Origin of the sequence: Pseudoduganella albidiflava (assembly GCF_004322755.1) — a bacterium.
Lineage (GTDB): Bacteria > Pseudomonadota > Gammaproteobacteria > Burkholderiales > Burkholderiaceae_D > Rugamonas > Rugamonas albidiflava.
In genome coordinates this window covers 5,907,404-5,963,940 of the sequence record NZ_CP036401.1, presented here as the reverse complement: position 1 = coordinate 5,963,940, position 56,537 = coordinate 5,907,404, and the positions used below count along the sequence as shown (strand labels likewise).

The 56,537-nt window shown below is 65.6% G+C and carries 52 protein-coding genes (2 of these 52 running past the window's edge); 33 read left to right on the top strand and 19 right to left on the bottom strand.

Features of this window, described 5'->3' with window-relative positions; genetic code table 11:
• Positions 1-218, bottom strand: the 5' portion of a protein-coding gene (locus EYF70_RS24820) for an accessory factor UbiK family protein (RefSeq protein WP_131147787.1). Its footprint begins 37 nt before the window's first position; 218 of the gene's 255 nt are visible here — the first part of the coding sequence; its start codon is at positions 216-218; its stop codon lies off the left edge, out of view.
• Between the two features lie 205 nt (positions 219-423).
• Between EYF70_RS24820 and EYF70_RS24815 the strand changes: the two genes are divergently transcribed.
• The 12 genes from EYF70_RS24815 to EYF70_RS24760 all read left to right on the top strand — a co-directional run bounded on the left by EYF70_RS24815 (position 424) and on the right by EYF70_RS24760 (position 11,899).
• Entirely contained in the window at positions 424-1,182 is a 759-nt protein-coding gene (locus tag EYF70_RS24815; protein WP_131147786.1) for a TorF family putative porin, read from the top strand.
• A 20-nt stretch (positions 1,183-1,202) separates the two neighbouring features.
• Complete coding sequence (locus EYF70_RS24810) at positions 1,203-1,541, top strand: P-II family nitrogen regulator (protein ID WP_130186246.1); 339 nt, start codon at positions 1,203-1,205, stop codon at positions 1,539-1,541.
• A 27-nt stretch (positions 1,542-1,568) separates the two neighbouring features.
• Complete coding sequence (amt, locus tag EYF70_RS24805) at positions 1,569-3,104, top strand: ammonium transporter (RefSeq protein WP_131147785.1); 1,536 nt, start codon at positions 1,569-1,571, stop codon at positions 3,102-3,104.
• 149 nt (positions 3,105-3,253) lie between these two features.
• Positions 3,254-4,552 carry a glutamate--cysteine ligase gene (gshA, locus tag EYF70_RS24800; RefSeq protein ID WP_131147784.1) on the top strand — a complete coding sequence of 433 codons (1,299 nt, stop codon included), beginning with the start codon at positions 3,254-3,256 and terminating at the stop codon, positions 4,550-4,552.
• Positions 4,553-4,660: 108 nt separating this feature from the next.
• Positions 4,661-5,602 carry a glutathione synthase gene (gene gshB, locus EYF70_RS24795; RefSeq protein ID WP_131147783.1) on the top strand — a complete coding sequence of 314 codons (942 nt, stop codon included), beginning with the start codon at positions 4,661-4,663 and terminating at the stop codon, positions 5,600-5,602.
• A gap of 11 nt (positions 5,603-5,613) precedes the next feature.
• Positions 5,614-6,015 (top strand): PTS sugar transporter subunit IIA, encoded by a 402-nt coding sequence (locus EYF70_RS24790; RefSeq protein ID WP_131147782.1) that lies wholly within the window; start codon positions 5,614-5,616, stop codon positions 6,013-6,015.
• A 31-nt stretch (positions 6,016-6,046) separates the two neighbouring features.
• The gene (locus tag EYF70_RS24785) at positions 6,047-6,316 is read left to right on the top strand and encodes an HPr family phosphocarrier protein (protein WP_131147781.1); all 270 of its coding nucleotides are present in this window, start codon (positions 6,047-6,049) and stop codon (positions 6,314-6,316) included.
• A gap of 24 nt (positions 6,317-6,340) precedes the next feature.
• A complete protein-coding gene (gene ptsP / locus EYF70_RS24780) occupies positions 6,341-8,086 on the top strand; it encodes a phosphoenolpyruvate--protein phosphotransferase (RefSeq protein WP_131147780.1) in 1,746 nt (581 codons plus the stop codon).
• A gap of 114 nt (positions 8,087-8,200) precedes the next feature.
• Positions 8,201-9,346 (top strand): homoserine O-succinyltransferase MetX, encoded by a 1,146-nt coding sequence (gene metX / locus EYF70_RS24775; RefSeq protein ID WP_229420953.1) that lies wholly within the window; start codon positions 8,201-8,203, stop codon positions 9,344-9,346.
• Positions 9,343-9,966 (top strand): methionine biosynthesis protein MetW, encoded by a 624-nt coding sequence (gene metW, locus EYF70_RS24770; RefSeq protein ID WP_131147778.1) that lies wholly within the window; start codon positions 9,343-9,345, stop codon positions 9,964-9,966. The genes metX and metW overlap by 4 nt, the downstream gene beginning before the upstream one ends.
• A gap of 96 nt (positions 9,967-10,062) precedes the next feature.
• A complete protein-coding gene (locus EYF70_RS24765) occupies positions 10,063-10,974 on the top strand; it encodes a M48 family metallopeptidase (protein ID WP_131147777.1) in 912 nt (303 codons plus the stop codon).
• Between the two features lie 16 nt (positions 10,975-10,990).
• Positions 10,991-11,899, top strand: a complete 909-nt coding sequence (locus tag EYF70_RS24760; RefSeq protein WP_229420544.1) for a pseudouridine synthase — start codon at positions 10,991-10,993, stop codon at positions 11,897-11,899.
• A 7-nt stretch (positions 11,900-11,906) separates the two neighbouring features.
• On the opposite strand, the gene EYF70_RS24755 is transcribed toward EYF70_RS24760, so the two are convergent.
• Together EYF70_RS24755 and EYF70_RS24750 are read right to left on the bottom strand one after the other, a co-directional pair.
• On the bottom strand, positions 11,907-14,708 hold the full coding sequence (locus tag EYF70_RS24755) for an Ig-like domain-containing protein (protein ID WP_131147776.1): 2,802 nt from the start codon (positions 14,706-14,708) through the stop codon (positions 11,907-11,909).
• A gap of 166 nt (positions 14,709-14,874) precedes the next feature.
• Complete coding sequence (locus EYF70_RS24750; RefSeq protein WP_131147775.1) at positions 14,875-15,645, bottom strand: exodeoxyribonuclease III; 771 nt, start codon at positions 15,643-15,645, stop codon at positions 14,875-14,877.
• A gap of 38 nt (positions 15,646-15,683) precedes the next feature.
• On the opposite strand from EYF70_RS24750, the gene pyrE reads away from it, so the two are divergent.
• From pyrE to EYF70_RS24730, 4 genes are all read left to right on the top strand, one after another.
• Positions 15,684-16,343 (top strand): orotate phosphoribosyltransferase, encoded by a 660-nt coding sequence (pyrE, locus tag EYF70_RS24745; RefSeq protein WP_131147774.1) that lies wholly within the window; start codon positions 15,684-15,686, stop codon positions 16,341-16,343.
• A 79-nt stretch (positions 16,344-16,422) separates the two neighbouring features.
• The gene (locus EYF70_RS24740; protein ID WP_131147773.1) at positions 16,423-16,788 is read left to right on the top strand and encodes a hypothetical protein; all 366 of its coding nucleotides are present in this window, start codon (positions 16,423-16,425) and stop codon (positions 16,786-16,788) included.
• A 41-nt stretch (positions 16,789-16,829) separates the two neighbouring features.
• Complete coding sequence (locus EYF70_RS24735) at positions 16,830-17,684, top strand: alpha/beta fold hydrolase (RefSeq protein ID WP_131147772.1); 855 nt, start codon at positions 16,830-16,832, stop codon at positions 17,682-17,684.
• A gap of 66 nt (positions 17,685-17,750) precedes the next feature.
• A complete protein-coding gene (locus EYF70_RS24730; protein WP_131147771.1) occupies positions 17,751-18,272 on the top strand; it encodes a pyridoxamine 5'-phosphate oxidase family protein in 522 nt (173 codons plus the stop codon).
• 9 nt (positions 18,273-18,281) lie between these two features.
• On the opposite strand, the gene EYF70_RS24725 is transcribed toward EYF70_RS24730, so the two are convergent.
• From EYF70_RS24725 to gatC, 4 genes are all read right to left on the bottom strand, one after another.
• Positions 18,282-19,304 carry a DUF1176 domain-containing protein gene (locus tag EYF70_RS24725; protein ID WP_131147770.1) on the bottom strand — a complete coding sequence of 341 codons (1,023 nt, stop codon included), beginning with the start codon at positions 19,302-19,304 and terminating at the stop codon, positions 18,282-18,284.
• A gap of 246 nt (positions 19,305-19,550) precedes the next feature.
• Positions 19,551-21,011, bottom strand: a complete 1,461-nt coding sequence (gatB, locus tag EYF70_RS24720; RefSeq protein WP_131147769.1) for an Asp-tRNA(Asn)/Glu-tRNA(Gln) amidotransferase subunit GatB — start codon at positions 21,009-21,011, stop codon at positions 19,551-19,553.
• 31 nt (positions 21,012-21,042) lie between these two features.
• Positions 21,043-22,527, bottom strand: a complete 1,485-nt coding sequence (gene gatA / locus EYF70_RS24715; RefSeq protein WP_131149325.1) for an Asp-tRNA(Asn)/Glu-tRNA(Gln) amidotransferase subunit GatA — start codon at positions 22,525-22,527, stop codon at positions 21,043-21,045.
• A 46-nt stretch (positions 22,528-22,573) separates the two neighbouring features.
• The gene (gatC, locus tag EYF70_RS24710; RefSeq protein WP_131147768.1) at positions 22,574-22,873 is read right to left on the bottom strand and encodes an Asp-tRNA(Asn)/Glu-tRNA(Gln) amidotransferase subunit GatC; all 300 of its coding nucleotides are present in this window, start codon (positions 22,871-22,873) and stop codon (positions 22,574-22,576) included.
• 295 nt (positions 22,874-23,168) lie between these two features.
• Here gatC and EYF70_RS24705 point away from each other — a divergent pair, with 295 nt between their 5' ends.
• The 6 genes from EYF70_RS24705 to EYF70_RS24680 all read left to right on the top strand — a co-directional run bounded on the left by EYF70_RS24705 (position 23,169) and on the right by EYF70_RS24680 (position 30,511).
• Positions 23,169-24,212 carry a rod shape-determining protein gene (locus EYF70_RS24705; protein ID WP_050409489.1) on the top strand — a complete coding sequence of 348 codons (1,044 nt, stop codon included), beginning with the start codon at positions 23,169-23,171 and terminating at the stop codon, positions 24,210-24,212.
• A 122-nt stretch (positions 24,213-24,334) separates the two neighbouring features.
• The gene (gene mreC, locus EYF70_RS24700; RefSeq protein ID WP_131147767.1) at positions 24,335-25,486 is read left to right on the top strand and encodes a rod shape-determining protein MreC; all 1,152 of its coding nucleotides are present in this window, start codon (positions 24,335-24,337) and stop codon (positions 25,484-25,486) included.
• A complete protein-coding gene (mreD, locus tag EYF70_RS24695; RefSeq protein WP_131147766.1) occupies positions 25,483-25,995 on the top strand; it encodes a rod shape-determining protein MreD in 513 nt (170 codons plus the stop codon). Before mreC ends, mreD begins: the two co-directional genes overlap by 4 nt.
• A gap of 34 nt (positions 25,996-26,029) precedes the next feature.
• Positions 26,030-28,291 carry a penicillin-binding protein 2 gene (gene mrdA / locus EYF70_RS24690; RefSeq protein ID WP_131147765.1) on the top strand — a complete coding sequence of 754 codons (2,262 nt, stop codon included), beginning with the start codon at positions 26,030-26,032 and terminating at the stop codon, positions 28,289-28,291.
• Between the two features lies 1 nt (position 28,292).
• On the top strand, positions 28,293-29,408 hold the full coding sequence (gene rodA / locus EYF70_RS24685) for a rod shape-determining protein RodA (RefSeq protein WP_131147764.1): 1,116 nt from the start codon (positions 28,293-28,295) through the stop codon (positions 29,406-29,408).
• Positions 29,408-30,511 (top strand): septal ring lytic transglycosylase RlpA family protein, encoded by a 1,104-nt coding sequence (locus EYF70_RS24680; protein ID WP_131147763.1) that lies wholly within the window; start codon positions 29,408-29,410, stop codon positions 30,509-30,511. The genes rodA and EYF70_RS24680 overlap by 1 nt, the downstream gene beginning before the upstream one ends.
• Positions 30,512-30,752: 241 nt before the next feature.
• Here the strand turns inward: EYF70_RS24680 and EYF70_RS24675 are convergent, their stop codons facing one another.
• Genes EYF70_RS24675 through argS form a run of 7 tightly spaced genes read right to left on the bottom strand, consistent with a single transcriptional unit; the run spans position 30,753 to position 36,968 of the window.
• Positions 30,753-31,466 carry an SPOR domain-containing protein gene (locus EYF70_RS24675; protein ID WP_229420543.1) on the bottom strand — a complete coding sequence of 238 codons (714 nt, stop codon included), beginning with the start codon at positions 31,464-31,466 and terminating at the stop codon, positions 30,753-30,755.
• Positions 31,453-32,232 (bottom strand): type III pantothenate kinase, encoded by a 780-nt coding sequence (locus tag EYF70_RS24670; protein WP_131147762.1) that lies wholly within the window; start codon positions 32,230-32,232, stop codon positions 31,453-31,455. The genes EYF70_RS24675 and EYF70_RS24670 overlap by 14 nt, the downstream gene beginning before the upstream one ends.
• Complete coding sequence (locus EYF70_RS24665; protein WP_131147761.1) at positions 32,229-33,026, bottom strand: biotin--[acetyl-CoA-carboxylase] ligase; 798 nt, start codon at positions 33,024-33,026, stop codon at positions 32,229-32,231. The genes EYF70_RS24670 and EYF70_RS24665 overlap by 4 nt, the downstream gene beginning before the upstream one ends.
• On the bottom strand, positions 33,023-33,853 hold the full coding sequence (locus EYF70_RS24660) for an SDR family oxidoreductase (RefSeq protein WP_131147760.1): 831 nt from the start codon (positions 33,851-33,853) through the stop codon (positions 33,023-33,025). Before EYF70_RS24660 ends, EYF70_RS24665 begins: the two co-directional genes overlap by 4 nt.
• Positions 33,853-34,536, bottom strand: coding sequence for a thiol:disulfide interchange protein DsbA/DsbL (locus tag EYF70_RS24655; protein WP_131147759.1), 684 nt, complete (start codon positions 34,534-34,536; stop codon positions 33,853-33,855). The genes EYF70_RS24660 and EYF70_RS24655 overlap by 1 nt, the downstream gene beginning before the upstream one ends.
• Before the next feature lie 9 nt (positions 34,537-34,545).
• Positions 34,546-35,229 carry an SPOR domain-containing protein gene (locus tag EYF70_RS24650; RefSeq protein ID WP_131147758.1) on the bottom strand — a complete coding sequence of 228 codons (684 nt, stop codon included), beginning with the start codon at positions 35,227-35,229 and terminating at the stop codon, positions 34,546-34,548.
• Positions 35,230-35,255: 26 nt separating this feature from the next.
• The gene (argS, locus tag EYF70_RS24645; RefSeq protein ID WP_131147757.1) at positions 35,256-36,968 is read right to left on the bottom strand and encodes an arginine--tRNA ligase; all 1,713 of its coding nucleotides are present in this window, start codon (positions 36,966-36,968) and stop codon (positions 35,256-35,258) included.
• Positions 36,969-37,631: 663 nt separating this feature from the next.
• On the opposite strand from argS, the gene rsmB reads away from it, so the two are divergent.
• The 10 genes from rsmB to EYF70_RS24595 all read left to right on the top strand — a co-directional run bounded on the left by rsmB (position 37,632) and on the right by EYF70_RS24595 (position 48,037).
• Entirely contained in the window at positions 37,632-38,975 is a 1,344-nt protein-coding gene (gene rsmB / locus EYF70_RS24640; RefSeq protein ID WP_131149323.1) for a 16S rRNA (cytosine(967)-C(5))-methyltransferase RsmB, read from the top strand.
• Between the two features lie 206 nt (positions 38,976-39,181).
• Positions 39,182-39,721, top strand: coding sequence for a DUF4390 domain-containing protein (locus tag EYF70_RS24635; RefSeq protein WP_307722075.1), 540 nt, complete (start codon positions 39,182-39,184; stop codon positions 39,719-39,721).
• Positions 39,722-42,016 carry a sensor histidine kinase gene (locus EYF70_RS24630; protein ID WP_131147756.1) on the top strand — a complete coding sequence of 765 codons (2,295 nt, stop codon included), beginning with the start codon at positions 39,722-39,724 and terminating at the stop codon, positions 42,014-42,016.
• 81 nt (positions 42,017-42,097) lie between these two features.
• Positions 42,098-42,820, top strand: a complete 723-nt coding sequence (locus EYF70_RS24625) for a response regulator (protein WP_131147755.1) — start codon at positions 42,098-42,100, stop codon at positions 42,818-42,820.
• Positions 42,821-42,971: 151 nt separating this feature from the next.
• Positions 42,972-43,253, top strand: coding sequence for a GTPase (locus tag EYF70_RS24620; RefSeq protein ID WP_307722074.1), 282 nt, complete (start codon positions 42,972-42,974; stop codon positions 43,251-43,253).
• A 111-nt stretch (positions 43,254-43,364) separates the two neighbouring features.
• Positions 43,365-43,622, top strand: coding sequence for a BTH_I0359 family protein (locus tag EYF70_RS24615; RefSeq protein WP_130186215.1), 258 nt, complete (start codon positions 43,365-43,367; stop codon positions 43,620-43,622).
• Between the two features lie 112 nt (positions 43,623-43,734).
• Positions 43,735-44,541 (top strand): class II glutamine amidotransferase, encoded by an 807-nt coding sequence (locus EYF70_RS24610; RefSeq protein ID WP_131147753.1) that lies wholly within the window; start codon positions 43,735-43,737, stop codon positions 44,539-44,541.
• Between the two features lie 25 nt (positions 44,542-44,566).
• Positions 44,567-45,865 carry an EAL and HDOD domain-containing protein gene (locus EYF70_RS24605; protein WP_131147752.1) on the top strand — a complete coding sequence of 433 codons (1,299 nt, stop codon included), beginning with the start codon at positions 44,567-44,569 and terminating at the stop codon, positions 45,863-45,865.
• Between the two features lie 62 nt (positions 45,866-45,927).
• The gene (locus tag EYF70_RS24600) at positions 45,928-46,869 is read left to right on the top strand and encodes an ABC transporter ATP-binding protein (protein WP_131147751.1); all 942 of its coding nucleotides are present in this window, start codon (positions 45,928-45,930) and stop codon (positions 46,867-46,869) included.
• Positions 46,870-46,876: 7 nt separating this feature from the next.
• Complete coding sequence (locus EYF70_RS24595; RefSeq protein WP_229420542.1) at positions 46,877-48,037, top strand: ABC transporter permease; 1,161 nt, start codon at positions 46,877-46,879, stop codon at positions 48,035-48,037.
• Positions 48,038-48,233: 196 nt separating this feature from the next.
• On the opposite strand, the gene metH is transcribed toward EYF70_RS24595, so the two are convergent.
• The 5 genes from metH to def all read right to left on the bottom strand — a co-directional run bounded on the left by metH (position 48,234) and on the right by def (position 55,531).
• The gene (metH, locus tag EYF70_RS24590) at positions 48,234-52,004 is read right to left on the bottom strand and encodes a methionine synthase (RefSeq protein WP_131147750.1); all 3,771 of its coding nucleotides are present in this window, start codon (positions 52,002-52,004) and stop codon (positions 48,234-48,236) included.
• A gap of 271 nt (positions 52,005-52,275) precedes the next feature.
• Entirely contained in the window at positions 52,276-52,869 is a 594-nt protein-coding gene (locus tag EYF70_RS24585; protein WP_131147749.1) for a PEP-CTERM sorting domain-containing protein, read from the bottom strand.
• A 249-nt stretch (positions 52,870-53,118) separates the two neighbouring features.
• Positions 53,119-53,733: a PEP-CTERM sorting domain-containing protein gene (locus tag EYF70_RS24580; protein ID WP_131147748.1), complete on the bottom strand. Its 615-nt coding sequence runs from the start codon at positions 53,731-53,733 to the stop codon at positions 53,119-53,121.
• 290 nt (positions 53,734-54,023) lie between these two features.
• Complete coding sequence (fmt, locus tag EYF70_RS24575; protein ID WP_131147747.1) at positions 54,024-54,980, bottom strand: methionyl-tRNA formyltransferase; 957 nt, start codon at positions 54,978-54,980, stop codon at positions 54,024-54,026.
• An 11-nt stretch (positions 54,981-54,991) separates the two neighbouring features.
• Positions 54,992-55,531 (bottom strand): peptide deformylase, encoded by a 540-nt coding sequence (def, locus tag EYF70_RS24570; RefSeq protein WP_131147746.1) that lies wholly within the window; start codon positions 55,529-55,531, stop codon positions 54,992-54,994.
• A 427-nt stretch (positions 55,532-55,958) separates the two neighbouring features.
• On the opposite strand from def, the gene EYF70_RS24565 reads away from it, so the two are divergent.
• Positions 55,959-56,537, top strand: partial view of a LysM peptidoglycan-binding domain-containing protein gene (locus EYF70_RS24565; RefSeq protein WP_131147745.1) — the 5' portion only. 528 nt of this gene lie beyond the right edge of the window; 579 of the gene's 1,107 nt are visible here — the first part of the coding sequence; its start codon is at positions 55,959-55,961; its stop codon lies beyond the right edge, outside the window.

The window sequence follows — 56,537 nt, the reverse complement described above, 5'->3', positions numbered from 1 at the left end:
AGTTCGGCCAGGCGGGTTTCCAGCAACTCCAGGCGGTTGCGGGTCTTGGCCAGCACCTGGGCCTGGATGTCGAATTCCTCCCGCGTTACCAGGTCCAGCTTGGAAAAGCCCTGGGTCATCATCGCCTTGACGTTGCGCTCGATATCCTTGGCGGGCGAATTTTCGATGACGTTGTTGATCTTGGATTGCAGGTCGGTAAAGAAGGCGTTCATGTCCACGATGGGCTCCAGGTGAGGTTTTTCGCACAAATGCACCACAATGGTGCCAGTACGAAGATTATTTGGTGCGAAACAGGCGTCGCGCAGCGCGGCTCGGCTATCAGCTCAGCAACTATTTGCTGGCACGCATTCTGCTTTAGCTAAAGGGACAACGAGTCAGACGAATTTTAAACCGCAATAAAAGTTCACTCAAAAGGAAATCGCCATGTCATACCCGAGCAAGCGCTCCGCCCTGTCCATCGCCGTACTGTTCGCGTGCATCGCGGCAGGCCAGGCCCAGGCACAGGAAGCCGCCGCGACACCCGAGGCGAAACCGGACAATGAGATCAGCTTTAACGCGGCCGTTACCAGCGATTACCGTTACCGCGGTATTTCGCAAACCCGCCTGAAACCGGCACTGCAAGGCGGCGCCGACTGGGTCAACAACCCGACAGGCTTCTATGCCGGCACCTGGCTGTCCACCATCAAGTGGGTCAAGGACGGCGGCGGCGACGGCAGCGTCGAATGGGACGTGTATGCCGGCAAGCGTGGCGACATCGGTTCCGGCTTTACGTACGACGTGGGCGGCCTGGGCTATATCTACCCCTCGAACTCCCTGTCGACCAGCGCGAACACGTTTGAATTGTACGGGCAGGTCGGCTTCGGCCCCGCCACCCTGAAATATTCCCACTCGCTGACCAACCTGTTCGGCTTCGCCGACAGCAAGAACAGCCAGTACCTGGATGCTTCCGTCAACCAGGAGCTGGGTGGCGGCTTCATCCTGAACCTCCACGTGGGCCACCAGAAAGTCAAGAATAACGGCTCGGCCGATTACACCGACTGGAAAGTGGGCGTCACCAAGGACTTCGGCGTTGCCACGGTATCGCTGGCCTATGTCGATACCAATACCGAAGCGTACGTCGCACCGAACGGCAAGAACCTGGGCAAATCAGGCGCCGTGCTGACCCTGTCCAAAACTTTCTGAAACACAAAACGAGGCCTGCCATGAAAATGATTACCGCCATCATCAAGCCGTTCAAGCTGGACGAGGTGCGTGAAGCCCTGTCCGCGATCAACGTGCAAGGGATAACCGTGACCGAAGTAAAAGGCTTTGGTCGCCAGAAAGGCCACACGGAGCTGTACCGCGGCGCCGAATACGTGGTCGACTTCCTGCCCAAGACCAAGATCGAAGCGGCGGTCGACGACGCAATCGTCGAGCAGGCCATCGAAGCCATCGAAACGGCCGCCCGTACCGGCAAGATCGGCGATGGCAAGATTTTCGTGTACAACCTGGAACAGGTCATCCGTATCCGGACCGGCGAAACCGGCAACGATGCGCTTTAACTTAACGATGCGTCAAAGGGGAAATCGATGAAAAAAACGATAACGAAATGGCTGGCCGGGGCAGCCATGCTGATGGCGTTCAGCGCGGCGCCGGCCTGGTCTCAGGAAGCGGCGCCGGCCGACGCGCCTGCCGCCACCGCCACCGCCACGGCGCCTGCCGCCGTTGACACAGCACCCGCGGCGGCACCAGCGGCCGCGGCACCCGCCGCAGCCGAAGCAGCACCGGCCGCCGCGCCCACGCCACACAAGGGCGACACCAGCTGGATGTTTGTCTCCACGCTGCTGGTCATCATGATGTCGATTCCCGGCCTGGCGCTGTTCTACGGCGGCCTGGTGCGCTCGAAGAACATGCTGTCCATCCTGATGCAGATCTTCACGATCTTCTCGCTGATCATCGTGCTGTGGTGCCTGTATGGCTACTCGATTGCGTTCACCGAAGGCAATGCGTTCTTCGGCGGATTCGGCCGTGCGCTGCTGAACGGCATCTATGACCCCGTCGCCGGCACGTTCGCCTATGCGGCAACGTTCAGCAAGGGCGTCGTCATTCCCGAATTTATCTTCGTCGCCTTCCAGGGCACGTTTGCCGCCATCACCTGCGGCCTGATCGTCGGTGCCTTCGCCGAGCGCGCGAAATTCGCCGCCGTACTGGCCTTCATCGTGATCTGGTTCACCTTCGCCTACCTGCCGATGGCGCACATGGTCTGGTTCTGGGCCGGCCCGGACGCGATCACCGATGCCGCGTCGCTGGCCACCGTCACCGCCAAGGGTGGTTACCTGTGGAGCCACGGCGCGCTGGACTTCGCCGGCGGTACCGTGGTGCACATCAATGCCGCGGTTGCCGGCCTGGTGGGTGCCTACATGATGGGCAAGCGCGTCGGCTACGGCCGTGAATCGATGGCCCCGCACTCGCTGGTGATGACGATGATCGGCGCTTCGCTGCTGTGGGTGGGCTGGTTCGGCTTCAACGCCGGTTCCGCGCTGGAAGCGGGCGACATCGCAGCGCTGGCCTTCGTGAACACGCTGCTGGCCACTGCCGCCGCCACCGTGTCCTGGCTGTTCGCCGAATGGATCTTCAAGGGCAAGCCCTCGATGCTGGGTGCCGTGTCCGGCGCCGTTGCCGGCCTCGTGGCGATCACCCCGGCCGCCGGCTTCGTCGGCCCGATGGGTGGCCTGGTCATCGGCCTGCTGGCGGGCGTGGTCTGCCTGTGGGGCGTGAATGGCCTGAAGCGCATGCTGGGCGCCGACGACTCGCTGGACGTGTTCGGCGTGCACGGCGTGGGCGGTATCCTGGGCGCCGTGCTGACCGGCGTGTTCGCGGCACCGTCGCTGGGTGGCCAAGGCATCTGGGACTATGTGGCCAACAAGGCTTCGGCGGACTACTCGATCGGCGGCCAGGTGGTCACCCAGCTGATCGGCGTGGGCGTCACGATCCTGTGGTCGGGCATCGTTGCCTTCATCGCCTACAAGCTGGTGGACGTGGTGATCGGCCTGCGCGTGCCGGAAGAACAGGAACGCGAAGGCCTGGATATCAACAGCCACGGCGAATCGGCCTACCACATCTAAAAGGTACGGTTTTGCCGCCAAAAGCGCCCTGCGGGGCGCTTTTTTGCTTTCCACACCTTTAAAATGGCATCTTTGCCCTGATTTGGTGAGTCCGCCTTCAGCATTGCAAGGCGGGCACGCAGTTCGCCCATCACTACAAGGAAGTAAGCATGGTTCCCCACCTCGTCACGGCCCTGACCGGACCGCTGCTCGATCTCGAAGAAAAAATCCTGGCCGCCACCCCCGCCATCGAGCGCTGGTTCCGGCTGGAATGGCAGGAACATACGCCGCCATTCTATTGCTCGGTCGATCTGCGCAATGCCGGCTACAAGCTGGCCCCGGTGGACACCAACCTGTTTCCCGGCGGCTTCCATTACCTGGCCAGTGAAATGCTGCCGCTGTCGGTGCAGGCCGCGATGGCCGCGATCGACAAGTATTGCCCGGATGCGCGCAACCTGCTGGTGATCCCGGAAAGCTACGACCGCCATCCGACCTACCTGGAAAACATCGCGCGCCTGGCGCAGATCTTCCGCCAGACAGGCCTGCACGTGCGGCTGGGCACCCTGGATCCGTCCATCACGCAACCGACGCCGCTGGCTCTGCCGGATGGCAACATGCTGGTGGTCGAACCGCTCGAGCGTTCGGCGAACGGCCGCCGCGTGGGGCTGAAGGACTTCGATCCGTGCACGATCCTGCTGAACAACGACCTGTCGGCGGGCCTGCCGGACATCCTGCAGAATATCCATGAGCAAAGCCTGCTGCCGCCGCTGCATGCGGGCTGGGCCCTGCGCCGCAAGCACAATCATTTCACCGCCTACGATGAAGTGGCCAAGAAGTTCGGCAAGCTGATCGGCGTGGACCCGTGGATGGTGAACCCGTTCCATGCCCGCTGCGGCGAGGTCGACCTGCAGACCGGCGAAGGGCAGGATTGCCTGGCGGGTAACGTCGACGCCGTCCTGGCCAAGATCCGCAAGAAGTACAAGGAATATGGCATCAAGGAAAAGCCGTTCGTCATCATCAAGCCCGACGCGGGCACCTATGGCAAGGGCATCATCAGCATCCGCGACGCGGCCGAACTGAAGGACCTGTCGCCGGCGCAGCGCGAGAAGATGTCGGTGGTTAAGGATGGCAAGGTCGTCAGCGAGCTGAACATCCAGGAAGGCGTGCCCACCTTTGAAAGCATCAAGGATGCGGTGGCCGAGCCGGTCGTCTACATGATCGACCGCTACGTGGTCGGCGGCTTCTACCGCGTGCACGCGGAACGGGGCGTGGACCAGAACCTGAACGCGCCCGGCTCGCAGTTCGTGCCGCTGGCCTTCGCGCAGCAGCATGCGGTGCCCGACCTGAAAGCCAAGCCGGGCACCGCCGCGCCCAACCGTTTCTATGTGTACGGCGTGGTGGCCCGCCTGGCATTGCTGGCAGCATCGCTGGAAATGGAACGCACCGATCCGAATCCGGAAGTGTATTGAGGCAACTGGTTCAGCCTGCCGGCAGGCCGGGTTCCCCTCGGCCGGGCTGAGCCGATGTCGCTTTGCAAACTCGGCTAAAATCGGCCATTACCTCGAATGGATGTGCCCATGAAAATCGCTTTTCTTGCCGACCCGTTGGCGAACTTCAAGATCTACAAGGACTCCACCTACGCCATGATGGCCGAGGCCGCGAAGCGCGGCCATGAAGTGTATGCGTTCCAGCAGCGCCACATGGCGCTGGAGAATGGCATTGTCCGCGCCTGGGTCTCGCGCATCACGATGACGGGCGGCGGGCAGGAAGACTGGTATGACGCCGCGCCCTCGGAAGACGTGGCGCTGTCCGAGTTCGACATCATCCTGGAGCGCAAGGATCCGCCGTTCGACATGGAATACGTCTACGGCACCTACCTGCTGCAACTGGCCGAACAGCAGGGCGTGAAGGTGTTCAACAGTCCGCAGGCGATCCGCGACCACAATGAAAAGCTGTCGATCGCGCAGTTCTCGCAGTTCACGTCGCCGACCATCGTCACGTCGGATGAAACGCGCCTGCGCGCCTTCCACGCCGAGCATGGCGATGTGATCTTCAAGCCGCTGGACGGCATGGGCGGCACCGGCATTTTCCGGGTGAAAGCCGATGCCATGAACCTGGGCGCCATCATCGAAACACTGTCGCAGAACGGCCGGCAGACCATCATGGCGCAGCGCTACATTCCCGAGATCGTCAAGGGCGACAAGCGCATCCTCGTCATCGGCGGCAAGCCGGTGCCGTTCTCCCTGGCCCGCATCCCGCAGGGTAGCGAAGTGCGCGGCAACCTGGCGGCCGGCGGCGTCGGCGTGGCCCAGCCACTCACCGATCGCGACCGGGAAATTGCCGAGGCGATCGGTCCGGTATTGGCCGAGCGCGGCTTATTGCTGGTAGGATTGGACGTGATCGGCGATTACCTGACCGAGGTAAACGTCACGAGCCCGACCTGCTTCCAGGAGATCACGCAGCAGACGGGCTTCCAGGTAGCCGCCATGTTCATCGACGCGCTCGAACAGGCGGCCTGACAAGGACCGATATGGTTGGTATTTTGCTTATGACGCACGCGCCGCTGGGGGAAGCATTCCTGGCGGCGGTAGCCCACGTATTCCGCAACAAGGTCGAGCACCTCGAAGCGATCGACGTGGTGGCGGACCAGGACCTGAGCGACGTGCAGGCACTGGCCGCGGCGGCCATCAGGCGGCTGGACGATGGTTCCGGCGTGCTGGTGATCACCGATGTAAAGGGAGGTACGCCCGCCAATTGCTGCAACAAGCTTGCTGACGCGGGCCACGTCGAAGTCATCGCCGGCATCAGCCTGCCCATGCTGCTGCGGGCGATCACGTATCGCATGGATACGCTGGACGTGGTGGTGGAAATGGCGCTGGCCGGTGCGCAAAGCGGGGCGGTACGGGTGGACAACCGCATTCGGGTCAATTAAACGATTCGGGTCAATTAGATAAAAAAGAAACATGATTCAGCAAGAACTCGAAATCATCAACAAGCTCGGACTGCACGCGCGCGCTTCAGCCAAGTTCACCCAGCTGGCGGCGAAATTCAAGAGCGATGTCTGGCTGTCCCGCAATGGCCGGCGCATCAATGCGAAATCGATCATGGGCGTCATGATGCTGGCCGCCGGCAAGGGGGCCAAGGTCACGCTGGAAGCCGATGGCGCCGACGAACAGGAGTGCATCACCGCGCTCGCCGGGCTGGTCAACGACAAGTTCGGCGAAGGCGAGTAAATGCCGTTTGACCGGGGAGCACCGATGGCATCGTTCACACTGCACGGCATTCCGGTCTCGCGCGGCATTGCCATCGGCCGGGCGCAGATCCTTGCGCCGGCCGCGCTGGACGTCAAGCATTACCTGATCGCCGAAGAACACGTGGAAGCGGAAGTGGTGCGCCTGCAAACAGCGCTGGCCACCGTGCACCGCGAACTGCAAACGCTGTGGAACGAACTGCCGAAGGATGCGCCGACCGAACTGGGCGCGTTCATCGACGTCCATGCGCTGATCCTCTCCGATCCGATGATCTCCGAAGCGCCGCTGGACATCATCCGCAGCCGCCACTACAACGCCGAATGGGCGCTCGTCACGCAGATCGAGGAACTGTCGGCGCAGTTCGACGAGATCGAGGATCCCTATCTCCGCGAACGCAAGGTCGACATCCAGCAGGTGGCCGAGCGGGTGCTGAAGGTGTTGCTGGGCAGCGAGCCGCTGCCCATGCCGGTGGAGCCGGACGACGACGAATTCCAGGCGCAGATGGTGGTAGTGGCGCACGACATCTCGCCGGCGGACATGCTGAAGTTCCGCGACCGCTCCTTCATCGGCTTCGTCACCGACGTGGGCGGGCAGAATTCGCACACGGCGATCGTGGCGCGCAGCCTCGATATCCCGGCCGCCGTCGGCGTGTCGCAGGCGTCCAACCTGATCGAGCAGGATGACTGGGTGATCATCGACGGCGATGCCGGCGTGGTCATCGTCAGCCCCAGCGCGCTGGTGCTGCAGCAGTACCGCGATCGCCAGCTGGCCGCGCAGCGGGCCCGCAAGAAGCTCTCGAAGCTGAAGAAGACGCCTGCCGTCACGAAGGACGGCACGCCGATCACGCTGCTGGCCAATATCGAGCTGCCGGACGATTGCGGCCCGGCCCTGGAAGCGGGCGCCAACGGCGTGGGCCTGTTCCGTTCCGAGTTCCTGTTCATGGGGCGCGCCAGCGACATGCCGTCCGAGGATGAACAGTTCGAGCAGTACCGCCGCGCCGTGGTGGCGATGAAGGGCCGGCCGGTCACCATCCGCACGCTCGACATCGGCGCCGACAAGCCGCTCGACACCACCGAACACACGGCGCTGAACCCGGCGCTGGGCTTGCGGGCGATCCGCTATTGCCTGTCCGAGCCGCAGATCTTCCTCACGCAGCTGCGCGCCATCCTGCGCGCTTCCGCGTTCGGCAAGCTGCGCATCCTGATTCCGATGCTGGCCCATGCGCACGAGATCGACCAGTCGCTGGCGATGATCGAGCAGGCCAAGGCCGAACTGCGCGAGGCGAACATCAAGTACGACCCGAACGTGGACGTGGGCGCGATGATCGAGATCCCCGCCGCGGCGCTGGCGCTGCCGATGTTCGTGCGGAAGATGAAGTTCCTGTCGATCGGCACCAACGACCTGATTCAGTACACGCTGGCCATCGACCGGGTTGATTATGAGGTGGCGCACCTTTACAATCCCCTCCATCCCGCCGTACTGCAACTGATTTCGATGACCATAGCCGCCGGCCACAAGGCCGGTATCGACGTTGCGGTGTGCGGCGAGATGGCGGGCGACGTGAAGCTGACGCGCCTGCTGCTCGGCATGGGCTTGCGCGATTTCTCGATGCACCCGGCGCAGCTGCTGTCGGTCAAGCAGGAAATCCTCAATGCCGACATGGCCCGCATCCTGCCGCAAACGCGCAAGATACTTCGCTCCATGGACCCGGACGTCATCGCGGATGCCGTCCTGTCGCTGCAGACGATGTAGAAATTCCAGCGGGTGCCCCCATTCGGGCCCCGCCACCATCACAGGCCCGCGGGGCCACGCAGTACACAATAACTCGAAAACATGTCCTCGATAGGAATCGTTTCTCCGCAAACCATGGCGTTCGCGGATCCCTTGCCCCTGCAAAGCGGCGCGTCGCTGCGCGACTACACGCTGATGTATGAAACCTACGGCACGCTCAATGCCGACAGATCGAACGCGGTGCTGATCTGCCATGCGCTGAACGCATCGCACCACGTGGCCGGCTGGTATGCCGACGATCCGAAGAACGTGGGCTGGTGGGACAACATGGTCGGTCCCGGCAAGCCGGTCGACACCAACAGGTTCTTCGTCATCGGCGTCAACAACCTGGGGTCGTGCTTCGGCTCCACCGGCCCGATGCACGCCAATCCGGCCACCGGCAAGCCTTATGGCGCCGCTTTCCCGGTGGTGACGGTGGAAGACTGGGTGGCCGCCCAGGCCCGCCTGGCCGACCGCCTGGGCATCGCGCAGTTCGCCGCCGTGATGGGCGGCTCGCTGGGCGGCATGCAGGCGCTGGCCTGGAGCATCATGTATCCGGACCGGCTGCGCCATTGCGTGGTCATCGCTTCCACGCCGAAGCTGTCGGCGCAGAACATCGCCTTCAACGACGTGGCGCGGCAGGCGATCCTGTCCGACCCGGACTACCATGGCGGCGACTTCTACGAACACGGCGTGGTGCCGAAGAACGGCCTGAAGGTGGCGCGCATGGTCGGCCACATCACCTACCTGTCGGACGACGACATGGCCGAGAAGTTCGGCCGCAAGCTGCGGTCGATGGCCGAGAAGGGGGGCGCAGAAACCGCCGGCTACAAGTTCGGCTTCGGCATCGACTTCGAGATCGAATCGTACCTGCGCTACCAGGGCGACAAGTTCGCCACCTACTTCGACGCCAACACCTACCTGCTGATCACCAAGGCGCTGGACTACTTCGATCCGGCGCGCGTGCATGACGGCGACCTGACGCGCACCCTGGCGAAGACCAAGGCGAAATTCTTCCTCGCCTCGTTCACCACCGACTGGCGCTTCTCGCCGGAGCGCTCGCGCGAGATCGTGCAGGCGCTGCTGGCCAACCGCCGTGAAGTGACCTATGCGGAAATCGATGCGCCGCACGGCCACGACGCCTTCCTGCTGGAGGACCCGCGCTACATGGGCATGGTGAGGGCCTATTTCGGGCAAATCCACGGCCAGATTGCCGCCGGATCGAAAGGAGGTGCCGCATGACGTTCGACGACCTGAAACGGGCACGCCCCGACCTGGCCTTCATCGCCCACTGGATACAGCCCGGCGCGCACGTGCTGGACGTGGGCTGCGGCGACGGCTTCATGATGGAGTACCTGCAGACCGACAAGCGCTGCACCGGCTACGGCCTGGAACTGGCGGACGACAAGGTGCTGGAAAGCACCCAGCGCGGCGTGCGCGTGATCCAGCAGGATTTCGAGAAGGGCGGCCTGGCGCTGTTCGGCGACAATTCCTTCGACACGGTGCTGTGCCTGTCCGCGCTGCAGATGATGCAGCACGTCGAGGCGCTGCTGCGCGACATCGTCCGCGTCGGCAACGAAGCCATCGTGTCGTTCCCGAACTTCGCCTACTGGCCGCACCGCGTGGCGCTGCTGAAGGGCCGCATGCCGGTGTCGAAGACGCTGCCGTACCAGTGGTACGACACGCCCAACGTGCGCTGCGCCACGATCGAGGATTTCCGTGCGCTGGCCGCCGAGGTGGGCGTCGAGGTGATGGAATATGTGGCGCTGGCCGAAGGGCGGATCGTCGACGTGCTGCCGAACCTGCGCGGCGAACTGGCGGTGTTCCGGCTGCGCAAGCGCAACGGTGCCGGCAGCCGTTGACAAGGCCGGGTGAATCGGGCCCCGGGCCGGCATATGGTATCGTGTGGCCAACGACCGTGGAATGTACATAATGTCATGGACGTATGGAACTAAATCATGAAATCACTCAAACATAGCCTGGCCCTCATCACCCTTGCCACCAGCATGCAGCTGGCGGCAGCCCACCAATCCGCGCCGGCGCAGAGCGCGCCTGCCGCCCAGGCGTCGGACGGCATTCCCGTCACGCGCCTGTCGCGCCTGCGCGTGTTTTCCGACGAGCAAACCGTCAACGAGCAATCGAAGCTGCAGTACGACGCGCTGCTGAAGGAAGCCGACCAGAAGGACGCGCTGGTCGACGACAATCATCCGCAAGTGCAGCGGCTGCGCGCCATCGCGAAACGCATCATCCCGCACGTGGGCCGCTGGAATCCCGAGGCGGCGGACTGGAACTGGGAAGTCAACCTGCTCAATTCGGACCAGGTCAACGCCTTCTGCATGCCTGGCGGGCGCATCGCCTTCTTCACCGGCATCTTGACCAAGCTGAACATGACGGACGATGAAGTGGCCATGGTGATGGGCCACGAAATCGCCCACGCACTGCGCGAACATGCGCGCAAGCGGCAGGGCGAATCGCAGGTGGCCGCGATCGCCGGCAAGCTGGGCGGCATCGCCGCCTCGGCACTGTTCGGCATCGACCCGAACCTGACGGACTTCGGTGGCCGCATGGCGGCCCAGGCGGCCGTGCTGAAATTCTCGCGCGGCGAGGAAACCGAGGCCGACCTGGTCGGCATCGACCTGGCGGCACGCGCCGGCTTCGATCCGCGCGCCGGCGTCGCGTTGTGGCAGAAAATGGGCGCCGTCAACGCGCGCGCGCCGATCGAGTTCCTGTCCACTCACCCGAGCGGTGAAACCCGCATCGCCGAGATGAACAAGAGCATGCCGCTGGTGCTGCCGGTGTATGCGCGCACGCGCGGCACCACGGTGGCCAAGCTGCCAGCCTACCGCACCACGCCGCTGCCGAAAACGTAACACCCGCTTTTCCCGCATGTCATCCACCGTCAAGTTCCACGGCAAGGCGCCGTTGCCCATGCGCGACGGCGTCACGCCCAGCTACCTGTGGCTGCCCGAGGGCGACTGGCCCGACCTGATCACCTTCATGGTGGCGAACTATCCCGCCGTGACCGAGGCGCAGTGGCGCGAGCGGATGGCGCGCGGCGACGTGGTCGACGCGCAGGGCAGGGCGCTGCAGCCGTCGTCGCCGTATCGCCGCAACCTGCGCATCTTCTACTACCGCGAGCTGGAGTACGAGGCGCCGATTCCGTTCGAGGAAGAGGTGCTGTACCAGGACGAGCACATCGTAGTCGCCGACAAGCCGCATTTCCTGCCCACGATTCCCACCGGCCGCTTCCTGAAGGAGACCTTGCTGGTGCGCCTGCGCGCCAGGCTCGGCATCGAGGAACTGGTGCCGATCCACCGGCTCGACCGCGAAACCGCCGGCATCGTCGTCTTTTCCCGCAACCTCGACAGCCGCGGCGCGTACCAGTCGCTGTTCCAGCAGCGTGTGGTGCAAAAGGAGTACGAGGCGCTGGCCGGCCCGCTGCCGGGACGCACCTTCCCGTTCAGCTACCGCAGCCGCATGGTGCAGGGCGATAAGTTCTTCACGATGAAGGAAGCGCCGGGCGAGCCGAATTCGGAAACCATGATCGATATCGCCGGGCAGCGCGGCGAACACGTGCTGTATCGCCTGTGGCCGCACACGGGGCGGCAGCACCAGTTGCGCGTGCACCTGGCCGCGCTGGGCATCCCGATCGTCAACGATGCGTTCTACCCGGTGGCGTTGCCATGCAAGGGCGAGGATGTGTCCGCACCGCTGAAACTGCTGGCGCGGGCGATCGGCTTCCCCGATCCGCTGACCGGGGAATGGCGCTACTTCGAGAGCCGCCGCAGCCTGTAGGCCGCCGTCAGACCAGCACGAAGTTGCCGACCAGGTCGATATCGTTATCGACCGTGATCGCCACGCTGCCGTTGTACCAGGTCGTGAACTCCCCGTCGCCGTTTTCCCATAGCCACTGGCTGTCATCGAGGGTGACCTTGTCGTCCGCGCCGCCGGCGATGCGCAGCGGGCCGCCACCGGTCATGGCGAGTGCCGATTCGGTGTTGAACGCCAGTTCGAACGCGGTGCTGCCACCGTCGCCCAGGTCGATCGCCTCGATATTGGCCAGGTGGCCGGCGATATCGGCCAGGTCGAGCATGGCGAAGGCCGCGTCGCCGGTGCGCGCCACCTGGGAAACGTCCAGCGTATCGTGGCCCTCGCCGCCGTCGAGGAAGGCGAAGCCGGTGCTGCCGGCGCTGATGCGGTCGTCGCCAGCCTGCGCGAACAGCGCCTCGCCCTCGCCGATGTCGAACGCGCCGCCATAGCCGTCGGCCACGTAGACCGTGCTGGCATTGAAGAACGGGCCGCCCAGGTTGCCCGCTTCATCGGCAACGCGCAGGCCGATCGTGCCGCCATAGCCCAGCTCGACGTCGTGCAGGTAGAGATAGCCGTCCAGCGCGGCGCGCTGCCAGGTCACGCCGCGGTCCACCGTGAACTCGACCAGGTCGCCCTCGTCGAACTCGCCCATCACCTGTCCCGTGATCGTGCTGCTGCCGGCGATGAAGTCGAACGACGCGTAGTCGATCGTCACGCCCGGTGCCGTCAGGTCGATCGCGATCGGCCCCAGCATGCCCGTTTCGCTGACCTGGCTTTCCGGACCGGCTTCGTACTGGCGCACGCGCACCTGGCCTTCGCCATAGGTCGCGGACACGGGGTCGAGCTTGAAGTAATCGGCGAAGCCGGCCTGCCAGCTTTCGCCGCCATTCACGCTGTATTCCCACGACCCGCCGGGCTGCAGGCCGGCGACGTCGACGCGCACGTCGTTCGTCACGCCATCCTGCGCCTCGCCGCCGGGATCGGAAGCGCTGGCGCTGTCCACGTGCAGGGACAGCTCCGGCGTGACGGGAACGACGATCACCTCGCCATCGCCCCCTTGCGCCGTGTCGAAGCGCAGCAGCACCGAGTCGGCCACCCAGCCCGCGTTGCCCGCCGCATCCTGCAGGGGGCCCTGCGTCGCCAGCCGGTAGTGCGTGCCAGCGTCGAGCGCGTGCTTCAGCGTCAGCGTCAATTCCCGGGTGTCGCCGTTCCAGAGCAGGTCGCCCGCTTTGCCACTGAACTCCTGCACGTCGCCGGAATCGCTGGCCAGCACCAGCATGGTCGCGGCGTCCAGCACCATCTCTTCGTCGAACGTCAGCGTGATGGTGGGCAGCGTGCCCTCCACGACATCGCCTTCATCCGGCGCCGTATCGGCCAGGGTGGGCGCCGTGGTGTCGATCGCCAGCTGCAGCATCTGCGCGCTGTAGTCGCCGGGCACGGTATTGCCGGCGACATCGGCGATGCGCACGAAGAAGGTGTGGATGCCCTCGGCGCCATGCAGCATGCCGCCGGTGAGCTGCACCCGCACCGACTGCGACACCAGGTTGCCGCCGGCATCGAAGTAGCCGGCTTGCAGCACGGTGCGCCCGGCGGGCGGCCCTTCATAGCCGTCTTCCTGCACTTCGATCACGTCGCCGGGGCGGTAGCCCGCCTTGCCGGCCAGCGTCACCACCACCCACGGCTGCCCGGCACTGGTGATGCCGTCGCCTGCGGTGCCGGAATCGCTGTCCGGCGCCAGCGCGGTTGTCGCGGCCCGTGCCGAGGCTTCGGGGGCGGCGGTGTCCACGACGTATTGCTGCGCCACGCTGGTCCGCACCGTGCCGGCCGCGTCCACCACGCGTACCGTAAGCGTGCCTTCGGCGGCCGCCAGCTGCAGTCCGCTGGCGAACCAGTAGCCGTAGCCTTCGCCCTGTTGCGCGTCGATGAATTCGGCGCCGTCGACCGATACCTGCACCCGGTCGCCCTCGCCGAGCGGCAGCGCGCAGTGGATCTCCAGGCCCTGGTCGCTGCCGGCATTGGTGATGAAGTCGGTGTCGTCGATGCCGCTGTCGTTCCACAGCCGGAGCGACAGGCTGGCCGGCGTGGCGTAGGTGAAGGATGCCGTGGCCGGCGCACCAATGCCTTGATTGCCGGCCTGGTCCACCGCGGCGGATGGCGCGAATGCCACCGAGCCGCTGCCTTCGCTGCCAGCATCCGGCACCAGCCGCGCGGTCCACGTGATGCCGTCCAGCGTCGCCAGATCTTCGAGGAGGCCGCCCTCGACCGCGAAGTCCGCCAGCGTGATGCCGCTGACGGCTTCGCTCAGCGTCAGCGTCAGCAGGGCGTGCTCGCCCGTTTCCAGGTGGTCGTCGGACAGCGCCAGCGACAATACGGATGGCGGCGTGATGTCGCCCGGCTGCGCGGTCGTGAAATCGAGCCGGTTGCCGTCCACCAGGCCGGCATAGGCGTTGCCGGCCTGGTCCACCAGCACGCCGGCTTCCATCACCACGCTGTAGGCCATGTTGCCGAGCAGGTCGGCGGCGGGATCGATGGTCACCTTGTTGCCGGCAATCGTCACCTGGCTGGTGTCGCCGATATCGATGGCGCGCGTATCGGTGGCGCCGACGATGCGCGTGTGCAGCAGGCCATCGCGGCCCAGGTAGGTCTGGGTCGCCCCGTTCGTCACGTAGATCTTGCCGCTGCCGGCCTTTACCGCTGTCGAGAATGTCAGCTCGATATGGGCGCCGGTGGCGACCGCTCCGCTATCGTCGGCAGGTGTGGCGGCGCTGAGGAAAGGGCGGTCGGTGGCAAGCATGCAGTGTTCCAGGAAAAAGTTTTTACGGGCGTCATCATAGCAAAGATGCACCTTACTTTTCTTTATGGAAATGCCGAGCGACTGAAAAACAACGGTTGAAACTGTTGAAAAAGCAACGGCCGAGGATGCCCTTGAGGACCGGCCGTTGTCCACGCATCGGATGATGTCAGCGCAGGTAATCGATGATCAGCGGCGCATGATCGGAGAACTTCACGTCCTTGTAGACGGAGACGGCTTGCGCGCATTGCGCGATGGCCGGGGTGGCGACATGGTAGTCGATGCGCCAGCCCACGTTCTTCGCATACGCCTGGCCGCGGTTGCTCCACCATGTGTACTGTTCCGGGCGCGGATCGAGGCCGCGGTGCACGTCCACGTAGCCGCACTCGTCGAACACGCGCGTCAGCCACGCCCGCTCCTCGGGCAGGAAACCGGAATTCTTCAGGTTGCCCTTCCAGTTCTTCAGGTCGATTTCCTTGTGGGCGATGTTCCAGTCGCCGCAGATGACGACTTCGCGGCCTTCGGCGCGCAATGCCATCAGGTGCGGCAGGAACAGATCCATGAAGCGGAACTTGGCTTCCTGCCGCTCGGGCGACGAGGAGCCGGAAGGGCAGTACACGGAAATCACGGTCAGGTCGCCGAAGTCGCAGCGCACGTAGCGGCCTTCGGCATCGAATTCAGGGCTGCCGAAACCGATCTTCACGGCATCCGGCTCGATCTTGCTGTAGACGCCCGTGCCCGAATAACCCTTTTTCTCGGCGTAGTGGAAATGGCCGTGGTAGCCGTGCGGATTGCTGAACTCGGCCGTCATGTCGCTGGCCTGGCACTTCAGTTCCTGCACGCAGATGAAATCGGCGGACTGGGTGCCCATCCAGTCGAAAAAGCCCTTCTTGGCGGCGGAGCGGATGCCATTCAGGTTGGCGGAGATGATCTTTGGCATGGATTAAAATACGGGCACTTTTTGAACAGGACCAGCATATGAGTAATATTTTAAGGCAACAGTTTATCGCGTTTTCCGTCTCGGCGGGAGTGCTGAAATTTGGCGAATTCACCACCAAGGCGGGGCGCCAGTCGCCGTATTTCTTCAATGCGGGCCTGTTCCACGACGGCGCCACGCTGGCGAAAGTGGCCGACTTCTACGCGCAGACCCTGCTCGACTCCGGCGTCGAATTCGACATGCTGTTCGGCCCCGCTTACAAGGGCATCACGCTGGCGTCGGCCACCGCGGTGGCGCTGGCCAACAAGGGCCGCAACACGTCGTTCGCCTATAACCGCAAGGAAGCCAAGGACCATGGCGAAGGCGGCACGCTGGTCGGCGCGAAGCTGTCCGGCAAGGTGGTCATCATCGACGACGTGATCTCGGCCGGCACCTCGGTGCGCGAATCGGTGGAGATGATCCGCAACGCCGGCGCCGAGCCGTGCGCCGTGCTGATCGCGCTGGACCGGATGGAGCGGGGCGGCAAGGATGGCGTGGTATCGGACCTGTCCGCGGTGCAGGAAGTGAGCAAGAACTACAACATTCCCGTGATCTCGATCGGCAACCTGGCCGACCTGCTGGGTTACCTGTCCGCCGATCCGGCGCTGGCACAGCACAAGGATGCGGTAGCGGCCTACCGCGACCGCTACGGGATCGCCTGAGTGGGTTGCTGGGCATCAACTTAATTGTTGCGGCCGCCGTTGGTTGTGCTTAAATATGGGTAACAACGGAGGAGCCGCAATGAACAAAGCATCCCTGAAAGTGTATGGCGACGAGGCCGCGGTTGCCGACGCGCGCGACGGCTTGCCCAGCGAGCCGGAAGTCAGCTGGAAGAAGGGCGACGTGCGGCCCGATGGCCGCGTGCGCATCGATGACGGCTTCTATGTGAGCCTGGGCGAGGACGCCAACCCGGCTGCGCTGGTCCGCCACCTGCGCGCCTGGCTGCATGAATGCGAGGCGCGGGGCATCACCTTCGACGTGCCGCCGCTGGCCGCCGAACTGCGGATCGCCATGATCGACGTGGGGCCGGACGACGCGCTCGATTTCTCGATCGCCGACCTGACCCTGTTCGTCAACATGGGCATCACGCTCAGTATCACTGGCTGATGGTCACTGGCTGATGGTGACGGGCTGATGGTGACGGGCTGATGCGCTTCGCAGAAGACCGGCTCGATTCCTTCGGCGGCCGGGCCGGCGTGCCGCGCACCGTGCATGTCTGGGAGCCGCCGGAACCGCCACGCTGCGTGCTGCTGGCTCTGCACGGCGGCATGGCCCATGCGGGCGACTGGGTCACGCCGGCGCGCTATTTCCGCGCACGCGGCATCGCCACCGCGGCTTTCGACCTGTGCGGCCATGGCGCCGGCAGGCGTGCCGACATCCCCGATTTCGACATCCTCGTCGAGGAGACCGGCCTGTTCCTCGACTGGATACGCGCGCGCTGGCCCGGCGTCCCCGTGTTCGTCATCGCCCACTCGATGGGGGCCCTGGTCGCGACGAAGTTCGGACTGGCGGGTGGCGGCGATGTCGCCGGCTACATCCTGTCGTCGCCGTATTACGTGAACGCGGTGGCCGTGCCCGCCGTCCTGCAAAAGCTGTCCACCGTGCTGGCACGGCTCCTGCCGACGATGAAGGTACCGCTGGCATCCCTGACCGATGTGCTCACGCATGATGCCGCCATCACCGCGCGCCATCGCCGCGACGAAGCCGATGGCCTCCGCGCCACCGAAATCACGATGCGCTTCGGGCACGCGCTGCAACAGGCGCAGCATGGCCTGTCGCTGGCGGGCTGGCGCCATCCGCTGTACGTGGTGCTGGCCGGCCAGGATGAACTGGCGGACACCCAGGCTGCGCTGCGCCTGCTGAGCGCCGTGCCGCCCCACCTGCTGGCCTGCCGCGTCGAGGCGGGCAACCGCCACGAGAATTTCAACGAACTGAACCGCGACGACATCTTTGCCGGCATCGCCGGATGGATCGAACGCGCCCTCGTGCAACGGGACGGTTAAAAAGACCACATACCGATGGTCGAAATGCCATTAGCATCGAAGGCTCCCACACGACAGGAGGATGCCATGGACTCGATCAATCGCAACCAGCCGGAACACAACCACAAGGACCTGACCGGACACGATGCGGTCAAGCGGATCAGGCACATCGTCGACGATGCGGAGAGCTGCTTCTTCGTCAGCAGCGGCACCGATGCGCGGCCGATGTCGGTGCTCGATGTCGACGAGGCGGGCAGCCTGTGGTTCATGAGCGCGGCCGACAGCCACAAGAACGCGGAGGTCGCCGCCGACCCGAAGGTGCGCGTGTACTTCCAGGCATCGAAGCATGCCGGTTTTCTGTACCTGGACGGCATCGCCACGATCTCGCGCGATCCCGCCCGCATCCGTGAACTGTGGAGCCCGGAACTGGCCACCTGGTTCACGGAAGGGCTGGGCGACCCCCGCATCACGCTGATCCGCGTGGTGCCCACGGATGGCTACTACTGGGACAACAAGCACGGCAACCTGGTGCAGGGCCTGAAGATCATGGTGGGCGCCGCGATCGGCAAGACGCTGGACGATTCGATCGAAGGCCGCGTGGCGCCGTGATGGCCGGCGTCAGCGCGGGCCGCGCGTGACCTTCGCCACATAGGTCGGCAGCCTCCATGCGCCGCCGGGTGCCACCAGGCGGCACATGCCGGAAGTGGTCGATTCGGTCAGCACGAAGCGGCGGCCGTCCCAGACCCATTCCCTGGTAGCCCAGCAGTCGCCCATGCCGCGGCCCTTCTGCGCCGACGTGATGATGCCGGCCGCGTAGTCGGTGGCGTCGGCGGTGACCAGTTCCAGGTTGAATGGCGCGGCCTTGTTGGCCACGAGATAGGCGCTGCCGGTGTTGTAGGCGCCTGTCCAGCAGGGCATCTGCACCAGCAGTTTTTCCGGGGTCAGTTTCATCACGGTCAACTGGTCCGGCTCGAAGGCCTCGCAGCCACTGGTACCGGCATCGAGCGCCTTGCGCAGTTCGCGGAGCAGGGCGGTGCGGGCCGCCGGCGGCAGGTTTACTTCGGTCGAACCGGCCGATGCGGGAGAAACCTCGGGCGCCGGCAGTGGTCCCGGCACGGTATCCTCGGGCCGGCTGCCCTTGCGCAGCAGCGCCCCCATGGTGCCGAGGCGGCCCTGGACTTCATCCATCTTCAGCAGCACGGCGGAAGCGCCCTTGCCGGACAGCGCCCAGGTGTGCGTGCCGTCGGTCCATTCCACCCGGCCGGTGCCCGAAACGGCCGAGACCAGCGCCTGCGCCTGCGCGGGCGTCAGCGTGCCGTGCTGGGCCTCGATCTTCACCGGCCCCACCGCCTTGCCGTCGATCTTCATCGTCACCGTTGCCGACTTCGGCTCCGGCGCCTCGTCGCCATAGCTGCCCAGCTGCAGCGTGGCCGCGAGGGCGCGCCCGGGACCCGCCACGCGCTCGAGCAGCACGGAAACGGCCGGCTCGACACCGTCGGGCTGGTACCCGGCCGCGCGGCACGTGCGCGTGTTGTCGCACGCCAGTTCCCAGTCGTGGTGGCTGAATTCCGTGCCGGCGGGCGTGGCCGCAAGCACGGGGATGGCCAGGGTGGCCAGCAATGGAGCGATCAGTTTTTTCATGTCGACAAGATAACAAAAAAAGGCGCCGCGGCGCCTTTTTTTAAAAACGGTGACAGGCACCATTTATGTCGAAATGTTTTCCGGAAAATGGAGCCTGTCACTAAGGCCGTTAAGTTAAGCGCCATCCGGCACATTGAAAGCGCATGCATTCACCCCAACAGCGAAGGGCTGGGGTCAGACCCGCCGGGTCTGACCCCGGAATCTGCCATTGGGTTTAGAAGTCGGAGCCTGTCACCGGTTTTCTGGTCAGCCCGCCAGCTTCTGCTTGAGCAGTTCCGTCAGCTGTGCCGGGTTGGCCTTGCCTTTCGATGCCTTCATGGCCTGGCCGATCAGCGCGTTGATCGCCGCTTCCTTGCCGGCGCGGTACTGCTCGACCGACTTGGCGTTGTTGGCGATGACTTCGTCGACGATGGCGACCAGGGCGCCCGCGTCGGACACCTGGCCCAGGTCTTTTTCCTTGATGATGGCATCGACCAGCGCGGCGTCATCCGAATTGGCTTCCCACAGCGCCTGGAAGACTTCCTTGGCCGCCTTGTTCGAGATGGTGCCGTCGGCGATGCGCTTGAGCATGAGCGCCAGCTGCGCCGGTTTCACGGGCGCGTCGGCGATGTCGACATCGTTGCGGTTCAGCGTCGAGGACACGTCGCCCATCAGCCAGTTCGCCGCTGCCTTGGCGTTTTCCTGGCCGGCGGCGGCCACCACGGCTTCGAAGTAGGTGGCCATCGCCTTCGACGAGGTCAGCACCAGCGAATCGTATTCCGGCAGCTTGTACTGGCCGACGAAGCGCTCGCGCATCACGGCCGGCAGTTCCGGCATCGCGGCTTTCACGCGCTCGATCCAGTCTTCGGAAATCGCCAGCGGTGGCAGGTCCGGGTCGGGGAAATAGCGGTAATCCTGCGCATCTTCCTTGCTGCGCATTTCGCGGGTTTCCTTGCGGTCCGGGTCATACAGGCGCGTGGCCTGCACCACCTTGCCGCCATCCTCGATCAGCTCGATCTGGCGGCGCACTTCCACGTTCACCGCTTCCTCGATGAAGCGGAACGAGTTCAGGTTCTTGATCTCGCAGCGGGTGCCGAATTCGGTCTGGCCCTTCGGGCGCACGGACACGTTGACGTCGCAGCGGAACGAGCCTTCCTGCATGTTGCCGTCGCAAACGCCCAGCCACATCACCAGGCCATGCAGCGCCTTGGCGTAGGCCACCGCTTCCTGCGCCGAGCGGATTTCCGGTTCGGAGACGATTTCCAGCAGCGGCGTGCCGGCCCGGTTCAGGTCGATGCCGGACATGCCGTGGTAATCCTCGTGCAGCGATTTGCCGGCGTCTTCTTCCAGGTGCGCGCGCGTCAGGTTCACGGTCTTTGTGACGAACTTGCCATCCTTCTCGAAGCCGAACGTCAGCGAGCCGCCCTGCACGACCGGGTCATCCATCTGGCTGATCTGGTAACCCTTCGGCAAGTCGGGGTAGAAATAATTCTTGCGGGCGAAGATCGATTGCGGCGCGATCTTCGCGCCCACGGCCAGGCCGAAGCGGATCGCGCGGTCGACCGCCTGCTTGTTCATCACCGGCAGCACGCCCGGCAGCGCCAGGTCGACGGGGCTGGCCTGCGTGTTCGGCTCGGCGCCGAACGCGGTCGGCGAGCCACTGAAGATTTTCGAATCGGTCGTGAGCTGCACGTGGTTCTCGAGACCGATGACGACTTCCCATTCCATATTGTTCTTCCTTGTGATCTCTTGGATGCGATCAGGCAGCGGCCGGAGCGCGTGCGTGCCAGTCGGTCGCCTGCTGGAACTGGTGGGCGATGTTCAGCAGCTTCGCCTCGGCGAAGTAATTGCCGATGATCTGCAGGCCCACCGGGCGGTTCGCATTCTTGTCGCCCTGGCCGAAACCGCAGGGAATCGACATGCCGGGCAAGCCGGCCAGGCTGGTCGACAGCGTGAAGATGTCGGCCAGGTAGTTCGCCACCGGATCGTCCGCCTTCGAACCCAGGTCCCAGGCCACGGTCGGGGCCACGGGGCCCATGATCACGTCGCACACGGCATCGGGGCCGGAGAGCACTTTGGCGAAATCGTCGGCGATCAGGCGGCGGATCTTCTGGGCCTTCACGTAGTACGCATCGTAGTAGCCATGGCACAGCACATACGTGCCCACCATGATGCGGCGCTGCACCTCGGGGCCGAAGCCCTGGGCGCGCGTCTTGCGGTACATGTCCTGCAGGTCCTTGTAGCCCTCGGCGCGGAAGCCGTAGCGCACGCCGTCGAAGCGCGACAGGTTCGACGACGCCTCGGCCGGCGCGATCATGTAATAGGCCGGGATCGACAGCGCCGTGTTCGGCAGCGAGATGTCGACCAGCGTGGCGCCCAGTTTCACGAATTGCTCGAGCGCCGCGCGCACAGCCGCTTCCACGTCGGCAGCCAGGCCTTCGCCGAAGTATTCCTTCGGCACGCCGATGCGCAGGCCGGCCAGCGGTTCGTTCAGGTTGCGCGTGAAATCCTCATGCACGCCACCCTGTTCCGGCGCCAGGCTGGTCGAATCGCGCTCGTCGTAGCCGGCCATCGCCGACAGCAGCAGGGCGCAATCCTCGGCGGTCTGCGCCATCGGGCCGCCCTGGTCGAGCGACGAAGCGAACGCGATCATGCCGAAGCGCGACACGCGGCCATAGGTCGGCTTGATGCCGGTGATGCCGCAGAACGCGGCCGGCTGGCGGATCGAGCCGCCCGTGTCGGTGCCGGTCACGGCCGGCGCCAGGCGTGCCGCCACGGCCGCCGCCGAACCGCCGGACGAACCGCCCGGCACGGCATTCGTGTCCCACGGGTTCTTCACGGCGCCGAAGGCCGAGTTCTCGTTCGACGACCCCATCGCGAATTCGTCGCAATTGAGCTTGCCCAGGTGGACCATGCCCACGCCATGCAGTTTTTCGACCACGGTGGCGTCGAACGGGCTCACGTAATCGGCCAGCATCTTCGAGCCGGCCGTGGAGCGCCAGCCGCGCGTCACGAAAATATCCTTGTGGGCGATCGGCACGCCGGCCAGCGGGTGCGCGTTGCCGGCGGCAAGGCGGGCATCGGCATCGGCAGCCTGGGCCAGCGTCAGCGCGCGATCCACGTGCAGGAAGGCGTTCAGGTCGCTCGCTTCGATACGGTCGAGGTAGTGCGTCGCCAGCTCGGTGGCGGAAATCTCCTTCGACTGCAGCAGCGTGGACAGTTCTTTGAGGGTCTTGGTATGGATCATGGTGTTGTTCTGCTGTCCCGCCGCCGGGCGGCGGGAGGATGGATTAGTCGATCACCTTCGGCACCAGGTACAGGCCGTCCTCGGTCTTCGGTGCCACTTTCTGGTAATCGTCGCGGCGGTTCGGCTCGGTGGGCACGTCGTCGCGCAGGCGCAGCGCCACCTGCATGTGCGCGGCCAGCGGGTGCGCCAGCGGCGGTACGCCTTCGGTATCCACGGCGCGCATCTGCTCGGCCAGCGCGAAGATGCCGTTCAGCTTGTCCAGCATCGCCGCGGAATGCTGTTCGTCCAGTTCCAGTTGCGCCAGCTTGGCGATGCGGTTTACGTCGGTGGGTGTCAGGGCCATTTTCGGGGCGCGCAAAGCGCTAGTCATAAAACTGAGGGTTTCGATAAGACTTTTGTAACATCGGCCATTTTCACCCTAAAACCCCGGCAAACCTGCATAAACGCAGGCTTCGGGGTCCGCACATTTGAGTGGATTCAGGGCAAATAGCCCGTGAATTATAAGGTAGAATGCCGGGTTGATGCGTTGCCGGCATCCCGGTGGCCGCCAGTCTGGCAGAGCCCCGCTTCCCAGGCCGACGCATCACAGGACAATCTTCTAACTGCCCACGCGCGGGCAAGAGCGCTACAGGATACTCATGTTTGGTTTTTTACGCAGGTACATCTCGTCCGATCTGGCCATTGACCTCGGCACGGCAAATACTCTTATTTACGTGCGCGGTTCGGGCATCGTGCTCGATGAGCCCTCGGTGGTGGCGATCCGCCAGGAAGGCGGCCCGAATGGCAAGAAGACCATCCAGGCGGTCGGCAAGGAAGCCAAGCAGATGCTGGGCAAGGTACCCGGCAACATCGAAGCGATCCGTCCGATGAAGGATGGCGTGATCGCCGACTTCACCGTGACCGAGCAGATGCTCAAGCAGTTCATCCGCATGGTGCACGACTCGAAGTTCTTCCGCCCGTCGCCGCGCATCATCATCTGCGTGCCGTGCGGCTCGACCCAGGTGGAACGCCGCGCGATCCGCGAATCGGCGCTCGGCGCCGGCGCTTCGCAGGTCTACCTGATCGAGGAGCCGATGGCGGCCGCGATCGGCGCCGGCCTGCCGGTATCCGATGCAACGGGTTCGATGGTGGTCGATATCGGCGGCGGCACCACCGAAGTGGGCATCATCTCGCTGGGCGGCATGGTCTACAAGGGTTCCGTGCGCGTCGGCGGCGACAAGTTCGACGAAGCGATCGTCAACTACATCCGTCGCAATTACGGCATGCTGATCGGCGAACAGACGGCCGAAGCGATCAAGAAGGCGATCGGCTCCGCGTTCCCGGGATCCGAAGTCAAGGAAATGGAAGTCAAGGGCCGCAACCTGTCCGAAGGCATCCCGCGTTCGTTCACGATCTCGTCGAACGAGATCCTGGAAGCGCTGACCGACCCGCTGAACAATATCGTGTCGGCCGTGAAGAACGCGCTGGAACAGACGCCGCCGGAACTGGGCGCGGACATCGCCGAAAAGGGCATGATGCTGACCGGCGGCGGCGCGCTGCTGCGCGACCTGGATCGGCTGCTGATGGAAGAAACCGGCCTGCCGGTGCTGGTGGCCGAAGACCCGCTGACTTGCGTGGTGCGCGGTTCGGGCATGGCGCTGGAACGCATGGACCAGCTGGGATCGATCTTCTCGTACGAGTGATCCCCGGCACGATCGCGGCCGCGGTCTTCGTCTGCAATGGATTGCGGATGGGTGCGGCCAGGCGTTAGCAATACCGGGCGGTTCGTGCCATGTGCGCGGCCGCCCATGTCCATTCAGGATCTATGGAATACAGTCCGCCGCCACTCTTCAAGCAAGGGGCGTCCGCGCGCGCCAAGATGGTGATCTGCGCGTGCATCTCGATCGCATTGCTGTTGTTCGATTCGCGCGTGGGCGCGCTGACCGTGGTGCGCCAGGTGGTCGGTACCGTGCTGTATCCGCTGCAGGTGGCGGCGATGCTGCCGCGCGATGCCCTGGCGGGCGTGGGCACCTATTTCTCCACCTTGTCCGGCCTGGAAAAACAGGTGCGCGAACTGCGCACGCAGCAGATCGCCATGGCGCACACGCTGCAGCAGGCGCAGCTCACGCAGGCCGAGAACGCCCAGTTGCGCAGGCTGCTCGAAGCCCGTGAAAAAGTGCCGGGCAAGACGATGCTGGCGGAAATCCTCTACGACGCGCGCGACGTGTTCACCCGCAAGGTGATCCTGAACCGCGGCATGCAGCAGGGCGTGCGGGCCGGCCTGCCCGTGATCGACAACCAGGGCGTGGTGGGGCAGGTCACGCGGGTGTTTCCCTTCACATCCGAGGTCACGCTGCTGACCGACAAGGAACAGGCGATTCCCGTGCAGGTGCTGCGGAACGGCCTGCGCAGCGTTGCCTATGGCCGCGGCCAATCCGGCAACCTGGACCTGCGCTTCATGGCGCCGAACGCCGACGTGGTGGTGGGCGATATCCTGATCACGTCCGGCATCGACGGTGTGTATCCGGCCGGCCTGGCGGTAGCCCGCGTCACGCAGGTGGAAAACAGCGCGAACGGCATGTTTGGCCGCGTGGTGTGCCAGCCGCTGGCCGGCATCGAACGCAATACGCAGCTGCTGATCCTGATGTCGCTGCCGGAGATGCCGCCGCGTCCGCCGGAAGAAGATACCAGCAAGCCGGTCAAGAAAAAGAAAGCGGCCGATTCGGCCACCGCGCCATCGGCTGCCGCGCCTGCCGCCGAGGGCGCCGCGCCTGCCGCGGGTGCTCCCGTGGCGGCGCAGGCCAATGTACCGGCAGGCCCGGCGGCGCCGGGCCTGCGCCCGGGAGCGCCGCCGCAACCGCTGGCCACCGCGCCGGCCGGTGTCCAGGCCACCGCGCCGGCGGCGTCGCCCGTCGCGCCGCGCACCAATGCGCCGGCGCCCGCACCTGCAGCCGCGGCACCGAGGGAGAACCGATGAACCGTCCGCAGTACATCCTGCTGCCCGTCAGCCCCATCTTCATCGCGATCAGCCTGCTGGCCGCGTTCCTGCTCAACCTGATGCCCTGGGGCCAGTTCATCGCCGCGCCGGACTTCGTGGCGCTGGTGCTGGTATTCTGGGGCGTGCACCAGCCGCGCCGGGTCGGCATCGGCACCGCATTCTGCCTGGGCCTGCTGATGGACGTGCACGACGCCACGCTGCTGGGCGAGAATGCGCTGGCCTACACGCTGCTGTCGTATTGCGCGATCATGATGCACCGCCGCGTGCTGTGGTTCCGCATCAGTACCCAGGCCATGCATGTGCTGCCGCTGCTGCTGCTGGCGCAGGCGGTGCAGTTGCTGGTGCGCTTCCTGGTCTCCGGCAAGTTCCCCGGCTGGTTCTACTTTGTCGAAAGCTTCGTGTCGGCGCTGCTGTGGCCCCTGATCACGATGCTGCTGCTGGCGCCGCAGCGCCGCGCGGTCGACAAGGACCATACCCGCCCGATCTGATGCGCCCGGAAGCAATCACGCCACACCGACACCCATGACCGAGCTGAAGAACAACGAGCGCGAACTGCACCTGTTCCGGGTGCGGCTGACGCTGCTCGGCACCCTCGTCTTCATCTGCTTCGCGCTGCTGCTCGCGCGCCTGGTCTGGCTGCAGGTGATCCGCCACAGCGACTACATGGCGCAGGCCGAGGACAACCGGATCGCCGTGGTGCCGATCCAGCCGAACCGGGGCCTGATCCTGGACCGCAACGGCGTGGTCCTGGCGCGCAACTACTCGGCCTACACGCTCGAGATCACGCCGTCCAAGCTGCGCGTGCCGCTGGAGGAAATGATCGATGCGCTGGCCCTGATTGTCGAGGTGACGCCGAAGGACCGCCGCCGCTTCAAGAAGCTGATGGACGAGTCGAAGAACTTCGCCAGCGTTCCGCTGCGCACCCGGCTGTCCGACGAGGAGGTGGCGCGCTTTACCGCGAACCGGTTCCGCTACCCCGGCGTGGAAGTGCAGGCGCGCCTGTTCCGCAACTATCCGCTGGGCGAGACGGCGTCGCACGTGATCGGCTACATCGGCCGCATCAACCAGAAGGAAGCCAAGGCGATCGAGGAGCGCGAGGATGCCGCGAACTACAACGGCACCGACTACATCGGCAAGGAAGGCCTGGAAAAGAGCTATGAAAAGCACTTGCACGGCATTACCGGCTACGAGGAAGTCGAAGTGTCGGCGGGCGGGCGCGCGATCCGCACGCTGTCGCGCACGCCGCCCACCTCCGGCAGCAACCTGATCCTGTCGATCGATATCGAACTGCAGAAGATCGCCGAGGAAGCGTTCGGCGAATGGCGCGGCGCGCTGGTGGCGATCGAGCCGTCGACCGGCGACGTGCTGGCTTATGTGTCCCGGCCGGGCTACGACCCGAACCTGTTCGTGGATGGTATCGATTCGCAGAGCTGGAACGAACTGAATACGTCGCTGGACCGGCCGATGGTGAACCGGCCGCTGTCCGGCACCTATGCGCCCGGCTCGACGTTCAAGCCGTTCATGGCGCTGGCCGCGCTGGAGACGGGCAAGCGCACGCCGTCGCAGGCCATCTTCGACCCGGGCTTCATGTACCTCGGCACCCACAAGTTCCGCGACGACGTGGTGAATGGCCACGGCACGGTGGACTTGCGCAAGTCGATCGTGGTGTCGTGCAACACGTACTACTACCACCTGGGCCGCGACATGGGGATCGACATGATCCACGACTTCATGAAGCCGTTCGGCTTCGGCCAGAAGACCGGCATCGACCTGGACAACGAGAAGACCGGCGTGCTGCCATCGAAGGAATGGAAGCAGTCGCGCTACAAGAAGAACCCGCGGGCCGGCAAGTGGGTGGGCGGCGACACGATCTCGGTGTCGAACGGTTCCGGCTACAACTCTTATACGCCGCTGCAGATCGCCCACGCGGTGGCGAACCTGGCCAACAACGGCATCGTGATGAAGCCGCACCTGGTGAAGATCATCGAGGATGGCGGCACGCGCGCCCGCACGCTGACCGTGCCGAAGGAAAGCTACCGCATTCCGCTGAAGCAGCAGAACATCGACCTGATCAAGGACGCCATGGTCGGCGTGGTGAGCGAGCAGGGCGGCACGGCGACGCGCGCCTTCGCCGGGGTGCAATACACGGTGGGTGGCAAGACGGGTACCGCGCAGGTCGTGGGCATCCGCAAGAACGAGAAGTACAACGCCAAGACGCTGGCCGAGCGGCTGCGCGACAATGCGCTGTTCACCGCCTTCGCTCCGGCCGACAAGCCGCGCATCGTGATCGCCATGGTGGTCGAGAATGCCGGCTTCGGCGGCGCCGTGGCCGCGCCGATCGCCCGCAAGGTGCTCGACTACTACATGCTGGGCAAGCGGCCGACCGAGAAGAACACCGACAAGGTGCCGAAGGAAGACGCCGAAGTGTTCGAGCCCATCGAAGGCCCGCTTGCCGAGGAAGAAGCGGCGCTGGCGCGCGAACAGCTGGCGGCGCAGCAGGCGCAGGCCGGGCAGGGCGCACAGCCGGGGGCGCCGGCGGCAGCGGGGCAGGGCGCGGTGAAGCCGGCGCCGCGGGCTCCTGCGGGGGCGGCACAGAATCCGCCGCCCGGACCGGGACTGATGCCGGTGCGTCCGCCGACCACTACGGCGCCGGCATCCGGTGCGCCACCCGCACCGGCGGGGCGGCCAGCGGCGCAGGCGCCCGCGCAAGGGACAGCGCCGCCGCGCCCCGCGGAAGGGCGGGCGCAACAGCCTGCCGCCATCCCGCCAAGGAACAGGGAATAACATGCGCATCAACGAACGACGCTCGCTGTGGCGGCGCCTGAAACCCTATGTGGCGGTATTCGACCCACCGCTGCTGCTGCTGCTGGCACTGCTGCTGGGCACCAGCCTGGTCACGCTGTACTCGGCCAGCCTGGGTATCGAAGGCAAGATCGAGGACCAGCTGCGCAATATCGCCATGTGCGTGCTGGTCATGTGGATCACATCGAACATCTCGCCGCAGAACCTGATGCGGATCGCCGTTCCCGCCTATACGGTGACGGTATTGCTGCTGGTGGCGGTGGCGCTGGTCGGCACCATCAAGCTGGGCGCGCGGCGCTGGCTGCATATCGGCATCATCGATATCCAGCCTTCCGAACTGGCCAAGATCGCCGTGCCGCTGATGCTGGCCTGGTACTTCCAGCACCAGCAGGGCCACCTGCGCTGGCATTCCTACCTGGTCGGCGCGCTGCTGCTGCTGGTGCCGGTGGGGCTGGTGATGCGCCAGCCCGACCTGGGCACCTCGCTGCTGGTGGTGGCCGCCGGCTTCGCCGTGATCTATCTCGCCGGGCTGCCGTGGCGCGCCATGCTGGCGCTCGTGGTGGCCGGCGCATGCTTCATGCCGGTGGCATGGTCGATGATGCACGACTACCAGCGCCAGCGCGTGATGACGCTGATCGATCCCACCGCCGACCCGCTGGGCAAGGGCTTCCACATCATCCAGTCCACCATCGCGATCGGCTCGGGGGGCATCACCGGCAAGGGCTGGACCAAGGGCACCCAGACACACCTGGAATTCATCCCGGAACGCACCACGGACTTCATCTTCTCCGTCTATTCCGAGGAATTCGGCCTGGCGGGTAACCTGTTCCTGATGTTGCTGTACCTGTTGCTGATCGGCCGCGGCATGATGATCGCCGCCAATGCCCCCGATTTCTTTACTCGCCTGCTGGCAGGAGCGATGACGATGATCTTCTTTACTTACGCATTCGTGAACATGGGCATGGTGAGCGGCATCCTGCCCGTGGTGGGCGTGCCGCTGCCGTTCATGAGTTATGGCGGTACCGCGCTGCTGACACTGGGCATCGTGTCGGGCATCCTGATGAGCGTGCAGCGCCACCGCAAGCTGGTGCAGACCTGATGGCGCGCCGGTATTCTCTTTCCTGGCCCGGCTTTTCGTCCAGTTCTTCGTCCGGTTTTTCGTTTGGCTTCGCGCCGGTTTCCTCGCGCGCTGGGGCCTGCGCGCTGCTGGCGGCCATGCTGGCGCTGGCCGGCTGCGGCGGGCCGGAAGTCGTCGGCAAGCTGCCTGGCGCGCCGAAGGTCAAGCCGAAGCACCGCGAACCCGGCGTGCCCGACCTGCCGCCGGCCGGCTCGGGGCGCGGCGCCTACTACAAGGACGACGGCCCCGGCGACGACCCGCCGCCGAACCTGTTGCAGACGCCTGATGCCGAGGTGCGCAACGATCCACCGCTGCCGCGCGCCAACCGTCCCTACACGGTTTTCGGCACCACGTACGAACCGATCCCGCATGACAAGCCCTATACGGCGCGCGGCCTGGGCACCTGGTACGGCAAGAAGTTCCACGGGCAGCGCACGTCGTCCGGCGAGCTGTACGACATGTACAAGATGTCGGCGGCGCATCCGACCCTGCCGATTCCTTCGTATGCGCGGGTGACCAACCTGTCCAACGGCAAATCCGTCGTGGTGCGCATCAACGACCGCGGGCCGTTCAAGTCGTCGCGCGTGATCGACGTGTCGTACACGGCGGCGCTGAAACTGGGCCTGCTGCTCAATGGCAGCAGCGAACTCGAAGTGACGCGCCTGATGCCGGACGAGATCGACAAGATGGTCGCGGCTCGCAAGGCCGGCGTCGTCATCGCCGCGGTGGAAGGCGTGCCCGTCAGCGCGCTGCGGCCGGGCGCGCCGCTGCTGGCCAGCGCCGGCCCGGACGAGCTGGAAGACTTCATCCTGTCGCGCGGCACGGCGGCCGATACGGCGGCGCCATCCTCCAACGGCTTTTATCTGCAGCTGGGCGCCTACGCCAAGGAAACCAGCGCCGCCATGATGCGTGAACGCGTCGCCAGCGCCACCCGCGGCAGCGAATTCTCCGTGGTGCAGGTCGGCCCGCTATACCGGCTGTACGGCGGCCCGTTCGGCTCCCGCGAAGAAGCCGCCGCCGCCGCCGCCCGCCTGCCCACCGCCCTGCGGCTCAAGCCCCTGATCGTGCAGCGCGAGATCAATTAACAAAATTTCCAAAAATCGGGGACAGTCCCCGTTTTCAGGAAATCTTGTGGCTTTAGTTTCCTAAAACCGGGGTCAGACTCCGATTCCTGGAAACATTGCCGTATGGTTTGCCTCGCCTGCCGCGTGTTTCAACCGCTATAGCAAGCAACGCGAAATCGATCGATCGTGCAGGCACTGGAAGATTTGGGTCAGGCAACAATTTCCCAAAATCGGGGTCAGACCCCGGTTTTGGGAAACATTTTTACTGGCACTTGCGGAGTTGCTGGCCTTTGAATCCGGTGGCGATCTTTTCGAGCCGGGCGCGGGTGGTGGTGCCGATGTCGCGGAACTGGAACACGAGCTGCTTCGATGGCGCGTAGCGCGGGGTGATGCGCACGCCCGTGACGCCCTGCTTGACCAGGGCGGCAAGCTGCGTCTGCGCGGCGGCTTCCTGCTTGAACACGCCCAGCGAGATCGCCAGCCGCATCGGCTGGTTGTCGGGGATGATGTAGAAGTTGTCGACGCCTTTCGCGCGCAGGTCGGCGGCCTTGCGGTTGGCCGCTTCGCGATTGGCGAACGGCGGGATGTTCACCACGTAGCTGGACACTTCCTGGCCCGGCACGTTGCGGCGCGACTGGCGGTCGCCCAGCTGCAGCGGCGCCAGTTCGGCCTCGAAGCGGCGCGCCTCGGCAAGCATGAAATTGCCGATCTCGATGCAGGCCACGGCCACCGCTTCATCCTTCGGCGGCGGGCCGGGCGGTTCGGGCGGCGCGGCGGCCGCCGCCGCGGCATTGGCCTGCGCGGGAGGGATCACTTTCAGCGCCTTCGTGTTCAGCTGCCGGGCGAGCCGCCCGGGTTCCCGTTCGCCATCGGCGACATTGCCCACATAGCCCTGGCCCACGGCGAACAGCGCCACGTTCACGGCCAGCAGCGCGAAAAAGCAGAACTTCAGCATGGCGAACTCAGCATGTTTCATCCATTTCGCCGGCCAGCAGTGCCGCGTGCAGGCCGAGCATCACGATATTGTCCACGTGGCGCGCCGGCGCGTTGAGTACCGGGGCGATCAGCGGAGCGGCTCCGCCGGAGATGATACAGGGCGCGCCGCCGTGCGCGGCAATCGCGCGCTCGATTGCGCCAGCCTGCGCCGCCAGGCAGCCCGACAGGATGGCGTCATGCGTGTTGCCGGCGAACGTGGGCGGCAATGCGGTACCGGCATCGATCTGCGGCAATTGCGCCGTGTTGCGTGCCAGCGCGCCCGACATCAGCCGCAGTCCCGGCAGGATCATGCCGCCGATGAAGGTACCGTCCGCCGTGACCGCATCGATGGTGGTCGCCGTGCCGCAGTTGGCAATGACCAGGTCCTGCCGCGGCGCCAGCGCCCGCGCGCCGATCGCGGCGGCAAAGCGGTCGCAGCCCAGTTGCGCGGGATTGGCATATCCGTTCAGGATGCCGGCGCGCCACGGCACGGAGGCAAACCATTCGACGGCAGCCTGCGGCGCGCAGATGCGCAGGGCGCCTTCGATCGCGGCACGCACGCCGCCGCCGGCCACGTTGGCCACCAGCACGCGCACCGGCCCAATTCCCGCCGCCTGCCATTCGCCGGCCAGCGTGTCGAGCATCCCGTGCGCCATCGCGCCGTGCAGGCGCCATTGTCCGGCCGGCGCGCCGGCATCGGCCAGCGCCCACTTGACGCGGGTATTGCCGGCATCGACCACCAGCCAGGTCGCGGCGCCGGCGCTCATGCAAGCCTCAGCGAAACGTCGCCGGACAGCACGGCCACGCGGCCGGCCGACGTGTCGAGCAGCAGCCGGCCGGCATCGTCGACGCCAGCGGCCAGTCCCTGGTGCACCACATTGCCCTGGTCGAGGATATTGACCGGCTGGCCGCGCCAGGCCTGCAGCGCGTTCCACCGGTCGCGGAACGGCGCGAAGCCGGTATCGTCGAATTCGGCCAGCACGGCGGCGAGGCGCGACAGCAGCAGGGCCACCAGTTCGTTGCGGTCCATCCGCGCCAGCCACGGCGCCGACGACACGGCGCGGCCGATCGCCGCTTCCATGTCGTCCGGCATGGCCAGGTTGATGCCGCAGCCGATCACTGCCCAAGGCACGCCATCGGGCGCGGTGCCGGTTTCCACCAGGATGCCGGCCAGCTTGGCGCCATCCTTCATCAGGTCGTTCGGCCATTTCAGCTGCACCGGCACGTCGAGCGAGGCCACCGTTTCCGCCAGCGCCACGCCGACCGCCAGCGGCAGTCCGGCCAGCCGCTGCAGCGGCCCCTTGAACGGCCATGCCAGCGAAAACGTCAGCGATGCGCCAGGCGCCGACAGCCAGGGCCGGCCGGCGCGGCCGCGGCCGGCGTTCTGCACGTCGGCGATCCGCAGCACGGGGCGGGATAGCGCGCCCGCGGGCAGCCGGGCCAGCAGGTCGGCATTGGTGGAACCGGTTTCGGATACCGCCTCGATGGCGACATGGGATGCGCTGGCGGCGCAGCGTGCGAGGATCTTCGCTGCGTCCAGCAGGGGGATGGCGGCTGTCATGGTGCGCTCTTGCGCGCCTTGCGGGGCGCGCGGGCAAAGGCCAGATCATACAGCGGGTCCGGCAGCCAGCGCAGCAGCTTCGCCACGACGCCCATCTGCCACGGGATCACGCGGTAGCGCACGCCGTGGCCGATGGCCCGCACCGCCCGGTCGGCGAAGCGTTCCGGCGCCATCAGGAACGGCATGTGGTACTTGTTCTGCCGCGTCATCGGCGTGTCGATGTAGCCGGGCGCGATCGTCACCACGCGGATGCCGTGGCGGCGCATCTCCAGCCGCAGCGCTTCGCAATAGGTGACCACCGCCGCCTTCGACGCGCTGTAGCCGCCGCCGCCCGGCAAGCCGCGCACCCCGGCCACGCTGGCCATGCCGACCAGCGTGCCATGGCCCTGTTCGCGCATCGCCTCGATGAACGGACCGAAGGTGGCCACCGTGGCGGTGACGTTGGTGGCGATGATGGCTTCGAACACCGGCAAGTCTTCCGGTACTTCGGTCAGCGTGCCGTGCGAGATGCCGGCGTTGGCGATCACGATGTCGATGCCGCCGGCATGGGCGATGAAGTCGCGCGCCGCGGCGGCGAGCGCCGCATGGTCGCAGACATCGCCGGGATAGACGCGATGCCGGGAAAGACCGGGAGCGGAGGTTGGGACAGCGGGGGAAAGGGAAGCGGCCAGTTCGCGCAGCGCGCTTTCGCGGCGGGCGAACAGGCCGAGGGTGGCGCCATCGCGCGCATAGCGGGCGGCCAGGGCGGCGCCGATGCCGCTGGACGCGCCCGTGATGAACACGCGCGGCCCCGCGGCGACCAGCGCCGTGGCCAATGCGTCGGCCATTACTTCTTCTCGGCCTTTGCCTTCGCGACCAGGAAGTCGAGCACCTGCGTGGTGGCCTGCTGCTGCGCGGCCTCGGTGGCGAGGTTGTCGTTGGCCTTGCCCGTCAGGCTCGGCGAAGCCTGCCAGCGGCCGTCGACGACCAGCAGCGGCCAGTACTCGACCTTGTAGCTTTCCATCAGCGCGGACGAGCGGCGCACCTTGCCGGCCACCCCGAACGAGCGGTAGGTGTCGATGAATTTCTGCTTGTCGACACCGTTCTGCGCGACCCAGTCGAATACTTCCTCGTCGCGGGTGAAGCTGTGGCTGCCGCCACGCAGCGCGGCCAGTACCTTCGACTGCAGCGCGTCGGCCAGGCCGAGCGATTCGAGCGCGTAGTACAGCTTCTGCTGCGGCGCCAGCCGGTCGTTGTAGGGCACGTGCACGCGCTTGAAGACGATGTTGTCGCCCTGTTTCTTCACCCAGGCCGACAGGATCGGATCGAAGGTCTGGCAGTGCGGGCACCAGTAGGCGAAGAACTCGATCACTTCCACCTTCTTGCCGGTGTCGGTCGGCTGCGGCGTCGGCAAGGCCGTGTACTCGGCGCCTTCCTTCGGCGCGGCGGGCGATGCGGCCACGCCGGCGGCAAACGTGACGCCGACCGCGGCCAGCACGATGGCGGAGCGAATCTGCTTCATCAAGCGCATGGGAATTCCTTATCTCTGGTTGCGGACCACGGCGACATCGACGCCGTTCTCGGACAGCTTGCTGCGCACCTTGTTCATCGCCTCGACCTGCGAGAACGGGCCCACGCGCACACGGTGCAGCACGCCGGAATCGGTGGTGCGGTCCGTGACGGACGCCTCGAAGCCCAGCAGGGCCAGCTTGGCGCGCACCGCCTCGGCATCGGCCGTTTCGCGGTAGGCGCCGGCCTGCAGGTAGTACACCCACTTGTCCTCGCCCGCCGGGGAGGGGGCCGGGGCGGCCGACTGGGTCGGCGGCGCGGCCGTGTTCGGCGGCACCGGTGCGGCCGGGTTGGCGGCCTTCGGTTCCGCGCCGTTCTGGATCCGGTCCACCACGGCCTGCAGCGGATCGGCCGCGGGTGCCGGCTGCTGCGCTTCCTGCGCCGGCGGCTTCTGCTCGCGCTCGAAGTCGCGGTTGGCGCTGCGCGCCGCTTCGCGGTTGCCGTACATCGGCTTGTTCGGATCGGCGATCTGGCCGGACGATTCGGCCGGCTTGCTGGCGCGCGCCGTGCGCTCGGTGAACGGGGACTGCCCCTTGGTGATCATCAGCGCCACGATCACCGCGATGACCAGGCCGATGACCAGGCCGATGATGATGCCGACCAGCGTGCTGCCCTGCTGGCGCAGGCGCAGCCGGGGGGAAGAGCGGAAACTCATTGTACGGAAGGTCCTTTCAGGTCCGGTTACATTTTCTCCGGCGCGGAAACGCCGATCAGGGCCAGGCCGTTGCGCAGAACCTGGCGGGTGGCGACCGCCAGTGCCAGGCGGGCCAGCTTCAATGCCTCGTCGTCGTCGAGCAGCCATTTGTGGGCGAAGTAATAGCTGTGCAGCTCGCCGGCCAGCTCGCGCAGGTAAAACGCGACCTGGTGCGGGCCCAGCTCGGCCTGGGCGCGCTGCAGCATTTCCGGATATTCCGCCAGCTTGGCCAGCAGGCTGGCTTCGTGCGGCGCGGTCAGCAGCGACAGGTCGACGCCGGCCAGCTGCGCTTCGTCGCCGCCCCAGTTGGCCAGCGCGGAGCAGATGCGCGCGTGCGCGTACTGCACGTAGTAGACCGGGTTTTCATCGGAAGTCTTCAGCGCCACGTCGACATCGAAGACGAATTCCGTGTCGGCCTTGCGCGAGATGAGGAAGAAGCGCACGGCGTCGCGGCCGCGCGCGATGTCGCCACCGCCGGACCATTCGATCAGGTCGCGCACGGTCACGTAGGAGCCGGCGCGCTTGGAGATCTTCACCTCGGCGCCATCCTTCATCACGGTGACCATCTTGTGCAGCACGTAGTCGGGGTAGCCTTGCGGGATGCCCATGCCCACCGCCTGCAGGCCGGCGCGCACCCGGGCAATCGTGCCGTGGTGGTCGGAACCCTGCACGTTGATCGCCTGCGTGAAGCCGCGCTGGAACTTGACGATGTGGTAGGCCACGTCCGGCACGAAATACGTGAAGGTGCCGTCGGTCTTGCGCATCACGCGGTCCTTGTCGTCGCCGTAGTCGGTGGTGCGCAGCCACAGCGCGCCGCCATCCTCGTACGTGTGGCCGTTGGCCACCAGCGCGCCCACGGCCGCTTCCACCTTGCCGTCCTTGTACAGCGACGATTCCAGGTAATAGTTGTCGAACTTGACGCCGAACGCCTGCAGGTCGATGTCCTGCTCGTTGCGCAGGTACGTGACGGCGAACGCGCGGATCGATTCCAGGTCTTCCACGTCGCCGGAGCCGGTGACGGGCGCGCCATCGCTGGCCGACACGGTTTTCTTCAGCAGGAAGTCGGCGGCGATGTCGGCGATGTAGTCGCCGTTATAGGCCGATTCGGGCCACTCGGCGTCGCCCGGCTTGAAGCCGCGGGCGCGCGCCTGCACCGAGGTGGCCAGCGTGTGGATCTGCACGCCGGCATCGTTGTAGTAGAACTCGCGGGTCACGCCGAAGCCCTGCGCCTCGAACAGCGACGACAGCGCGTCGCCCAGCGCCGCCTGTCGGCCATGGCCCACGTGCAGCGGGCCGGTCGGGTTGGCCGACACGAACTCGATGATCACCTGCTTGCCGGTGCCGGCTTCGCCGCGGCCATATGCCGGGCCCTGCGCGAGCACGGTCCCGACGACGGCCTGCTTGGCGGCGTCCGCCACGCGCAGGTTGATGAAGCCGGGGCCGGCGATGTCGGCCGAGGCGACCAGCCCCTTGCCTTCGGGGTTTTCCAGCAGCGCGCCGACGATCTTCGTGGCCAGTTCGCGCGGGTTCATTTTCAGCTGCTTCGCCAGCTGCATGGCGATATTGCAGGCAACGTCGCCATGCGCCGGGTCGCGCGGGCGCTCGAGCACCACGTTGGCGGTCACGGAAGTGCCTTCCAGGAGCGGGGCGAGGGCGGCCTGGAACAGGGCGGCGATCTGTTGTTTTTGTTGGGCGAGCATGGGCGGATTCGGTCGGATCTGGACGGAAGTAAAACGGTGTAAAAAACGCGCAAAACGCGTCTCGGAGATCGGACATTATACCGGTTTGCGTTCCCGTTTGATAATTGAGCAAGAGCGGGGCAAGAGCGGGGCAAGAGCTGGGCAAGAGCTGGGCAAGAGGCGGGCAGGAGGCGGGCAAGAGGCGGGCAAGTGGCGCGCCGGCCCGTGCCGCACTGCTACAATCCTGCCCTTGACAGAGCACCACGAAAGAACACGATGAACAAGCGCCCGACGCTGTCGCTGAAGAGCAAGCCAGCCCCGGCCACGAAAAAGCCCGCTGCCCGCAAGCCGGCTGCCGCCAACACCACCGGGGCGGCCCGGCCGGCCGGCAAACCCGCCGGGAAGCCTGCCGCCGGGAATCCGGCCGCCCGCCAGGCCGGCAAGCCGGATGCCGTGAAGCGAACCGGCCCTGCTGCCGCGCCTGCCGCGCCCACCGCGCCGGCCGCGCCTGCGGCTCCGCAGCGGCCCGCGGCCAGCCCGTGGGAAGCCACCCGGCCCAAGGGCGGGGCGCGCCAGGCGGCAGCCCGTGCGGACGAGCAGGGCAGGGATGAGCAACGCGGCCATGCACCGGCCCGCGCCCGCGCCGAGGCGCCGCCGGGCCCGCGCGCCAGCCATCATCGCGACCTGAAGCCGCGGCTGCAGACCGATTTCCAGGCCGAGCTGAAGTCCGATTCGCTGGCTTTCGCCCTGCTGGGCGCGGCCACCGCCGTGGTCCAGGTGCGCGCCGGCATGGCGCTGCCGCAGGCGCTGGCCGGCGCGTTCGCCAATCCCGCCATCACGCCCCAGGCGCGCGGCGCGATCCAGGACGTGGCTTACCGCGCCATGCGCCAGCTGGGCCGCAGCGAAGCGCTGGTGGCCGCGATGGCGCCGAAGGCCCCCGATCCGCTGGTGGGCGCGCTGCTGGCCGCCGCGCTGCCGCTGATGGGCGCGGGCGAGGATGGCCCGGCGCCGTACGAAGCCTTCACCGTCGTCGACCAGGCCGTCACCGCGGCCGGCGCGCACCCGGATACGGTGCGCGCGAAAGGCATGGTCAACGCGCTGCTGCGCCGCTTCCTGCGCGAACGCGACACGCTGCTGGCCGACGTGCTGCAACAGCCGCTGGCGCGCTGGAACTACCCGCAATGGTGGATCGACGCGGCCATCACCGCCTATCCGCAGGACTGGGAGCAGGTGCTCGCGGCGGGCAACGTGGCGCCGCCGCTGACGCTGCGCGTGAATACCCGCAAGGGCACCGTCGAGGCTTACCTGGAGTTACTCGCGCAGTCCGGCATCGGCGCGCGCCGCATCGGCCCTTCCGCGGTGCGGCTGGACAAGCCGGTGGGCGTGCACCTGGTGCCGGGCTTCGACAGCGGCCTCGTGTCGGTGCAGGATGCGGCAGCCCAGCTTGCCGCGAACCTGCTTGATGTCCAGGACGGCATGCGCGTGCTGGACGCCTGCGCCGCCCCGGGCGGCAAGACGGGGCACATCCTCGAACTGGCCGACGCCGATGTCACCGCGCTGGACGTCGACCCGCAGCGCCTGGCCCGCGTGCGGGAAAACCTCGACCGCCTCGAGCTGTCGGCCACGCTGCTGGCGGCCGGGGCGCAGGGCCGCGACTGGTGGGACGGCGAACCGTTCGACCGCATCCTGGCCGACGTGCCGTGCACGGCGTCCGGCATCGTGCGCCGCCACCCCGATATCCGCTGGCTGCGCCGCAAGGGCGATACGCTCCAACTTGCAACACTTTCCGCGCAAATTCTCGACAATCTTTGGCAGATGCTGCGGCCCAATGGTAAATTGCTGTTCGTGACATGTTCGTTGTGGCCGCAGGAATCCGAGGCGCAGGCGGCCGCTTTCGCGGTGCGCAATCGCGCCACGCGACTCGATGCGCCCGGTCAGCTACTGCCCGCGGGCGGGGCCGAACAGGATCACGATGGACTGTTTTACGCGTTGTTCCAGAAGGATGCGACGGATGTGAAGGATGCATGACGTTGCGGAGACATGAATCCGCACAGATGAATCCGCACAAATGAATCCGCACCAGCATGACTTCAGGGAATGCGTAGCAATTCCGGCCAGCCAGCGGGGTGCATTTGCTGCATCACCGCTGCGTCAAGTTCCTGGCTCCTGTTTTCGGCCCTAACCACATACAAGCGCAAGTGATCCCCCGATTCGTTCGATTCCTCTGCTGGCAAATGCTGCTGATGCTGGCCTGCGCCCTGCCGCAGGCCGCCCGTGCCGCCGAAGGAAGCGTCGAAATCACCCGGGCCTATATCGAAGCGGCGGAAGAGGGCTACCGCCTGTCCGCCGCGTATTCGTTCGACCTGAACCACGGCCTCGAAGACGCGCTGCAATACGGGGTGGCGCTGAACTTCGCCACGCAGATCACGTTCACGCGGCCGCGCTGGTACTGGTTCGACGAGAAGGCCGTCACCGCCAGGCGCACCCACAAGCTGTGGTACGACGTGCTGACACGCCAGTACCACGTGCGCATCGAGGGCAGCGTGCGGCAGAATTTCGATTCGCTGGAAGATGCGCTGTTCTTCATCCGCCGGCCCACGCGCTGGGTAGTGGCGCCGCGCGGCGCGCTGAAGGTGGGCGAAATCTACAACGTCACCCTCAGCATGGGCATGGACCGCGACTACCTGCCCAAGCCGATCCAGGTCAACGCCTTCAACAACCGCGACTGGAACCTGGCTTCGCAAAAACGAACCTTCCAGTACAGGGCGGAGTAAGTGACCAAGGCCTTGCGGTATCTGTTTGTCGTGGCAGGCGCCGTGTGCAGCATCCTGCTGTTCCTGCTGGCATCCGCTTCCGACAGTTCCGGTTTCTTCGAACGCCATTATTCCTGGCTGCTCGGCCTGAATGCGGCGGTGGCCGTCGCGCTGCTGCTGCTGGTCGGCGTCTCCCTGTTCAGGCTCTACTCACGCTACAAGAGCGGCAAGTTCGGCTCGCGGCTGATGACGCGGCTGGTGATGCTGTTCGCCGCCATCGGCGTGCTGCCGGGGCTCGTGATCTTCCTGGTGTCCGTGCAGTTCGTGTCGCATTCGATCGATTCGTGGTTCAACGTGCGCGTCGAGGAAGCGCTGGAGGCGGGCCTCGACCTTGGCCGCTCGGCGCTGGACGCATCGCTGGTGGAACTGAAGGGCGAGGCGGACAAGGCGGCCCAGGAGCTGGCTTCGCTGCCGTTCTACGCGGCGCCCTCGGCGCTGGCACGCTTCGTCAAGGAACATCCGCGCACGCAGAGCGCGATCATCGTCGATGCCGAGGGCGGCCTGATCGTCTCCGCCGTCGGCGAACGCCGCATCAACCTGGCCGGCGACCTGCCCACCGCCGCCATGATGGCCAAGGCGCAGGAGGAGCCGCCGTACGCGGTGCCCGAAGGCGGCAGCGAAGCGCGCGACGAACGCGCGGTCGCCACGCCGGCCGATCCCAACAACGTGCTGCGCCTGCGCGTGCTGATGCCGGTGCCCGACCCGGTGCAGCCTTCCGGCGGGCGCCTCGCGCCGCGCTACCTGCAGATCATCCAGGCCGTCGCGCCGCAGCTGGCCAGCGACGGCGAAATGCTGCGCACCGCGTACAGCGAATACAAGGAGCGCTACGTGGCCCGCCGCGGCTTGCGCAACATGTACATCTACACGCTGACGCTGACGCTGCTGCTGGCCGTGTTCGGCGCGATCGCCGCCGCCTTCCTCATCGCCAACGACCTGGCGCAGCCGCTGCTGCTGCTGGCCGAAGGTACCCGCGCGGTGGCGGAGGGCGACCTCTCGCCGCGCCCGATCGTGGCCAGTTCCGACGAACTGGGCACGCTGACCCAGAGCTTCAACACGATGACGCGCCAGCTCTCCGAGGCGCGCAGCGCCGTGGAACGCAACCGCATCGCGCTGCAGAACGCCAAGGCCCACCTGGAATCGGTGCTGGCCAACATGTCGGCCGGGGTGATGGTGCTGGATTCGGAATTCCGGCTGGTGACCTGCAACGACTCGGTCGAGCGGATCCTGCAGAAGGCCGGCGTGACGCTGATCGGCAAGCCGCTGGCCGACGTGGATGGCATGCATGAATTCGCCGGCGCCGTGATCGCCGCGTTCTCCGCCCAGAGCGCGCAGTCGGCCGCCGGGCGCAATGTGCAGCGGCTGCACTGGCAGCGCCAGATCGAGATCCCGCGCCTGGCCAGCAATCCGGACGACAGCGACCTGATCCTGCTGACACGGGGCTCGCGCCTGCCGCTGGAAGGCGGCGGCGGCTACATCGTGGTGTTCGACGACATCACCGACGTGATCTCGGCGCAGCGCTCGATCGCCTGGGGCGAGGTGGCGCGCCGGCTGGCGCACGAGATCAAGAATCCGCTGACGCCGATCCAGCTGTCGGCCGAACGGCTGCAGATGAAGCTGGAAAGCAAGCTGGGCCCGGCCGACGTGGAATTGCTCAACAAGAGCGCCGGCACGATCGTCAACCAGGTGGCGGCGATGAAGCGCATGGTCGACGACTTCCGCGACTATGCGCGCACGCCGCCGGCCCAGCTCGAGCCGCTCGACCTGAACGACCTGGTCGAGGAAATCCTGCACCTGTACGTGGCCGGCGACGGCAACGACATCATCCGGCCGCACCTGGCGCCGTACCTGCCGATGGTGATGGGCGACGAGACGCAGTTGCGGCAGGTGATCCATAACCTGCTGCAGAACGCCCAGGACGCGCTGGCCGACCTGCCCGAGGTGGCCGACGGCAGCCGCGCGCCGCGCGTGGACGTGGTTACCGAGGCGATCCATTACCAGAGCGCCGACGGTGGCACCCGCATCGCGGTGCGCCTGTCGATCTCGGACAATGGACCCGGCTTCGCGCCGAAAATCCTGGCGCGGGCATTCGAGCCGTACGTGACGTCGAAAGCGCGCGGCACCGGACTGGGGCTGGCCATGGTCAAGAAAATCATCGACGAGCATGGCGGGCGGATCGACATCCAGAACCATCCGGACGGTTGTGGCGCTTCGGTACTGATTTTGCTGTTAAAGTTGGCACCGGTGCAGTTGGCATAATATTGAAGGACACATAAAATCGTTGTCACGACCAGCACAATGCCGGGCAACCGGTGCAAAAGAACAGAAGGGCAGGGATAGATGGCAAACATTCTCGTAGTTGATGATGAAATGGGTATCCGGGAGCTGCTCTCGGAAATCCTCGGTGACGAAGGGCATGCGGTAACGCTGGCGGAGAACGCCCAGCAAGCCCGCCAGGCCCGCGCGGCCGGGGCCCCGGACCTGGTCCTGCTCGACATCTGGATGCCGGATACGGACGGCGTCACGCTGCTGAAGGAATGGCAGCGCGACGGCCTGCTGACGATGCCCGTCATCATGATGTCCGGCCACGCGACGATCGATACCGCGGTCGAGGCCACCCGCATCGGCGCCCTGAATTTCCTGGAAAAGCCGATTGCAATGCAAAAGCTGCTGAAGGCGGTGCAGGCCGGCCTGGCGCGCGGCCAGGAAGTGGTGCGCGCGCCCGTGATGGCGCAGCGCCCGGCCGCCTTGCCGCCCGTCGAGGAAGCGGCGCCACCCAGCTTCGGCGTGCCGCCCCTGCCGCCACAAGGCGCGCACGGCATTGCCGTGGCGCGCGGCAGCGGTGGCGAAGGCCACATGTTCAGCCTGTCGTTCGACTTGCCGCTGCGCGAGGCGCGCGATGCGTTCGAGCGCATGTACTTCGAGCACCACCTGGGCCGCGAAGGCGGCAGCATGACGCGCGTGGCCGAGAAGACCGGCCTGGAACGCACCCACCTGTACCGCAAGCTGAAGCAGCTGGGTGTCGAGCCGGGCAAGCTCGCCAAGAAAAACCAGCAAGTCTGATTTGCCGTCTCCCGTCATCGCCACGCTGGTGACCGGCAGGCGCGCCCTCGATCGTGAAAGCGCGATCGCGGCGCGCCTGCCCGTAACCAGAACAGGCGCGCCGTCCTCGCCAGGCGCTCCATCTTCGCCCGACGCCCGTTCCGAAGCGCCGGTGGCCATCATCATCGAAGGCCTGGCGGATCCGCTTTCCCCGCTTGCCGATGCGCCCGGCGTGCAAGTGCACCGCATTGCCCCCGGCTGCCTATGCTGCGCCGGTAACGTGGTATTGCGTGTTACATTGAATCGTCTCTTGCGGCGCCCGCCGGCGCAGCTTTATATCAGCCTGGCTGATGCCACCCATGTCGGACAGTTGCGCGCGATGTTGTCGGCGCCGCCCTACGATACGCTGCTGTCCCTCTGCGACGATGTCGCGGCACCTGCCGTTGCTTCCTGACTTCGCCGGCTCGCCTCTTGAAATGGGCTGCCACAGCCCCACCTCGAAAGTGAAATGGAAAGCCCAACAATACGGAACCCGCCGGTTTCGTCCTTGAGAGAAGGAAGCGATATGAACCTCATCTACAACAGCGAGCAGTACAGCGTCGTCGAGTTCGGACCGGATCGCGATCTCGAATCCTTGCGCTTCGGTGGCTATGAAATCGTCGACAAGGGCGGCAAGCGCGAAATCTTCATTGCCGGCGTACTGGCGCAAAACTTCCGGCGCGACGTGAACCAGTTGATCGCCAACGAACCCACGATGGAGGAAATCGACGAATTCCTCGGCAACTATGACTCGCTGATGAGTCAGCCTGTCTTACTGCATTAACTTCTGCTGCATTGAACATCGGCACCCATTCGCAACACACATCCGGCGCCCGGATCTCCAGTGGCGCACCTGTGGTAAGGTGACGGTCGGCAATACCTTACCACGTCATACCATGTGCCAACTCCTGGGAATGAACTGCAATGTGCCGACCGACATTGTGTTCAGCTTTACCGGCTTCGCGCTGCGCGGTGGCCGTACCGATGTCCACCACGATGGCTGGGGCATCGCCTTCTTCGAGGGCGCCGGCGTGCGCCACTTCGTCGATCACCAGAGAGCCGTCGATTCGCCGGTGGCCACGCTGATCAAGACTTACCCGATCAAGTCCCGCAACGTCATTGCCCACATCCGCAAGGCCACGCAAGGCGAGGTGGCGCTGGAGAATTGCCATCCGTTCATGCGCGAGCTGTGGGGCCGCTACTGGGTGTTCGCCCATAACGGCGACCTGAAGGCGTTCAATCCCGTGCTGGACGGCCCCTACCGCCCGGTCGGCACCACCGACAGCGAGCGGGCCTTCTGCTGGCTGCTGCAGGAATTGCGCAGCCGCTTCGGCGACACCCGCCCGGCACTTGCCGAACTCGGCGCGGCGCTGGGCGAGCTGGTACCGCGCATCGCCGTCCACGGCACGTTCAACATGATGCTGTCCGATGGCTCGGCGCTGTTTTCCCATTGCTCGACCAACCTGTTCTGGCTGGTGCGCCAGCACCCGTTCGACACGGCCATCCTGTCCGACGACGACGTGCGGGTGGACTTTTCGCAGGTGACCACGCCGCACGACCGCGTCGCCATCATCGTCACGCAGCCGCTGACGACGAACGAGCGCTGGACGGCATGCGCCCCTGGGGAAATGCAGTGTTTTGTGGACGGATTACCTCAGAAAAACATATTTCCGCCCCCAGCGGCGCCGGGAATGTCAGAATAATAAAAAATAGAGAGAACGTTTTCCCATGATCGACCTGTCCGGCACAAGCTCATCTGCCCTGTCCTCACTGCGCGTGCGCGAGTTCTACCTCGGCCGCCAGCCCATCCTCGACCGCAACGGCGCGCTGTTCGGCTATGAACTGCTGTTCCGTAACGGCCCGGTCGGGCCGGCGCAGATCGATACCAGCGAACTGTCCGCCACCGCCGCCGTGATCGCCCATGCATCGCAGCTGGGCGTGGAAAAGGTCATCGGCGATGGGCTCGGCTTCGTCAACGTCGACGAACAGGCGCTGAACAGCGATATCTTCGGCTTCCTGCCCCGTGAAAAAATCGTGCTGGAAATCGTCGAAACGCTGCAGCCCACGCCCGCCGTGCTGGCGCGCATGACCGACCTGGCCAGCCATGGCTTCCAGTTCGCGCTCGACGACGTGCGCGGCGACAGCCCGCAATTGCAGGCCATGCTGCCGATGACGCAGTTCGTCAAGCTGAGCATGCGCGGCTGGCAAAGCGGCACGGGCGCCGATGCGCTGGCCGCGCTGGCGGCCCGCCTGAAGGGCGACGGCAAGCAGCTGGTCGCGGAAAAGGTGGAAACCCGCGAGGAATACGCCACCTGCCTGGACCTGGGCGTGGATTATTTCCAGGGCTATTACTTCGCCCGGCCCGCCATCATGAGCGGCAAGAAGCTGTCGCCCTCGCAACTGGCCGTGATGGAGCTGATGACGCTGGTGGTGTCGGATGCCGACAATATCGAGATCGAACGGGCGATCAAGCGCGACGCATCGCTGGCGATGAACCTGCTGCGCCTGGTGAACACGCCGGCAGTGGGCGCGCGCCAGCGCATCGATTCGCTGAGCCAGGCCGTGACGATCCTGGGCCGCCGCCAGTTGCAGCGCTGGCTGCAGATCATGCTGTACGCCGAGCCGGGCAAGCGCGGCGGCAGCCAGACACCGCTGCTGATGCTGGCCACCACCCGCGGCCGGCTGCTGGAACTGCTGGCCCACAAGCTGCGGCCGGCGCACCGCCATGTCGCGGACATCGCTTTCACGGTGGGTATCATGTCGCTGATGGATACGCTGTTCTCGATCCCGATGGCCGAACTGCTGACACAGATCGCGGTCAGCGACGAAGTGGCCGAAGCGCTCGTGTACCGCACCGGCTTCTTCGGCGAGCTGCTCAAGCTGGCCGAATGTATCGAACGCATCGAGGACATGGAACATGCCATCATGCCGGCCCTGCGCGACCTCGAGATGTCCACCGAGGAACTGGTGGAGCTGGAAATGTCCGCCTACGAGTGGAGCGACAACGTGGTGCGCTACGCGATCTGACCGGGACGGCACGGCCAGCGGACGGCATCGCGGCGCGGTGCCGTTTTCAATTGAGGAGAACGATGCGGGAAGTATTGCTGGAGGTGCGTGACCTGGCCAAGTCCTATGGCAAGCGGCGCGCGGTGGATGGCGTGTCGTTCCACGTGCGGCGCGGCCAGACGGTGGGCCTGCTGGGACCGAACGGCGCCGGCAAATCGACGACCGTCGGCATCATCGCCGGCATCCTCGATGCCGATGCCGGCGAAGTGCTGCTCGATGGCCAGCCCGCCGGCACGCGCCACCACGATACGCGGCGCCGCATCGGCCTGGTGCCGCAGGACCTGGCGCTGTATGACGACCTGCCGGCGGTCGAGAACCTGAAACTGTTCGGTGCGCTGTACGGCTTGAAGAACGCCGCGCTGGCGGCGCGTTGCGCGGCCGTGCTGGAACTCGTGGGCCTGGCCGACCGGGCGCGCGACAGGCCCGCCACCTTCTCCGGCGGCATGAAGCGGCGCCTGAACATCGCCGCCGCGCTGCTGCACGAGCCGGCGTTGCTGATCCTCGACGAACCGACGGTCGGCGTCGACCCGCAAAGCCGCAATGCCATCTTCGACACGCTGGCGGCACTGCAGCGCGCCGGCACGGCGCTCGTCTATACCAGCCACTACATGGAAGAGGTGGAGCGGCTGGCCGACCATATCGTCATCATCGACCATGGCAGGGTGCTGGCCGACGAGAGTCCGGCGGCGCTGTACGCGCGCCTGCCGGCACGCGCCGCGCTGCATGTCGACCTGGCGGAGGCGCTGTCCGGCGAGCTGGCCGGCGAGCTGGCCCGGTTGCCCGGCGTGGCAGGCTTGCTTGGCGAAGGCCCGGCATGGGATGTGCGCCTGCAGGACAGCACGCAGGCCATCGCCGTGCTCGACTGGCTGCGCGACCGGGGGCAGGTGCCGGTGCATTTCGCCACCGCCCGCGCACGCCTCGAAGAGGTCTTCCTCGATCTCACCGGCCGCTCGCTGCGCGACTGAAGGAGCGATGATGACCGCCATTCTCGCCCTGGTCCGCAAGGACCTGCTCCTCTACCTCAACGACCGCCGCGCGCTGGCGATCCACCTGCTGGTGCCCGTCATCGTGGCGGCGTTCTTCGGCTCGCTGTTCGGCGGCACCGGCAACGGCAAGACCGGCAGGATCGATGTCGCCGTCGTGCGGCAGGATGACTCGGGCCTTGCCGCGAACCTCGTCGCCAGCCTGCAGGCCGATCCGAACCTGCGCGTGCAGGTATTGCCCCTTGCCGCCGCGCGCGACCGCGTAGTCGCCGGCAAGGCCACCGTGGCCGTGGTGATCCCGCCGGGATTCGGCGGCGCGGCGGTCGGCGCGCTGACCGGCACGGCCGCGGCGCCCACGCTGCCGCTGCTGTTCGATCCTTCGCAAGGGGCCGTGCTGGCGATGGTGAAAGGGCTGGTGACGCATCACGCCATGCAGCATGCGAATGCCGGGATGATTGCCCGGGCTTCCGGCCTGGGGGCGGCGCTCCCGGCCGGTGCCGGGATGCCGTTCTTCATGCGCGACGAGGCTGTCAGCGCCGGTCCGGCCTACGATGCCTACGCCCACTCGTTCGCCGGCATGGGCGTGCAGTTCATCCTGTTCATGGGGGTGGACTGGGGCATCGGCCTGCTGACGGCGCGGCGCAGCGGCATCTGGAGCCGCCTGCTGGCCGCGCCCGTCACGCAATGGCAGATCCTGCTTTCGCGGCTGTTGTCCGGCACGATCATCGCGGCGGCCCTGCTGGTGGCGATCTTCCTGTGCGCCGTCGTGCTGTTCGGCGTCACGATCACCAACCCGGCCGGCTTCGTGCTCGTCACGCTGGGCTTTGCGCTGATGACAGCCACGTTCGGCCTCCTCGTCGCCGCACTGGGCCGCACGCCGGAAGCGACGCGCGGCATCGCCACGTTCGCCACGCTGATGATCGTGATGCTGGGCGGCGCGTGGGTGCCGTCGTTCATTTTCCCTGAATGGCTGCAGCAGGCCTCGCTGGTCGTGCCGGCTCGCTGGGCGATCGACGGCCTCGATGCCGTGACGTGGCGCGGCCTGGGCATCGACGCCGCGCTGCACTGCGCGGGCGTGCAGCTGGCATTCGCCGCGCTGTTCGGTGCGCTGGCGGCATGGCGCTTCAGCGTACAGGCACGAGAGGCCTGACGAGATAAGGGGACAGGCACCTCATGCGGTTAAGTTAAGCGTTACCCGACACATTGAAACCGCATGCATTCACCCCAACAGCGAAGGGCTGGGGTCAGACCCGCCGGGTCTGACCCCGGAATTTGCACTTGGGGTAGGCTTATCTGAGCGGTATTAGTGCCTGTCCCCGCTTTTCACCAAGGCAGGTGGTCCCGGCTTACAGGTTCGGCGCCAGCCAGCTTTCCAGCTGCGCCTTCGGCACGCCGCGGCGCTGCGCCATGTCGGCCAGCTGGTCTTCGTTGATCTTCCCGACCGTGAAGTACTTCGATTGCGGATGGGCGAAATAGAAGCCCGCCACGGCGGCGCCGGGGAACATGGCGAACGATTCCGTCAATTCCATGCCGATCTCCTCGGCGCCGGTCACGCGGAACAGGTCGGCCTTCACCGTGTGCTCCGGGCACGCCGGATAACCGGGGGCAGGGCGGATGCCGGCATACTCTTCGCGGATCATCTGCTCGTTGGTCAGCCGCTCGTCCGCGGCATAGCCCCACAGGTCCTTGCGCACGCGCTCGTGCAGGTATTCGGCGAACGCTTCGGCCAGGCGGTCGGCCAGCGCCTTCAGCATGATCGACGAGTAATCGTCGTGCGCATCCTCGAAGCGCTTTTCGTACTTCTCGATGCCCAGGCCGGCCGTGACGGCGAACATGCCGAGGTAGTCCTTCACGCCGGATACCTTCGGCGCGATGAAGTCGGCCAGGCACTGGTTCGGGCGCTGCACGCCGTCGATTACCGGCTTCACGCCCTGCTGGCGCAGGCCGTAATAGGTGAACGCCACTTCGCTGCGCGTATCGTCGGTGTAGACCTCGATATCGTCGTCGTTCACGCTGTTGGCGGGCAGCAGCGCGACCGTGCCGTTGGCGGTCAGCCAGCGGCCCTCGATGATGCGCTTGAGCAGCGCCTGGCCTTCCTCGAAGACCTTGGTGGCCGCCTCGCCGACCACTTCGTCGGTGAGGATCGCGGGGAACGGGCCGGCCAGGTCCCAGGTCTGGAAGAACGGACCCCAGTCGATGTACTGCGCCAGCAATGCCAGGTCGACGTTGCGGAACAGGCGGCGGCCGACGAACTTCGGCTTCACTGGCGCGAACTGGAGCTTTGCCTTGTTGGCGCGCGCGGCGGCCAGCGTCACTGTCGGCAGCGCCTTCTTGTTGGCATGCTGCTCGCGGATGCGCGCATAGTCGGTTTCCAGTTCTTCCACATAGCGATCGCGCGCGTCCGGCGTCAGCAGCGACTGCGCCACCGATACGGAACGCGAGGCATCCGGCACGTACACCACCGGGCCGTCGTAGTTGTGGGCGATCTTCACCGCCGTGTGGGCGCGGCTGGTGGTGGCGCCGCCGATCAGCAGCGGAATCTTCAGCATGCGGAAGTGCTCGTCGCGCTGCATTTCCTTGGCCACGTGCGCCATCTCTTCGAGCGACGGCGTGATCAGGCCGGACAGGCCGATGATGTCGGCATTCTCCACCTTGGCACGCGCCAGGATCTCGGAAGCGGGCACCATCACGCCCATGTTCACCACTTCGAAGTTATTGCATTGCAGGACCACCGAGACGATGTTCTTGCCGATGTCGTGCACGTCGCCCTTGACGGTGGCGATGACGATCTTGCCCTTCGGTTTCGCGACGATGCCGGTGCGCTTTTCCTCGGCCAGCTTTTCTTCCTCGATGTAGGGGATCAGGTGGGCCACGGCCTGCTTCATCACGCGCGCCGACTTCACCACCTGCGGCAGGAACATCTTGCCCTGGCCGAACAGGTCGCCGACGATGTTCATGCCATCCATCAGCGGGCCCTCGATCACGTTGATCGGGCGGCCGCCGCCGTTGAGGACCTGCAGGCGCATTTCCTCGGTATCCTCGGTGATCCATTGCGTGATGCCGTGCACCAGCGCGTGCGCCAGGCGCTTCTCCACCGGCCCCTCGCGCCACTCCAGGTTGGCTTCCTGCTGCTTGCCGCCGGCCTTCAGCGTGCCGGCGAATTCGATCATCCGCTCGGTCGCATCGGGGCGGCGGTTCAGCACCACGTCTTCCACGCGTTCGCGCAGTTCGGCCGGCAGGTCGTCGTACACGCCCACCATGCCCGCGTTGACGATGCCCATCGTCATGCCGGCCTTGATGGCGTGGTACAGGAATACGGTGTGGATCGCTTCGCGCGCCGGGTCGTTGCCGCGGAACGAGAACGAAACGTTCGACACCCCGCCCGAGATCTTCGCGTGCGGCAGGTTGTCCTTGATCCAGCGCGTGGCGTTGATGAAGTCCACCGCGTAGTTGTTGTGTTCCTCGATACCGGTGGCGACCGCGAAGATGTTCGGATCGAAGATGATGTCCTCGGCCGGGAAGCCCACTTTTTCGGTCAGCACCTTGTAGGCCCGCTCGCAGATCTCGATCTTGCGCTCGAAGGTATCGGCCTGGCCCGTTTCATCGAAGGCCATCACGATCACCGCGGCGCCGTAGCGGCGGCACAGGCGCGCCTGGCGGATGAACTCCGCCTCGCCTTCCTTCATCGAGATCGAGTTGACGATGGACTTGCCCTGCACGCACTTCAGGCCGGCCTCGATGACCGACCATTTCGACGAGTCGATCATGATCGGCACGCGCGAGATGTCCGGCTCGGAAGCGATCAGGTTCAGGAAGCGCGTCATGGCGGCCTGCGAATCGAGCATGGCCTCGTCCATGTTGATGTCGATGACCTGGGCGCCGTTTTCCACCTGCTGGCGCGCCACGGACAGGGCTTCGTCGTACTGCTCGTTCAGGATCATCCGCGCGAACGCCTTCGAGCCGGTGACGTTGGTGCGTTCGCCCACGTTGACGAACAGCGAGTCGTCGTCGATCGTGAACGGCTCCAGGCCGGACAGGCGCTGCGCCACGGGGATGCGCGGCAGCGCGCGCGGCGTCATGTCCTTCAGCAGGGCGACGATGGCGGCGATATGGTCCGGCGTGGTGCCGCAGCAGCCGCCGGCCATGTTGATGAAGCCCGCCTCGGCGAATTCGCGCAGCAGGGCCGAGGTATCGGCCGGCAGCTCGTCGAAGCCGGTGTCGCTCATCGGGTTGGGCAGGCCGGCGTTCGGGTAGATGCACACGAAGGTATCGGCGATCTGCGACAGTTCTTCGGCATAGGGGCGCATCAGCGCCGCGCCCAGCGCGCAGTTCAGGCCGATGGTCAGCGGTTTCGCGTGGCGCACCGAATTCCAGAAGGCCGGCACGGTCTGGCCGGACAGGATGCGGCCGGACGCGTCGGTGACGGTGCCCGAGATCATCAGCGGCAAGCGCTCCTGCTCCGGGTGGTCGTCGAAATACTGGTCGATCGCGAACAGCGCGGCCTTGCAGTTCAGCGTATCGAAGATGGTCTCCACCAGCACCACGTCGATGCCGCCCTCGACCAGTGCGTCGAGCTGCTCGTAATACGACGTCACCAGCTGGTCGAACGTGATGTTGCGGGCCGCCGGGTCGTTGACGTCCGGCGAGATCGATGCCGTCTTCGGCGTCGGGCCCAGCGCGCCGGCCACGAAGCGCGGCTTGTCCGGCGTGCTGTACTTGTCCACCGCCGCGCGGGCCAGCTTCGCGGCCTGCAGGTTCATCTCGTAGACCAGATGCGCCATGTGGTAATCGTCCTGCGCGATGCCGGTGGCGCCGAAGGTATTGGTTTCGATCAGGTCGGCCCCGGCCGCCAGGTAGCGCTCGTGGATCTCCTGGATCACGTGCGGCTGCGTCAGGTTCAGCAATTCGTTGTTCCCCTTCACGAACAGCTCGCGCGCGCCACTGCCGGCCGGTGCCGCGAAGTCCGCGAAGCGTTCGCCGCGATACGCCGCTTCATCGAGCTTGTATTGCTGGATGATCGTGCCCATCGCACCGTCGAGGAACATGATACGGCGCGACAGGATGTCGCGCAGCTGCGCTTCGGTCTGGGAGGCGGGGCGGTTCGCGGGCTGGTTCATTGGTATCGGTCGGGAACGGAAAGGGGGTACTGATTATACGGCAAAGCGCCATTCCCGCCCCGCCAGGGCCCGGCCGGCACGCGGCCGCGGATCTGCAACGATGCCGGCACGCGGCGGCGCATGCCGGGCAGCCGGTGACTGCCGGCACCGGTATCGGCATGGCATTGCGCAGGGGAGGAACGACGTGGCAGCCGCGTTGGCTGCCGTGGACCGGCGCCGGTAAGAACCGGCGCCGCGGTGGCGCCTGGGCGCCGGAAGGCAAGCGGGGAAGTCAGCCTCGGATCGGCTGTTCCGCCTGGCGGCGGCGCCGTGCCACGCCGGTCACCAGCAGCAGGCCGGTGGCCAGCATGGCCCAGGTGCCCGGTTCCGGCACGGCGATCACGGGCGAGCCGCCCACGGCGACCTTGTCGATGGCGAACTGGGTCTGTTCCGTCCACAGGTAATCGTTGCGATAGCTTTCGAATGGTGTGAACAGGTATTCGAATTCACGGTCGCCAGTCGTGTAATAGTGGCCGTTATACATGCCGCCATAGGGATCTTCGCCACGCTGGCCGGCGGAGAACGCGAGCGCGCCACCGATCTGGTATTCGAACGTGTCGGTACCGCACTTGTAGAACTCATTACTGTCGCCTGCACAGCCGAGAAACTCCGTGCCGTTCAGGGAAAAGGACGTGATTTCGTCTTTCCCCACATAGCCGTCACCATTTGCATCGTCGCCGGAGAACGATCCTTGCAGCACGCGCGCGTCGTCGAAAAAGGAAGTGCTTTCATGCAGAAAACCCGTGTACGAGAAGTTCCACGTCGTTACTGCGTGAGCGCTGCAGCTGGCGGCCATCAAAGTGGCAAGGGCAATCGTCTTGAACATGATACTTCTCAACAAAGGTGAAGAGGAGTAAACATAGTAACTGGCCCGGCTTTGCTGCGAAACAAAATATCGTCATGTTTGTGCCGAAACAACGCAAGCGGTGCCGGTGCTGTCATCGCCGGCAACAGCATGCCGTTGCGCAGGGAGAGGGTGTAACAGTCATGTTTGCGGCCGGCCCCGGCACCCACCGCGGCGCCTGGGCGGGCCGGCGTCCGCAGTGGGGCCGGGCGCCGGAGACGGGGAGTGAAGTCAGTTGCGGACAGGTTGCGCCGTCCCGGCGCGGCGCCGTGCCGCGCCAGCCACCAGCAGCAAGCCGGTAGCTAGCATGGCCCAGGTGCCTGGTTCCGGCACGGCAAGCACGGCTGATGCCATCATGGGGTTATTACCCGCGCCTTTGCTCTTGCCGATATTGAACCTGGTCTGATCTGTCCACCGGTACGCGCTCATCAGATAGGAATCGGGCGTGTAACGGTAATCGTATTCGCCGTCACCAGCGACAAAATAATGCCCGCCACCAAAATATCCCTCCGGATCTCCACCGTTTTCCCCGACGGAAAAGTCGAGCTTCTTGCTGCCGATCTGGAAGCTGAAGCTGTCGGTGCCGCAGCGATAAAACTCATTGCTGGTACCGGCGCAGCCAATGTAATCGACGCCATTCAGAATAAAGGTGCTGATTTCATCTTTATCGAGAAAACCATCGTGGTTTCCATCGTGGCCCGAAAAAGAGCCCTTCAGCTTGTAAGTACTGGAAAAAATACCGGTATTCTCATCCAGAAAACCCGTGTACGAGAACGTCCATACCGGTACTGCGTGAACGGCGCAGCTGGCGGCCAGCAAGGTGGCGAAAACAAGGGGTTTAAACATGATTCTGCTCGACGAAGGTGATGAAGAGCATGCATGGTAACTGGCGCCGCATTGCGGTGAAACAAATAATCGCAGGGTTTGTACCGATACAACGCAGTGTTAAAACCAAGATAACGAAATCAATGTCGGCATATGGCAACAAATGAAACTCCAGCAATCAGCCTTGTCTGAAAGGATTCAAACTGGAAATAAATATTAAAGAAAGGAATTAAACCAGGCTGGAAATGGCGCACGGGATGCCAGTTCAGAATATCGTCCAGGGGGCGGGGGAGTCCCCGCCCCGGCATGCGTCATTCGAAACGCAGGCCTTCCAGCGCGAAGCCCTTGATGAACTCCGCCGCCGGCAGGCGCTTGCCACCCGGCTTCTGCAGCTGCGTCAGGCGCAGTGCGCCGCTGCCGCAGGCCACCACGATGCCGTGCTGGGCATCCGCTGCCAGCACCTGGCCGGCCGGGGCCGTGCTGTCCGCATCCAGCAGTTCGGCGCCCCACAGCTTGATGACGGTGCCATTCACCACGCCATGGGCGCCGGGAAACGGATTGAAGGCGCGGATCTTGCGGCCGACTTCGCGTGCTGGCAGGGTGAAGTCCAGTGCCGCTTCTTCCTTGGCGATCTTGGCGGCATAGGTGACACCCGCTTCCGGCTGGGGCACGGCTTCGATCACGTCGTGTTCCATCTTGCGCAGTACCTTGACCACCATCTCGGCGCCCATGGCCGCCAGGCGGTCGTGCAGCGTGGCCGTGGTGTCCTGCGGGCCGATCGGCGTGCGTTCGATCAGCAGCATGGGGCCGGTATCGAGGCCTTCTTCCATCTGCATGATGGTGACACCCGTTTCATGGTCGCCCGCTTCGATCGCGCGATGGATGGGCGCGGCGCCACGCCAGCGGGGCAGCAGCGAACCGTGGATATTGATGCAAGGCTTGATGTCGAGCGTGCTGCGCGGCAGGATCAGGCCATACGCGGCCACCACCATCGCGTCATAGTCCGTGGCCAGCAGCAGTTCATGCGCTTCCCGGGCCTCCTGTGCGCGCTGCGGGTCCTTGGCATCCATCCGCAGCGACAGCGGCTGCGCCACGGGAATGCCGTGGGCCACCGCATACTGCTTGACGGCCGAGGGCTGCAGCTGGAGGCCGCGCCCGGCCGGGCGGTCCGGCTGCGTCAGCACCAGCGGGATCTCGATGCCCGCGGCATGGATGGCCCGCAGCGCCACGGCTGCGAACTCGGGAGTGCCGGCGAAAACGACCTTCATTGGGCGCCCGGTCAACGGCGGGCGGCGCTGCGCAGCTGGCGCTCGCGTTCCATGCCGCGTTCTTCCTTCTGCAGCTTGGTCTTGATGCGGTTGCGCTTCAGCGGCGAAAGGTATTCGACGAAGACCTTGCCCATCAGGTGATCCATTTCGTGCTGGATGCACACGGCCAGCAAGCCATCCGCGTCGACCTCGAAGAACTCGCCCTTTTCGTTCTGGGCACGCACCTTGACCTTGGCGGGGCGCTCGACATCGTCGTAGATGCCGGGTACCGACAGGCAGCCTTCGTCGTAGACCTGCTTGTCGTCGCTGGCCCACAGCACTTCCGGGTTGATGAAGACGGTCAGCTGGTCCTTGGTTTCGCTGATGTCGATGACGATCACGCGCTCGTGCACGTCGACCTGCGTGGCGGCCAGGCCAATGCCGGGTGCGTCGTACATGGTCTCGGCCATGTCGGCAACGAGGCGCGCGAGGCGCTCGTCGAACACGGTGACGGGCTTGGCAACCTTGGTCAGGCGCGGGTCGGGATAGCGGAGGATGTTCAGTTTCGACATGGGTGATCTGGTAAAAGGCTAAAGCGGGCTAAAAGCGGGATGCCGGAAGCGGGATACTCAAAGCGCAGGCGTTCAATCAAAACAAAAAAGCCGGCGCCGCAGTGTTATCGGTGCCGTTATGGATACCGTTATCGGTAGCGTTAACAATGCCCTCATCGATTCGGTCATGATTCGGCCCCGCAACAAAGCAACGCCTGAACCGTGGCCCATTACGCATTGCAGCGCTGTTCGGCTTGTCAGTTCAGGGTAAGTTGGGCAGAATGATTCTGTTCGGCAACTTCTGCGAGCGCTTCGCTTCTTTCCATGATGGGTTCGTCAAGTAAATTGAACGAATATCATTGAAAGAATGATTGTGAGAAATGACAGGCGAAGCGTCGAAAAAGCAATGACCGGGCGTTTTTTGGTGCCGAATCAACGGACATATTCAATGAAAAATTTTAGCACAGTCGGCGCACGCCTGTTGGTTGCCATGGCGTTTTGCGGAACCACCGCCGTGTCCGCCACGGCACAGGAAAGCCGTTGCGAATTCCGGCCGAACGCGCCGGACCAGCATACCGTGGCCCGGGGCGACACCCTGTGGGACATCGCCGGTACCTTCCTGCAGAAACCATGGTGCTGGCCGCAGGTATGGGGCCTGAACCGCGCCGAGATAGCCGATCCCCACTGGATCTATCCCGGCCAGGTCATCTGGTTCGACCGCGCCGCCGGGCGCCTGCGGCTGGGCAACAAGGTCGGCGGCAACACGGCCAGTGGCGAGCCGGGCTCGGCCAGGTTGTCGCCCCAGGCGCGCATCGAGGGCCTGGGCAAGGATGCCATTCCCGCCATCGCACCCGGTGTGATCGAGCCATTCCTGGCGCAGCCGCTGATCGTCGAGGCGGACGAGCTGAAGGATGCGCCGCGCATCGTGGCCACCGACGGCAACCGGGTCTTCCTCGGCAAGGACGACAAGGCCTATGTGCGGGGCAAGCTGAAGGGCGCCACGTCGTTCCAGGCGTTCCGGCCCGGC

Excerpts from the sequence above, each read along its gene's own strand:
- EYF70_RS24680 (WP_131147763.1), top strand. The coding sequence starts at position 29,408 with ATGGCGCGCCGGTATTCTCTTTCCTGGCCCGGCTTTTCGTCCAGTTCT.
- EYF70_RS24730 (WP_131147771.1), top strand. The coding sequence starts at position 17,751 with ATGGACTCGATCAATCGCAACCAGCCGGAACACAACCACAAGGACCTG.
- EYF70_RS24740 (WP_131147773.1), top strand. The coding sequence starts at position 16,423 with ATGAACAAAGCATCCCTGAAAGTGTATGGCGACGAGGCCGCGGTTGCC.
- EYF70_RS24705 (WP_050409489.1), top strand. The coding sequence starts at position 23,169 with ATGTTTGGTTTTTTACGCAGGTACATCTCGTCCGATCTGGCCATTGAC.
- EYF70_RS24735 (WP_131147772.1), top strand. The coding sequence starts at position 16,830 with ATGCGCTTCGCAGAAGACCGGCTCGATTCCTTCGGCGGCCGGGCCGGC.
- EYF70_RS24635 (WP_307722075.1), top strand. The coding sequence starts at position 39,182 with ATGCTGCTGATGCTGGCCTGCGCCCTGCCGCAGGCCGCCCGTGCCGCC.
- EYF70_RS24660 (WP_131147760.1), bottom strand. The coding sequence starts at position 33,853 with ATGGCCGACGCATTGGCCACGGCGCTGGTCGCCGCGGGGCCGCGCGTG.
- EYF70_RS24625 (WP_131147755.1), top strand. The coding sequence starts at position 42,098 with ATGGCAAACATTCTCGTAGTTGATGATGAAATGGGTATCCGGGAGCTG.
- pyrE (WP_131147774.1), top strand. The coding sequence starts at position 15,684 with ATGAGTAATATTTTAAGGCAACAGTTTATCGCGTTTTCCGTCTCGGCG.
- gatB (WP_131147769.1), bottom strand. The coding sequence starts at position 21,011 with ATGGAATGGGAAGTCGTCATCGGTCTCGAGAACCACGTGCAGCTCACG.
- EYF70_RS24670 (WP_131147762.1), bottom strand. The coding sequence starts at position 32,232 with ATGAGCGCCGGCGCCGCGACCTGGCTGGTGGTCGATGCCGGCAATACC.
- EYF70_RS24605 (WP_131147752.1), top strand. The coding sequence starts at position 44,567 with ATGATCGACCTGTCCGGCACAAGCTCATCTGCCCTGTCCTCACTGCGC.
- EYF70_RS24655 (WP_131147759.1), bottom strand. The coding sequence starts at position 34,536 with ATGCGCTTGATGAAGCAGATTCGCTCCGCCATCGTGCTGGCCGCGGTC.
- def (WP_131147746.1), bottom strand. The coding sequence starts at position 55,531 with ATGTCGAAACTGAACATCCTCCGCTATCCCGACCCGCGCCTGACCAAG.
- EYF70_RS24610 (WP_131147753.1), top strand. The coding sequence starts at position 43,735 with ATGTGCCAACTCCTGGGAATGAACTGCAATGTGCCGACCGACATTGTG.
- metX (WP_229420953.1), top strand. The coding sequence starts at position 8,201 with ATGGCGTTCGCGGATCCCTTGCCCCTGCAAAGCGGCGCGTCGCTGCGC.
- ptsP (WP_131147780.1), top strand. The coding sequence starts at position 6,341 with ATGGCATCGTTCACACTGCACGGCATTCCGGTCTCGCGCGGCATTGCC.
- amt (WP_131147785.1), top strand. The coding sequence starts at position 1,569 with ATGAAAAAAACGATAACGAAATGGCTGGCCGGGGCAGCCATGCTGATG.
- EYF70_RS24810 (WP_130186246.1), top strand. The coding sequence starts at position 1,203 with ATGAAAATGATTACCGCCATCATCAAGCCGTTCAAGCTGGACGAGGTG.
- mrdA (WP_131147765.1), top strand. The coding sequence starts at position 26,030 with ATGACCGAGCTGAAGAACAACGAGCGCGAACTGCACCTGTTCCGGGTG.
- EYF70_RS24595 (WP_229420542.1), top strand. The coding sequence starts at position 46,877 with ATGATGACCGCCATTCTCGCCCTGGTCCGCAAGGACCTGCTCCTCTAC.
- EYF70_RS24725 (WP_131147770.1), bottom strand. The coding sequence starts at position 19,304 with ATGAAAAAACTGATCGCTCCATTGCTGGCCACCCTGGCCATCCCCGTG.
- EYF70_RS24580 (WP_131147748.1), bottom strand. The coding sequence starts at position 53,733 with ATGTTTAAACCCCTTGTTTTCGCCACCTTGCTGGCCGCCAGCTGCGCC.
- mreD (WP_131147766.1), top strand. The coding sequence starts at position 25,483 with ATGAACCGTCCGCAGTACATCCTGCTGCCCGTCAGCCCCATCTTCATC.
- EYF70_RS24615 (WP_130186215.1), top strand. The coding sequence starts at position 43,365 with ATGAACCTCATCTACAACAGCGAGCAGTACAGCGTCGTCGAGTTCGGA.
- EYF70_RS24755 (WP_131147776.1), bottom strand. The coding sequence starts at position 14,708 with ATGCTTGCCACCGACCGCCCTTTCCTCAGCGCCGCCACACCTGCCGAC.
- gshA (WP_131147784.1), top strand. The coding sequence starts at position 3,254 with ATGGTTCCCCACCTCGTCACGGCCCTGACCGGACCGCTGCTCGATCTC.
- EYF70_RS24665 (WP_131147761.1), bottom strand. The coding sequence starts at position 33,026 with ATGACAGCCGCCATCCCCCTGCTGGACGCAGCGAAGATCCTCGCACGC.
- EYF70_RS24600 (WP_131147751.1), top strand. The coding sequence starts at position 45,928 with ATGCGGGAAGTATTGCTGGAGGTGCGTGACCTGGCCAAGTCCTATGGC.
- gatC (WP_131147768.1), bottom strand. The coding sequence starts at position 22,873 with ATGGCCCTGACACCCACCGACGTAAACCGCATCGCCAAGCTGGCGCAA.
- metH (WP_131147750.1), bottom strand. The coding sequence starts at position 52,004 with ATGAACCAGCCCGCGAACCGCCCCGCCTCCCAGACCGAAGCGCAGCTG.
- rodA (WP_131147764.1), top strand. The coding sequence starts at position 28,293 with ATGCGCATCAACGAACGACGCTCGCTGTGGCGGCGCCTGAAACCCTAT.
- EYF70_RS24760 (WP_229420544.1), top strand. The coding sequence starts at position 10,991 with ATGTCATCCACCGTCAAGTTCCACGGCAAGGCGCCGTTGCCCATGCGC.
- EYF70_RS24815 (WP_131147786.1), top strand. The coding sequence starts at position 424 with ATGTCATACCCGAGCAAGCGCTCCGCCCTGTCCATCGCCGTACTGTTC.
- EYF70_RS24790 (WP_131147782.1), top strand. The coding sequence starts at position 5,614 with ATGGTTGGTATTTTGCTTATGACGCACGCGCCGCTGGGGGAAGCATTC.
- argS (WP_131147757.1), bottom strand. The coding sequence starts at position 36,968 with ATGCTCGCCCAACAAAAACAACAGATCGCCGCCCTGTTCCAGGCCGCC.
- EYF70_RS24585 (WP_131147749.1), bottom strand. The coding sequence starts at position 52,869 with ATGTTCAAGACGATTGCCCTTGCCACTTTGATGGCCGCCAGCTGCAGC.
- gshB (WP_131147783.1), top strand. The coding sequence starts at position 4,661 with ATGAAAATCGCTTTTCTTGCCGACCCGTTGGCGAACTTCAAGATCTAC.
- fmt (WP_131147747.1), bottom strand. The coding sequence starts at position 54,980 with ATGAAGGTCGTTTTCGCCGGCACTCCCGAGTTCGCAGCCGTGGCGCTG.
- EYF70_RS24650 (WP_131147758.1), bottom strand. The coding sequence starts at position 35,229 with ATGAGTTTCCGCTCTTCCCCCCGGCTGCGCCTGCGCCAGCAGGGCAGC.
- mreC (WP_131147767.1), top strand. The coding sequence starts at position 24,335 with ATGGAATACAGTCCGCCGCCACTCTTCAAGCAAGGGGCGTCCGCGCGC.
- EYF70_RS24785 (WP_131147781.1), top strand. The coding sequence starts at position 6,047 with ATGATTCAGCAAGAACTCGAAATCATCAACAAGCTCGGACTGCACGCG.
- metW (WP_131147778.1), top strand. The coding sequence starts at position 9,343 with ATGACGTTCGACGACCTGAAACGGGCACGCCCCGACCTGGCCTTCATC.
- EYF70_RS24765 (WP_131147777.1), top strand. The coding sequence starts at position 10,063 with ATGAAATCACTCAAACATAGCCTGGCCCTCATCACCCTTGCCACCAGC.
- EYF70_RS24750 (WP_131147775.1), bottom strand. The coding sequence starts at position 15,645 with ATGCCAAAGATCATCTCCGCCAACCTGAATGGCATCCGCTCCGCCGCC.
- EYF70_RS24675 (WP_229420543.1), bottom strand. The coding sequence starts at position 31,466 with ATGAAACATGCTGAGTTCGCCATGCTGAAGTTCTGCTTTTTCGCGCTG.